The organism is Paralcaligenes ginsengisoli (assembly GCF_054781135.1).
The window spans coordinates 1-57671 of record NZ_BAAGUZ010000028.1 but is presented as its reverse complement, the minus strand read 5'-3'; the positions used below and the strand labels follow the sequence as shown (position 1 = coordinate 57671).

Annotated in this window: 51 protein-coding genes (1 of these 51 running past the window's edge); 39 read left to right on the top strand and 12 right to left on the bottom strand. The window is 57.8% G+C overall.

Going from position 1 to position 57671, the window contains the following annotated elements:
* From ACYVIS_RS13430 to ACYVIS_RS13415, 4 genes are all read left to right on the top strand, one after another.
* On the top strand, positions 1-2245 hold the 3' portion of the coding sequence (locus ACYVIS_RS13430; protein WP_460874177.1) for a multidrug efflux RND transporter permease subunit. Its footprint begins 947 nt before the window's first position; only the last 2245 of its 3192 coding nucleotides appear in the window; its start codon lies beyond the left edge, outside the window; the stop codon is at positions 2243-2245.
* A complete protein-coding gene (locus ACYVIS_RS13425) occupies positions 2242-3759 on the top strand; it encodes an efflux transporter outer membrane subunit (RefSeq protein WP_232743266.1) in 1518 nt (505 codons plus the stop codon). Before ACYVIS_RS13430 ends, ACYVIS_RS13425 begins: the two co-directional genes overlap by 4 nt.
* 83 nt (positions 3760-3842) lie before the next feature.
* Entirely contained in the window at positions 3843-4571 is a 729-nt protein-coding gene (locus ACYVIS_RS13420) for a pyridoxine 5'-phosphate synthase (protein ID WP_232743265.1), read from the top strand.
* A gap of 90 nt (positions 4572-4661) precedes the next feature.
* Entirely contained in the window at positions 4662-5237 is a 576-nt protein-coding gene (locus ACYVIS_RS13415) for a nitroreductase family protein (protein WP_232743264.1), read from the top strand.
* Positions 5238-5264: 27 nt separating this feature from the next.
* Here ACYVIS_RS13415 and cueR read toward each other — a convergent pair whose 3' ends face one another.
* Positions 5265-5651, bottom strand: a complete 387-nt coding sequence (gene cueR, locus ACYVIS_RS13410; protein WP_232743263.1) for a Cu(I)-responsive transcriptional regulator — start codon at positions 5649-5651, stop codon at positions 5265-5267.
* Positions 5652-5798: 147 nt separating this feature from the next.
* Between cueR and ACYVIS_RS13405 the strand changes: the two genes are divergently transcribed.
* Both ACYVIS_RS13405 and ACYVIS_RS13400 read left to right on the top strand, forming a co-directional pair.
* Positions 5799-5999 carry a heavy-metal-associated domain-containing protein gene (locus ACYVIS_RS13405; protein ID WP_232743262.1) on the top strand — a complete coding sequence of 67 codons (201 nt, stop codon included), beginning with the start codon at positions 5799-5801 and terminating at the stop codon, positions 5997-5999.
* A 185-nt stretch (positions 6000-6184) separates the two neighbouring features.
* A complete protein-coding gene (locus tag ACYVIS_RS13400; RefSeq protein ID WP_232743261.1) occupies positions 6185-7609 on the top strand; it encodes a dihydrolipoyl dehydrogenase in 1425 nt (474 codons plus the stop codon).
* Positions 7610-7634: 25 nt separating this feature from the next.
* Here the strand turns inward: ACYVIS_RS13400 and ACYVIS_RS13395 are convergent, their stop codons facing one another.
* Genes ACYVIS_RS13395 through ACYVIS_RS13375 form a run of 5 tightly spaced genes read right to left on the bottom strand, consistent with a single transcriptional unit; the run spans position 7635 to position 13599 of the window.
* On the bottom strand, positions 7635-8240 hold the full coding sequence (locus ACYVIS_RS13395) for an SCO family protein (protein WP_370635940.1): 606 nt from the start codon (positions 8238-8240) through the stop codon (positions 7635-7637).
* A gap of 28 nt (positions 8241-8268) precedes the next feature.
* Entirely contained in the window at positions 8269-10344 is a 2076-nt protein-coding gene (locus ACYVIS_RS13390) for a M3 family metallopeptidase (protein WP_232743260.1), read from the bottom strand.
* Positions 10345-10367: 23 nt separating this feature from the next.
* Positions 10368-11222 carry a bifunctional methylenetetrahydrofolate dehydrogenase/methenyltetrahydrofolate cyclohydrolase FolD gene (folD, locus tag ACYVIS_RS13385; protein ID WP_232743259.1) on the bottom strand — a complete coding sequence of 285 codons (855 nt, stop codon included), beginning with the start codon at positions 11220-11222 and terminating at the stop codon, positions 10368-10370.
* The gene (locus ACYVIS_RS13380) at positions 11219-11845 is read right to left on the bottom strand and encodes a response regulator transcription factor (protein WP_232743258.1); all 627 of its coding nucleotides are present in this window, start codon (positions 11843-11845) and stop codon (positions 11219-11221) included. Before ACYVIS_RS13380 ends, folD begins: the two co-directional genes overlap by 4 nt.
* Positions 11842-13599 carry a PAS domain-containing sensor histidine kinase gene (locus ACYVIS_RS13375; RefSeq protein WP_232743257.1) on the bottom strand — a complete coding sequence of 586 codons (1758 nt, stop codon included), beginning with the start codon at positions 13597-13599 and terminating at the stop codon, positions 11842-11844. Before ACYVIS_RS13375 ends, ACYVIS_RS13380 begins: the two co-directional genes overlap by 4 nt.
* Positions 13600-13864: 265 nt before the next feature.
* On the opposite strand from ACYVIS_RS13375, the gene aceE reads away from it, so the two are divergent.
* The 7 genes from aceE to purF all read left to right on the top strand — a co-directional run bounded on the left by aceE (position 13865) and on the right by purF (position 23997).
* Positions 13865-16573, top strand: coding sequence for a pyruvate dehydrogenase (acetyl-transferring), homodimeric type (gene aceE, locus ACYVIS_RS13370; protein ID WP_232743256.1), 2709 nt, complete (start codon positions 13865-13867; stop codon positions 16571-16573).
* Positions 16574-16586: 13 nt separating this feature from the next.
* A complete protein-coding gene (aceF, locus tag ACYVIS_RS13365) occupies positions 16587-17942 on the top strand; it encodes a dihydrolipoyllysine-residue acetyltransferase (protein ID WP_232743255.1) in 1356 nt (451 codons plus the stop codon).
* A gap of 9 nt (positions 17943-17951) precedes the next feature.
* The gene (gene lpdA, locus ACYVIS_RS13360) at positions 17952-19727 is read left to right on the top strand and encodes a dihydrolipoyl dehydrogenase (RefSeq protein WP_232743254.1); all 1776 of its coding nucleotides are present in this window, start codon (positions 17952-17954) and stop codon (positions 19725-19727) included.
* A gap of 77 nt (positions 19728-19804) precedes the next feature.
* Positions 19805-21100 (top strand): bifunctional tetrahydrofolate synthase/dihydrofolate synthase, encoded by a 1296-nt coding sequence (gene folC, locus ACYVIS_RS13355; protein WP_232743253.1) that lies wholly within the window; start codon positions 19805-19807, stop codon positions 21098-21100.
* 57 nt (positions 21101-21157) lie between these two features.
* Positions 21158-21973, top strand: a complete 816-nt coding sequence (locus tag ACYVIS_RS13350) for an SPOR domain-containing protein (protein ID WP_232743252.1) — start codon at positions 21158-21160, stop codon at positions 21971-21973.
* Positions 21970-22458, top strand: coding sequence for a CvpA family protein (locus tag ACYVIS_RS13345; RefSeq protein ID WP_232743251.1), 489 nt, complete (start codon positions 21970-21972; stop codon positions 22456-22458). Before ACYVIS_RS13350 ends, ACYVIS_RS13345 begins: the two co-directional genes overlap by 4 nt.
* A 21-nt stretch (positions 22459-22479) precedes the next feature.
* A complete protein-coding gene (gene purF, locus ACYVIS_RS13340) occupies positions 22480-23997 on the top strand; it encodes an amidophosphoribosyltransferase (protein WP_232743250.1) in 1518 nt (505 codons plus the stop codon).
* A gap of 70 nt (positions 23998-24067) precedes the next feature.
* Here the strand turns inward: purF and ACYVIS_RS13335 are convergent, their stop codons facing one another.
* From ACYVIS_RS13335 to map, 4 genes are all read right to left on the bottom strand, one after another.
* Complete coding sequence (locus ACYVIS_RS13335) at positions 24068-24547, bottom strand: disulfide bond formation protein B (protein ID WP_232743249.1); 480 nt, start codon at positions 24545-24547, stop codon at positions 24068-24070.
* 95 nt (positions 24548-24642) lie between these two features.
* Entirely contained in the window at positions 24643-25353 is a 711-nt protein-coding gene (locus ACYVIS_RS13330; RefSeq protein WP_232743248.1) for a MarC family protein, read from the bottom strand.
* Positions 25354-25381: 28 nt separating this feature from the next.
* On the bottom strand, positions 25382-27958 hold the full coding sequence (locus ACYVIS_RS13325; protein ID WP_232743247.1) for a [protein-PII] uridylyltransferase: 2577 nt from the start codon (positions 27956-27958) through the stop codon (positions 25382-25384).
* A gap of 14 nt (positions 27959-27972) precedes the next feature.
* Entirely contained in the window at positions 27973-28779 is an 807-nt protein-coding gene (gene map / locus ACYVIS_RS13320; RefSeq protein ID WP_232743246.1) for a type I methionyl aminopeptidase, read from the bottom strand.
* A 320-nt stretch (positions 28780-29099) separates the two neighbouring features.
* On the opposite strand from map, the gene rpsB reads away from it, so the two are divergent.
* The 16 genes from rpsB (at position 29100) to ACYVIS_RS13240 (ending at position 44496) form a co-directional block, all read left to right on the top strand.
* On the top strand, positions 29100-29849 hold the full coding sequence (gene rpsB, locus ACYVIS_RS13315; RefSeq protein WP_232743245.1) for a 30S ribosomal protein S2: 750 nt from the start codon (positions 29100-29102) through the stop codon (positions 29847-29849).
* 122 nt (positions 29850-29971) lie between these two features.
* Entirely contained in the window at positions 29972-30850 is an 879-nt protein-coding gene (gene tsf / locus ACYVIS_RS13310) for a translation elongation factor Ts (RefSeq protein WP_232743244.1), read from the top strand.
* 97 nt (positions 30851-30947) lie between these two features.
* Positions 30948-31664 (top strand): UMP kinase, encoded by a 717-nt coding sequence (gene pyrH, locus ACYVIS_RS13305; RefSeq protein ID WP_232743243.1) that lies wholly within the window; start codon positions 30948-30950, stop codon positions 31662-31664.
* Positions 31665-31677: 13 nt separating this feature from the next.
* Positions 31678-32238, top strand: coding sequence for a ribosome recycling factor (gene frr, locus ACYVIS_RS13300; protein WP_232743242.1), 561 nt, complete (start codon positions 31678-31680; stop codon positions 32236-32238).
* 26 nt (positions 32239-32264) lie between these two features.
* Positions 32265-33026, top strand: coding sequence for a polyprenyl diphosphate synthase (gene uppS, locus ACYVIS_RS13295; RefSeq protein ID WP_232743241.1), 762 nt, complete (start codon positions 32265-32267; stop codon positions 33024-33026).
* Positions 33027-33035: 9 nt separating this feature from the next.
* Positions 33036-33899 (top strand): phosphatidate cytidylyltransferase, encoded by an 864-nt coding sequence (locus ACYVIS_RS13290; protein ID WP_232743240.1) that lies wholly within the window; start codon positions 33036-33038, stop codon positions 33897-33899.
* On the top strand, positions 33896-35095 hold the full coding sequence (locus ACYVIS_RS13285) for a 1-deoxy-D-xylulose-5-phosphate reductoisomerase (protein WP_232743239.1): 1200 nt from the start codon (positions 33896-33898) through the stop codon (positions 35093-35095). The genes ACYVIS_RS13290 and ACYVIS_RS13285 overlap by 4 nt, the downstream gene beginning before the upstream one ends.
* Before the next feature lie 18 nt (positions 35096-35113).
* Positions 35114-36448: an RIP metalloprotease RseP gene (rseP, locus tag ACYVIS_RS13280; RefSeq protein WP_232743238.1), complete on the top strand. Its 1335-nt coding sequence runs from the start codon at positions 35114-35116 to the stop codon at positions 36446-36448.
* A gap of 53 nt (positions 36449-36501) precedes the next feature.
* Positions 36502-38838 carry an outer membrane protein assembly factor BamA gene (gene bamA, locus ACYVIS_RS13275; protein ID WP_232743237.1) on the top strand — a complete coding sequence of 779 codons (2337 nt, stop codon included), beginning with the start codon at positions 36502-36504 and terminating at the stop codon, positions 38836-38838.
* A 64-nt stretch (positions 38839-38902) separates the two neighbouring features.
* Positions 38903-39457, top strand: coding sequence for an OmpH/Skp family outer membrane protein (locus ACYVIS_RS13270; RefSeq protein ID WP_232743236.1), 555 nt, complete (start codon positions 38903-38905; stop codon positions 39455-39457).
* A 6-nt stretch (positions 39458-39463) separates the two neighbouring features.
* Entirely contained in the window at positions 39464-40558 is a 1095-nt protein-coding gene (gene lpxD, locus ACYVIS_RS13265) for a UDP-3-O-(3-hydroxymyristoyl)glucosamine N-acyltransferase (RefSeq protein ID WP_232743235.1), read from the top strand.
* A gap of 64 nt (positions 40559-40622) precedes the next feature.
* On the top strand, positions 40623-41075 hold the full coding sequence (gene fabZ, locus ACYVIS_RS13260) for a 3-hydroxyacyl-ACP dehydratase FabZ (protein ID WP_232743234.1): 453 nt from the start codon (positions 40623-40625) through the stop codon (positions 41073-41075).
* Entirely contained in the window at positions 41075-41869 is a 795-nt protein-coding gene (gene lpxA / locus ACYVIS_RS13255; RefSeq protein WP_232743233.1) for an acyl-ACP--UDP-N-acetylglucosamine O-acyltransferase, read from the top strand. The genes fabZ and lpxA overlap by 1 nt, the downstream gene beginning before the upstream one ends.
* Positions 41866-43110: a lipid-A-disaccharide synthase gene (gene lpxB, locus ACYVIS_RS13250; RefSeq protein ID WP_232743232.1), complete on the top strand. Its 1245-nt coding sequence runs from the start codon at positions 41866-41868 to the stop codon at positions 43108-43110. The genes lpxA and lpxB overlap by 4 nt, the downstream gene beginning before the upstream one ends.
* Complete coding sequence (gene rnhB / locus ACYVIS_RS13245; RefSeq protein ID WP_460874175.1) at positions 43097-43702, top strand: ribonuclease HII; 606 nt, start codon at positions 43097-43099, stop codon at positions 43700-43702. The genes lpxB and rnhB overlap by 14 nt, the downstream gene beginning before the upstream one ends.
* On the top strand, positions 43699-44496 hold the full coding sequence (locus ACYVIS_RS13240; RefSeq protein WP_460874174.1) for a TrmH family RNA methyltransferase: 798 nt from the start codon (positions 43699-43701) through the stop codon (positions 44494-44496). Before rnhB ends, ACYVIS_RS13240 begins: the two co-directional genes overlap by 4 nt.
* A gap of 10 nt (positions 44497-44506) precedes the next feature.
* Here the strand turns inward: ACYVIS_RS13240 and ppsR are convergent, their stop codons facing one another.
* On the bottom strand, positions 44507-45340 hold the full coding sequence (gene ppsR / locus ACYVIS_RS13235; protein ID WP_232743229.1) for a posphoenolpyruvate synthetase regulatory kinase/phosphorylase PpsR: 834 nt from the start codon (positions 45338-45340) through the stop codon (positions 44507-44509).
* A 142-nt stretch (positions 45341-45482) separates the two neighbouring features.
* Here ppsR and ppsA point away from each other — a divergent pair, with 142 nt between their 5' ends.
* The 5 genes from ppsA to ACYVIS_RS13210 all read left to right on the top strand — a co-directional run bounded on the left by ppsA (position 45483) and on the right by ACYVIS_RS13210 (position 51572).
* Entirely contained in the window at positions 45483-47873 is a 2391-nt protein-coding gene (ppsA, locus tag ACYVIS_RS13230) for a phosphoenolpyruvate synthase (RefSeq protein ID WP_460874173.1), read from the top strand.
* Positions 47874-48061: 188 nt separating this feature from the next.
* Positions 48062-49369 carry an NAD(P)/FAD-dependent oxidoreductase gene (locus ACYVIS_RS13225; RefSeq protein ID WP_460874172.1) on the top strand — a complete coding sequence of 436 codons (1308 nt, stop codon included), beginning with the start codon at positions 48062-48064 and terminating at the stop codon, positions 49367-49369.
* A gap of 24 nt (positions 49370-49393) precedes the next feature.
* Positions 49394-50068 (top strand): methylated-DNA--[protein]-cysteine S-methyltransferase, encoded by a 675-nt coding sequence (locus ACYVIS_RS13220; protein WP_460874171.1) that lies wholly within the window; start codon positions 49394-49396, stop codon positions 50066-50068.
* A 98-nt stretch (positions 50069-50166) separates the two neighbouring features.
* A complete protein-coding gene (locus ACYVIS_RS13215) occupies positions 50167-50595 on the top strand; it encodes an NfeD family protein (RefSeq protein ID WP_460874184.1) in 429 nt (142 codons plus the stop codon).
* A 44-nt stretch (positions 50596-50639) separates the two neighbouring features.
* Positions 50640-51572: an SPFH domain-containing protein gene (locus tag ACYVIS_RS13210; protein WP_460874170.1), complete on the top strand. Its 933-nt coding sequence runs from the start codon at positions 50640-50642 to the stop codon at positions 51570-51572.
* A 985-nt stretch (positions 51573-52557) separates the two neighbouring features.
* On the opposite strand, the gene smpB is transcribed toward ACYVIS_RS13210, so the two are convergent.
* Entirely contained in the window at positions 52558-53019 is a 462-nt protein-coding gene (gene smpB / locus ACYVIS_RS13205) for an SsrA-binding protein SmpB (RefSeq protein ID WP_232743224.1), read from the bottom strand.
* A 57-nt stretch (positions 53020-53076) separates the two neighbouring features.
* Here smpB and ACYVIS_RS13200 point away from each other — a divergent pair, with 57 nt between their 5' ends.
* The 5 genes from ACYVIS_RS13200 to mmsB all read left to right on the top strand — a co-directional run bounded on the left by ACYVIS_RS13200 (position 53077) and on the right by mmsB (position 57458).
* On the top strand, positions 53077-53508 hold the full coding sequence (locus ACYVIS_RS13200; protein WP_232743223.1) for a type II toxin-antitoxin system RatA family toxin: 432 nt from the start codon (positions 53077-53079) through the stop codon (positions 53506-53508).
* Complete coding sequence (locus ACYVIS_RS13195; protein ID WP_460874168.1) at positions 53501-53944, top strand: RnfH family protein; 444 nt, start codon at positions 53501-53503, stop codon at positions 53942-53944. The genes ACYVIS_RS13200 and ACYVIS_RS13195 overlap by 8 nt, the downstream gene beginning before the upstream one ends.
* Before the next feature lie 278 nt (positions 53945-54222).
* On the top strand, positions 54223-55377 hold the full coding sequence (locus ACYVIS_RS13190; protein ID WP_460874167.1) for an acyl-CoA dehydrogenase family protein: 1155 nt from the start codon (positions 54223-54225) through the stop codon (positions 55375-55377).
* Positions 55374-56501, top strand: coding sequence for an enoyl-CoA hydratase/isomerase family protein (locus tag ACYVIS_RS13185; RefSeq protein WP_460874166.1), 1128 nt, complete (start codon positions 55374-55376; stop codon positions 56499-56501). Before ACYVIS_RS13190 ends, ACYVIS_RS13185 begins: the two co-directional genes overlap by 4 nt.
* A 72-nt stretch (positions 56502-56573) precedes the next feature.
* A complete protein-coding gene (gene mmsB, locus ACYVIS_RS13180) occupies positions 56574-57458 on the top strand; it encodes a 3-hydroxyisobutyrate dehydrogenase (RefSeq protein WP_460874165.1) in 885 nt (294 codons plus the stop codon).
* Positions 57459-57671: the final 213 nt, after the last annotated feature.

The window sequence follows — 57671 nt, the reverse complement described above, 5'->3', positions numbered from 1 at the left end:
TTTCCCCGGCAATATCAGCTACGCCATACCGTACGATACCTCACCTTATGTAAAAATTTCGATCGAGCAGGTCGTGCATACATTGCTTGAAGCCATGGTGCTGGTGTTCGTCGTGATGTTCCTGTTTTTGCAAAACGTGCGTTATACCCTGATACCCGCTCTTGTTGTTCCAGTGGCCATTCTGGGTGCATTTGCCGTGATGCTCGCACTGGGTTTTTCGATCAATGTGCTCACCATGTTTGCCATGGTGCTGGCTATCGGCATTCTGGTCGACGACGCCATTGTCGTGGTGGAGAACGTCGAGCGCATCATGGTTGAAGATGGCCTTTCGCCTAAAGAAGCGACCAAAAAGGCCATGCCGCAAATCAGCGGCGCCATTGTCGGGATTACTCTGGTTCTATCCACGGTATTTTTGCCCCTGGCGTTCATGGGCGGATCGGTCGGGGTGATCTATCGGCAGTTTTCGGTTGCGATGGCCGTATCCATCCTGTTTTCGGCTTTCCTGGCGCTATCGTTTACTCCTGCCTTGTGCGCGACCATACTCAAGCCCATTCCCAAAGGTCATCACGAAAGCAAAAAGGGGTTTTTCGGCTGGTTCAATCGAGGTTTCGAACGCACGACCGACAAATACGAAAGCTGGGTGGGGCGTAGCCTGGCCAGGGGCGGGCGGATGATGCTGATTTATCTGGTCCTGCTTATTGGCCTGGGCTGGATGTATCTGCGCTTGCCCACCTCATTCCTGCCGGAAGAGGATCAGGGCTATATCATTGCCAATATCGAATTGCCGGCCGGGGCGACCGCGAATCGCACGATTGAGGTGATCGAGAAGGTCGAGGATTATTTCAAGAAACAACCGCAGGTGCAGAACATCATTGCGGTCCAGGGCTTCAGCTTTAACGGTAATGGCTTGAACTCGGCCATTGTATTTGTCCCGTTGAAGGATTTTGCCGATCGCAAGGGCCCGGGCGATTCGGCCCAGGCGATAGCCGCCAAGGCGACCCAGAACCTCTTGTTCGGTTTGCCCGATTCCATGGTTTTCGCGGTTGTGCCGCCGGCTATTTCGTCCTTGGGTAATGCTACGGGTTTCGATATGCGCCTTGAAGACCGCGGAGGCCTCGGACACGATGCATTGATGGCGGCAACGCAACAATTGCTGCAAATGGCAATGAAAAATCCAGTTCTTGCCCAGACCCGTGTTACAGGCCTGGGGCCTGGGCCGCAATTGAGCCTGACCATCGATAGGGATAAAGCGGCCGCATTGGGCGTGGATTTCGGTGAAGTAGCGAGTCTTATATCCACGTCAATCGGCTCCGCGTTTGTCAACAAATTCCCCAATATGGGCTGGATGCAGAACGTATGGGTGCAGGCCGATCAGTCGCATCGAATGAATGTCGACGATATCATGAAGCTCAGCGCTCTTAACAGCCAGGGCCAGCCTGTGCCTCTCTCGTCATTCGTCACCGCCAAATGGACTAAAGGCCCAGTGCAGATCGTGCGCTACAACAGCTACGAATCGGTGCGTATCGGCGGCTCCGCCGGCCCGGGCTATTCCACGGGAGCCGCGATGGCTGAAATGGAAAAAATGGTGGCCCAATTGCCGCAAGGCTTTGGCTACGAATGGAGCGGCTTGTCTTACCAGGAAAAGAAAGCCGGCAGCCAATCGGGAATCTTGCTGGGTCTGGCCATGCTGGTTGTGTTCATGGTGCTGGCCGGCTTGTATGAAAGTTGGGCTATCCCCTTGTCGGTCATGCTGGCGGTTCCATTGGGAATGCTGGGTGCCGTGGGCCTGATTTACGGCTTGGGTATGGCCAATGACGTGTACTTCCAGGTGGGGATGGTGACAGTGATAGGCCTAGCAGCCAAAAATGCGATTCTGATTGTCGAGTTTGCCAAAGATACATATGCCAGCGGGGGCAGCATGCGCGAGGCCACCGTCGAGGCGGCACGCCTGAGATTCAGGCCTATCCTCATGACCTCGTTCGCTTTCATTCTGGGGGTGTTGCCGCTGGCCGTCGCTACCGGCGCCGGTGCCGCCAGCCAAAATGCGGTCGGCCTCGGCGTGCTTGGCGGCATGCTTGCGGCGACGCCTTTGGCCGTGTTGTTTGTGCCGACATTCTTTGTCGTGGTTTTGACACTGTTCAAAACCAAGCCCAAGCTGCTTGGCCATGTGCCTGCGCATCACCATGTCGATGCAGGACCTAATCCGGCGGAGCCTTCGCCGCCCGCCGAAGGGGATAAAGCATGAGTCCGCGAGCGTTTAGATTGACAGCGATGCCGGCATTGCTGGTGCTGGTTCTGGCCGGGTGCTCGCTGGCTCCCAAGTACGAGCGCCCGCAGGCACCCATTCCGGGCCAGTACCCAGACCAGTCGGCATCCGCCCGGGAAAAAGGCGGATTAAGCGCTCACGCAATTGCCCCTTCAGTAACGGTGTCCGCCGATCTGGGCTGGCGCCAGTTCTTTCGCGATCCACGCCTTGTCGCCCTGGTCGGGATCGCGCTGGATAACAATCGCGATATGCGTGTGGCGGTTCAAAGCGTGCTCGAGGCTCGCGCCCAGTATGGCATCCAGGAAAGTGCGCGCCTTCCCACCCTGGGCATAGGCGGGAACGCGCAAATACAGAGGAATACCGACTCGGTCATGGCCGGCACCGAAGGGCTTGGCCGGGTAAGCCGCAGTTTCCAGGCAGGCGTCGGCATGTCGTCCTTCGAGTTGGACTTTTTTGGCCGCATCAAGAACCTGAGCGAAGCGGCGTACCAGCAGTACCTGGCAAGCAAGCAGGCGCAGCGTACAGTCCAGATCAATCTGATAGGCCAGGTTGCGGAGGCCTATTTCAATCTCAGGGCTGCCGAGCAGCAATCTGACCTGGTGCAGAAAACATTGGTCTCGCGCGAGCAGACCTATACCCTGGTGCAGTCGCTCTTCAATGCCGGAGTGGCATCGTCGCTGGACGTCAATCAGGCCAAGAGCCAGCTCGATTCGGCGCGGGCCGATTTGGCCTCGATTGCACGCAGCCAGTCACAGGCCCGCAATGCCTTGCAGCTTCTGCTGGGTGAACAGATTCCGTCGAATCTGCCCGCTGGCGCGGTATTCGGCAAAGATCAATTGCTTGCGGCGATTCCAGTCGGCTTGCCGTCGGACTTGCTCGAACGTCGGCCCGATATCATGGGCGCCGAGAATAACCTGCTGGCGGCGAACGCCAATATCGGAGCGGCCAGGGCGGCCTTCTTTCCCAATATCTCCATTACCGGCCTGTTGGGTTTCGCCAGCCCGGCTCTGGGCGGGCTATTTCAGTCGGGCAATCGTTTCTGGTCGTTTTCACCGCAAATTACCCAGCCTTTGTTTTCGGGCGGAGTCAGCGGCAATCTGGATCTGGCCAAGGCGCGCAAGAATATTGCCGTTGCACAGTACGAGAAAACTATACAAACCGCATTCCGGGAAGTGGCCGACGCCCTGGCTGGCGAAGCGACCTATACGAATCAGCTTGATGCTTTGCGCTCGCAAGAAAGTTCCACGGCCGAAACGCTGAAGCTTGCCCGCGTGCGCTACGAAAATGGCATCGACAGCTTTCTGCAGGTGCAAACGGCTGCGGTGGATCTCTACGCTGTCCAGCGCAATTTTCTGCAAACCGGTCTGGACTCGCTGTTGAATCGAGTCGAGCTGTACAAGGCGCTGGGTGGCGGCTGGCTGGAAAATAGCACTACGGCCCAATCGACGGCGCAGCCGTCGGCTGGGTCCGGCAATAAGGCTGCCGGCTCTTGAAGTCCGGTGCTCCGCCAAGACAATCCCTTGCCGAGGCCGCATAATAGCGTTTTGCTTGTGCAGCACAAAAGGTATGATGAAAAATGATTGAGCTCGGCGTGAATATCGACCATGTCGCCACTTTGCGTCAGCAGCGCCTGACGTCTTATCCCGATCCGGTCGAGGCGGCGGTGCGTGCCGAAGAGGCAGGCGCCGATCTGATCACCTTGCATTTACGCGAAGATCGCCGCCATATTCAGGATGCCGATGTCTGGGCGATTCGCCCCAAGTTGCGTACACGGATGAATCTGGAGTGCGCCATTACCCCGGAAATGCTTGCAATAGCATGTAAAGTCCGGCCTGACGACGTTTGCCTGGTGCCGGAAAAGCGGGCTGAGCTCACGACCGAGGGCGGGCTCGATGTGTTGACGCATTTCGAGGCTACCCGGCAGGCGGTCAGCCAGTTACACGATGCCGGCATACGGGTGTCCCTGTTTATCGATCCGGAATCGGCGCAAATCGACGCTGCCGGGCGGGCAGGTGCCACTGTTATTGAACTGCATACGGGCGCCTATGCCGACGCTCACGATGCCGCTCAGGCCGCGCGGGAGTTCGATCGAATCAGCCTTGGTGTGACGCATGGCCTGAGTCTGGGCATGCGCGTCAATGCCGGCCATGGACTGCATTACGCCAATGCCCAGTTCGTGGCGGCCATTCCGGGAATGTCCGAGCTCAATATCGGTCATGCCATTGTGGCCCGCGCCGTTTTCGACGGCTGGGAAAAAGCCGTGCGCGACATGAAAGCCTTGTTGGTCACAGCCGGCCGGTCTTGATTTTTCTGGTTGGCCTTATGCCGGATTACGGCCGTTCGCACCGGATGCGGCCTGTTCGAATTTTGATAGTTTCACGCACAAGGATTATTCATGTCTGTTGCGCCCATTGATTATTTGCTGTCTCGCCGTTCCGTCAAGTTTGTGCAGGCTCCCGCACCCTCCGAAGATGAGCTGGCTCAAATTCTACAGGCAGGCATGTCCGCGCCTGACCATGGCCACTTGCAGCCGTGGCGCTTTGCACTGATACGCGGCGAATCGATTGGACGCCTGGCGGATCTGGCCCTGGGGGCAACGAAAGCGGCCGGCTTGCCTCTGACGGCTGAAAAAGAGGCCTCTACGCGCCGCTGGCTGGAAAAAGTGCCATTGCTGATCGCGGTGGCGTGCCGGATCGACCATGGCAATACCAGAATTCCCGAACGTGAGCGTATCCTGGCCACGGGCGCGGCCGTGACTCAAATGCTGAATGCCGCCCATATGCTGGGCTATGGGGCATACTGGAGCACCGGTTTAGGCACGTACATAGACGAAGTGAACGAGGCCCTGGGTTTTGATGGCCTGGATTATCGCTTCATGGGATATGTGGCCCTGGGCACGCCCATCCAGGCTGGCGCGGCGCCCCAGCGCGCCGACTATCGGCAATTCGTCGGGGAATGGACAGGCCTCTGAACTATCGGATTAAGGCCTTCCGGGGCCTCAGTGTTCCAGGCCGTCGAGAATAGGGCAGTCGGGCCTGTCGTTGCCATGGCAATGATCAGCCAGATTTTTGAGCGTTGCGGCCATTTCCTTGAGCATGGCCGCCTTCTGTTCAAGCTCGGCGATATGTTCGTTGGCGAGTTTCTTGACTTCGGCGCTCGCGCGCGATTTGTCGCGCCAGAGCGCCATCAGGACGGCAATCTGTTTCAGTGAAAATCCAAGATCGCGCGCGCGACGTATGAAGCGCAAGGCGTGCAGATCCTTTTCCCTATAGATGCGATAGCCCGCGTCGCTGCGCCGGCTGGCATCGAGCAAATCTATGCTTTCATAGTAGCGGATCATTTTCGCTGAAATTCCTGATTCAGCGGCCGCCTGTCCGATATTCATGATGGGTCCATGCCTTAACGCTGGTTGGTGAGTTGTCAGGCTAAAGCCTGACATTATAGTAATGTCAAGGTATAAATATGGCTTGAGCTTCCCATGATAGTAATGTTTATACTGATGCCATACTATCGTTAACCATCGGAAAAGTGTATGAAAATCGAATTCCTCGTGCCGGATATGACTTGCGGCCATTGTGTGAAAACCATAAACAATGCCGTGCGCAAGATTGCGCCGGATGCGCGGGTACTGTCCGTTGTTGAAACACATTGCGTTACTGTCGACGGTATTGATGATCCCGCTGCCATTGAGGCGGCGATTCGTGCCGAAGGCTACACACCGGCCAGACTTTGAATATATATTTAAACTATCGTTTTTTTAAATAAAATTAAATTTATTAATTTTCTGATTTTTCTTACCCTGATTGCTTGGGGCCGGAAACTCCAGGCCTGCATCCCGGCCCGCTGGGCAGGCATAGTGGCCCAAGCCGGAGCATAATCAGCATGTCTCCTCGTGCAAGAGGAGAGGAGAGCATTGGCATGAGATACCTTAAAACAACAGTGGCCATTATTGGTACAGGCACGGCTGGCCTTGGCGCTTATCGCGCCGTCAAAGCGGCTGGTCTTGAGGCTTTGTTGATCGAGGGAGGCTTGTATGGAACCACGTGCGCCCGCGTGGGCTGCATGCCGTCCAAGCTCCTGATCGCCGCGGCCGAGGCGGCCCATTCTGCCGCGCATACGGCTCCGTTTGGCGTCCATGTCGATGGCCCGATTCGCATAAACGGGGTCGAGGTCATGGATCGCGTCAAACGCGAGCGGGACCGGTTTGTAGGGTTTGTGCTCGATAGCGTCGATGGCATACCCGATCACGACAAGGTTCGCGGCTATGCCCGGTTTTTGTCCGACACCATTCTGGAGATTGACGGACATACCCGGATCGAGGCGTCGCGAGTGGTGATCGCCACGGGTTCCACGCCTGTAGTCCCCGACGCCTACAGGCAACTTGGTGACCGCCTGATCGTCAACGACGATGTGTTTTATTGGAACGATCTGCCGCGGCGGGTGATGATTGTCGGCCCCGGCGTAATCGGCCTGGAATTGGGGCAGGCGCTGGCGCGGCTGGGCGTAGAGGTTCGTTTGCTTGGGCGCAGCGGCAGCCTGGGCGGCTTGAGCGACCCCGAAGTCAAGGCCAGCGCTTTGGCTGCCTTCCAGGCCGAGTTTCCTGTCATGCTCAATACCCGGATTCTGTCGACGGAACGCATCGGGGACGAGGTCGAGGTGAGTTATTTGAATGCGGACGGGCAAGAGTCTGTCGAACGCTTCGATTACCTCCTGATGGCTGCGGGCCGTCGGCCCAATTTCGATCATCTCGAACTTGAGAACACGACTCTGGCGTTGAATGAAAAGGGCGTGCCGACCTTCAATCGCCAAACTATGCAGGCGGGGGCTTCGACGATTTTCATAGCCGGGGATGCGAACGCCGAATTGTTGCTTTTGCACGAGGCTGCCGACGAGGGTCGTATTGCTGGCGAAAATGCGGCGCGTTACCCGAATGTGCAGGCAGGCTTGCGTCGCGCTCCGCTGGCTGTCGTGTTTTCGGACCCGCAAATAGCCCAGGTCGGCACGCATTTCAAAGATCTGCCGGATTCAGGCGCCGTAATCGGGGAGGTCGATTTTTCGGATCAAGGCCGTTCCCGGATCATGCTGAAGAACCGGGGTAAGCTGCGCGTTTATGCGGATCGGCGCAGTGGGCGCTTTCTGGGAGCGGAAATGGCTGGCCCTGGCATAGAGCATATTGCCCATCTGCTGTCCTGGGCCGTACAACAGCAACTGACCGTGCCCGCCATGCTCGAAATGCCGTTTTATCATCCGGTAGTCGAAGAAGGTTTGCGCACAGCCTTGCGGCAGGCGGCATCGCAGCTGGATACGGCGAGCCAGCCGTCACTCGCGGTGAAAAGCGCCTGAAGCGTAGGGGGGCGGACCCCACGTTTTATTTGTCGGTTTGTGCCAGCAGGGTCTGAAGGCTCTGGGTGACTGCCGCAACGGATTCGGTATCGGGTGCGAGCAGCCGGGCACGGCCGCGGTTATCGAAAATGTACACGCCTCGGCTGTGTGCAACCTGGTAATCGTTGCTGTCTTGGGTCGTGGGTTTTTCTATCTGGTATGAAACACGGTAGCGCCGGGCGATGTCGGCAATCTGTTTTTCTGTACCGGTCAGGCCGATTGCGTTTTTGTCGAAGGCGTCGACATAGGCCTGCAGCTTATCGGGAGTATCGCGATGAGGATCGACACTGACAAACAGAATCCGTACGTTCCTGGCCTTGTCGCCCAGGTTTTGCATGACCTGGGCCAGTTGCACCATTGTGGTGGGGCAGACGTCGGGGCAACTGGCATAGCCGAAAAACAGCAGGACGGTTTTTCCCTTGAAAGCGTCCTGCGTAATGGCTTTGTTGCCGGCCCCTTCCAGCGAAAAGCGCAGATCGGGCAGAAATCCGCGAATATTGTGGATGGTGTCGGCGGCGCGTGCCTGACCGGCGAAATCCAGCATTAGCGTCAAAGCCGCGTACCGCAGCAAGCGCCGGCGTGAGAAATTCATGATGTTGTGCTCGACTAAGGCTAAGTAATTATAGATCCGGAGGCGTCATGCCGCTGTGGCGCAGCAGGGCGTCCATATTCGGCGCTCGGCCGCGGAAAGCATTGAACGAATCGGCGGCAGGGCGTGATCCGCCCACAGCCAGTATTTCCTCGCGAAAACGCCGGCCGGTTTCGGCAACCAGAGTGTCGCGGGTTTGATCCTCGTCGACCCGGGCGGTTTCTTCGAAAGCGGCGTAGGCGTCGGCGGACAGGACTTCGGCCCATTTATAGCTGTAATAACCCGCACCATACCCGCCGGCGAACAAGTGTGAAAAATTATGCGGAAAGCGCTGCCAGGGAGGCGGAAACAGGACGGCTACTTCCTGGCGAACCTGATTGAGCACGTCCAGTACGGCCTGGGTGCCGAGGCCGGATTTCTGATGATGGATAATCATGTCGAAGAGCGCAAATTCGATTTGCCTGACAGTCTGCATGCCGCTTTGGAAATTTTTGGCCGCCAGCAGCTTGCCATATAGATCGCGCGGCAGGCTTGCACCGCTGTCGACATGCGCCGACAGAGCTTGAACCACCGACCATTCCCAGCAAAAATTCTCCATGAATTGAGAAGGTAGTTCGATCGCGTCCCATTCGACGCTGGCGAAAGCGGCGGCGGCCGGGTCGTCGACTTCGGAGAGCAGGGCATGCAGGGCATGTCCGCTTTCGTGGAACAGAGTAATGACATCGTCGTGCGTGAGCAGCGCCGGCTTACCGTTTTGTGGCGCTGAAAAATTGCAAGTCAGATAGGCAATGGGCGTTTGTATACGCTCGTCGGGCAGCCTGCGGCGATTACGCTCGCTATCGACCCAGGCGCCGCTTTGCTTGCCCGCGCGGGCATACAAATCGATAAATAAATGTCCCAGAAGCCGGCCTTCGGGGGTTTCGATTTGCAGGGCCCTGGCATTGGCATGCCAGGTTGCCGCACTGGACGCCCGGACCTGCACATTGAACAATTTTTCAATGACCTCGAACAGGCCTTTCAATACTTGAGGCTCGGTGAAATAAGGTTTGATTTCCTCTTCCGAGTACGCATAGCGTTCTTGCCGCAAACGTTCGGTGGCAAAAGGAACATCCCAGATTTCGAGCGGCTCCAGTCCCAGCCTGGCTTTGGCGAATTCCCGCAGCTCGGCCAAGTCGCGCACGGCATGAGGCTTGGCTTTGCGAGCCAGTTCGCGTAGAAAGTCCAGGACTTGCCCCGCGTTGTCGGCCATACGGGTTTGCAGGCGCAGATCGGCGAAGTCCTGATAGCCCAGAAGTTGGGCTTCTTCGGCGCGCAGGCGCAATAGCTGTTCGATAAGCCCGGAATTGTCCAGCTCCGCTTCGCCCTGTTCGGACGCCAGGGTGGCATAGGCCCGGTACATTGTGTTGCGCAACGCCCTGTCCTGTGCATATTGCATGACGGGCAAGTAGCAGGGCATTTTCAACGTGAGCTTCCAGCCTGGCAGCTTGTCGGCGGCAGCGGCCGTGTGCGCTGCCTGTTTGACGTCTTCCGGCAGGCCATGCAGGCGGGTTTCGTCCTCGATATGCAAGGACCATCGATCCGTGGCATCGAGTACATTTTCAGAAAATTTCTGCGAGGCCTGGGCTTCTTGCTCGGAGATCAGCGCATAGCGCTCGCGTTGCTCACCCTGCAGTTCGACGCCGCCCAGCCGGAAATCGCGCAGGGCCAGATCAATGATGCGGCGGCGTGCCGGCGTCATGGCCGCGTAGTGCGGACTGGCTTGAAGGCGTTGATATTGCGCATACAGGCCGGTGTGCAGGCCCAGCCAAGTTGAAAATTCGGTCACCTGCGGCAGGCACTGGTTGTAGGCTTCACGCAGTTCGGGAGTATCGACAACGGCGTTCAAATGACCGGCAATCGACCAGGCGCGCCAAAGCGGCTCGGAGGCATTTTCGACTGGCTCGACGATTTCATCCCAATTGGCTTCCAGCGCGGGGTCGGCGGCCTTGTCGACGGCAATCCGCGCAATGGCTATGAGTTCGCCAATCGCCTGCACGATATGCGCAGGCGTAATGGCCGCGTAATCAATGAGCGCATCGATCGGTACGATTAAGGGGTTTTGATTCATGTGCTGGGCAGGGTCCGCAAAAACTAATGGGGCAGGGAGCGTTCGGCGGCTTCCAGAGTGTTGACCAGCAGCATCGCTATGGTCATGGGGCCAACGCCGCCGGGTACAGGTGTAATGGCGGCAGCAACTTTACGCGCCGATTCGAATTCGACATCGCCGGTAAGCTTGCCGTCGGCCTTGCGGTTGATGCCCACGTCGATGACGATTGCGCCGGGTTTGACCATGTCGCCCTTGATCATCTCGGGCTTGCCGGTTGCCACGACCAGCACGTCGGCACGGCGGGTCTGGGCGCCAAGGTCGCGCGTCTTGGAGTTGCATAGCGTGACAGTCGCGCCTGCCGCCAGCAGGAGCATGGCCATGGGTTTGCCCACGATATTGCTGGCGCCGACAATTACGGCCTCGGCTCCGCGCAGGACTACCTGCTCGGACTCCAGCATTTTCATGATTCCATAGGGTGTGCAGGGGCGAAACAGCGGCCGGCCCGTCATGAGCAGGCCGGCATTGCTGATGTGAAAGCCGTCGACATCTTTGGCGGCCGAGATCGTCTCGATGACTTTGCTCGAGTTCATGTGCCCGGGCAGCGGCAGTTGTACCAGTATGCCGTGTATGGCTGGATCGTCGTTGAGTTCACGCACGACATCGAGCAGGGAGTCTTCGCTGATATCGGACGGCAGACGAATGACCTTCGAATGCAGGCCCGATTTTTCGCATGCTGCGGCTTTGTTGCGGACATACACCTGCGAAGCGGGGTCTTCGCCAACCAGGACTACAGCCAGGCCGGGCACGACGCCTTGGCTTTTCAGGCTTTCCACACGTTGTGCAACTTCGGCCTTGATGGCATCGGACAGCGCCTTGCCGTCAATGAGTCGAGCGCTCATGCTGTGCCTTCCGCTTTGGTCAGGGCTATTTTCATCAGATCTGCTACGGTGGTGACCTCGAGTTTTTCCATGATATTTGCCCGATGGGCTTCTACTGTTTTAATGCTGATATTCAGGTCGCCCGCGATTTGCTTGTTCAGGCGGCCTGCCACGATGCGTTCCAGCACTTGTTGCTCGCGCGCGGTCAGCCGGCTTAATACGGCCTGATGAGTTTTCTGCGCCTGCACCTGCGTTACGCGCTCGCTGGCCTGTTGCAGCATATTGGCGACGATCGTGCGCAGGTCGGTTTCGTTGAAGGGTTTTTCCAGAAAATCGACAGCGCCTTTTTTCATCGTCGAGACCGCCATCGGCACGTCGCCGTGGCCGGTGATGAACACGATGGGCAAAGGCGCCTGCCGCGCCAGCAGTTCTTCCTGCAGCTCCAGCCCGCTCATGCCCGGCATGCGCACATCGGCGATCAGTACGCCAACCTGTTCAGGGTCGTAGGCGTTCAAGAACTCTTCGGCGCCGCCGAAGCTCCTGACCCGGTAGCCGTTGGCTTCGAGCAGCCAGCGCAAGGAATCGCGTACCGCTTCGTCATCATCCACAATAAAAATGGTACTGGGTGCTTGGGGTGTACTCATACGTGCAGCTCCTGGGAGGTCTCGGTCTTGTCAGATGCTTGTGGCGTCGCGCAAGGCAGGGTAAAGCGAAAAATCGTTCCACCATCGGGGTTGGCGCTGGCCCAAAGACGGCCGTGATGCGATTCGATAATGGTGCGGCAGATATTAAGCCCCATGCCGAGGCCTTCGGACTTGGTGCTGTAGAACGGTTCGAACAGCCTTTCCGGATCGCGCAGGCCATGCCCGCGATCGACTACCGAAATTTCGACCAGGGGGTGTTGGTCGGTGACGACAACGTGCAACACCCGGTAGTCGCTTTTTTCCATTGCCTCGATGCCGTTCTTGAGCAGATTCAATAATACTTGCTCGATAAGAATGGGGTCGGCCATGACTTCGGGCAATAGTTGCGGCAAGTGTCTTTCGATGTCGACCTGGCGCTTGCGGGCGTCGATGTCGGCAAAGCCAATGGCGTTATCGAGAATCTGGGTTACCGCCACTCGCTGGCGGCGGGGCTCGCTGCGTTTGACGAATTCGCGGATGCGGCTGATGATCTTGCCGGCGCGTTCAGCCTGGTTGGCTGCCTTTTCAAGCGCGGTCAGAAGGATTTCGGGCTGTATGTTGCCCGCCTTGATCATGGCCACCGCGCCCATGCTGTAGTTGGAAATGGCCGTTAGCGGCTGATTGAGTTCATGCGCCAGGGACGAGGCCATTTCGCCCATGGTCGTCAGGCGGCTGGTCAGTTGAATCTTTTCCTGCTGTACGCGCGAGGCTTCCTCGTGAGTGCGGCGTTCGGTAATGTCGCGGGCAACTTGCAGGCGTACCCGTCGGCCGTCGGTCCAGGCGAGTATCCGGTGATGCACTTCAAACCAGCGTTGGGCCGATTCCGAGAAAACTTCGACGGTTTCATCGGTAAAACGGCCCAGACGGCCGCCCAGCAACTCGCCGTGGCCGTTCGATTGCGCGCCGAAAAAGCGGCGGTAGGTACGATTGGCGAAAAGAAGCTCCAGGCCGTCCGGGGTATCGGCTACAACCGAGATGGCGTCATCCAGGCCTTCGAGCACCGTCATGAAGCGTTCGTGCGCGGCGGTAAGCGCCTCGCGTATGCGTTTGGGCTCGGTGATGTCGGTCATGGACGTCATCCAGCCTATTTGTTCGCCGTTGGGGTCCCGCAAAGGAGAAACATACATGCGCGCGGTGAAGCGCGACCCATCCCGGCGCTGGGCTTCGACCTCGAGGCCGCTGCTGGGCGTGCGGCCCGACAGCAGGATATCCAGGGTTTCCTGGTGCTGTGTGTGGCGACCCGGCAACCAGTACGGGAATGGGGTTGTGCGGCCGATGAGGTCGGCCTCGTTCCAGCCTATCATGCGGCAGAATGCCGGATTGACGTACGCAATGCGGCCATGCATGTCAAAAACGCGCATGCCGGTCGACATGGAATTTTCCATGGCGCGGCGAAAGCCTGTTTCGGCGATCAGCGCCGATTCGGCCCGGGTTCGGTAGCGCGTATAGCGCCACAAGGCCAGCAGGCTCAGCACGATGACGCAGGATAGGGCGATAACGACCATGATGAGTCGTTGCTGGCGTGTTTCCTGGTCGATCGTCACGAACATGACGCTATCGTTATGGAGGCGCTGCAGCCAGATGAAGACCCCCATTACGCATAAATACAAGACCAGGACGACAACCGGCGTCAGCCAGTAGAAGCCGCGCCGGTTATTTTTCGCCTGTTCGTAGAACGTCGTCGGGATGAGGGATTTTTTAGAGGGGCTCGCCATAGCTTAGTGTGGATTGCATGACGCATTTTAGACTGTTACGCGCTCTTTTAAATTTCATATTATAAAAACTCATACCGTAAAGTGAAATTTTTCTTGATCAACCTTTGAGTCTTTCCTAGAATGATTACATCCCGCTGTTTTATGTGATCGGCAGTCGAACCAGGACAGCCCAGTCGCATTACGGCAAGTTTGGGGTATAACGTCAAACAACGGTATGGTTGTTGTTCGTGTTCGATTCACTACTTAAAAAAACAGGAGACACCTGATGTCCTCTTCTGATCAAGTCCATGCAATTGCCGATGCTTCGGGTGACGAAGCGCTCGAAACACAAGAATGGCTCGAGGCGCTTGAAGCCGTACTGGACCGGGAAGGACCTGAACGGGCTCATTTCCTGCTCGAACGTCTTATCGACCTGGCCCGCCGCTCTGGAGTGCATATTCCGTTTTCGGCCAACACCGCCTACGTCAATACTATACCGCCGGGGCTCGAGCCCCCGCATCCCGGCAATCTGATTCTTGAAGAACGCATTCGTTCGTATGTGCGCTGGAACGCCATGGCGATGGTCGTCAAGGCCAACAAGCATCACCCGGCCGATGGCGGCGACCTGGGCGGCCATATTGCCTCGTTCGCTTCTTTGGCTACCATGATAGGCTGCGGCCAAAACCATTTCTGGCACGCCGAAAGCGAAGGCCATGGCGGCGATCTGGTTTATTTCCAGGGTCACTCCTCGCCCGGCATGTACGGTCGCGCCTATCTAGAAGGCCGTCTTAGCGACGATCAGCTCGACCATTTCCGCCAGGAAGTGGGCGGCAAAGGCCTGCCTTCATACCCGCATCCCAAGCTGATGCCCGAGTTCTGGCAATTTCCCACGGTTTCCATGGGGCTGGGGCCGCTGATGGCCATTTATCAGGCGCGTTTTCTCAAGTACCTGCACGCGCGCGGCATTGCCGACACCAGCAAGCGCAAGGTCTGGGTATTTTGCGGCGATGGCGAGATGGACGAACCCGAATCCCTGGGTGCAATCAGCCTGGCTTCCCGCGAAAAGCTCGATAACCTCATTTTCGTCATCAATTGCAATTTGCAACGCCTCGACGGCCCGGTGCGCGGCAACGGAAAAATCATTCAGGAACTCGAGGGCGATTTTCGCGGTAGCGGCTGGAATGTTATCAAGCTGATTTGGGGTGGCTACTGGGATCCGCTTCTGGCGCGCGATAAAGAAGGTATTTTACGGCGCATCATGCAAGAGAGCGTCGATGGCGAATATCAGGCTTATAAGGCAAACGACGGGGCGTTCGTGCGCGAATTCTTCTTCGGCAAACATCCCAAGCTGCTTGAAATGGTCAGCCGCATGAGCGACGACGATATTTGGCGCCTGAATCGCGGCGGACATGATCCGCACAAGGTGTATGCCGCATTTGCCGCGGCTAATGATCACGTCGGCCAGCCCACCGTCATCCTGGCCAAAACCATCAAAGGCTACGGCCTGGGCCATGTTGGGCAAGCCAAGAACCCGACCCACCAGCAGAAGAAGCTGGATATAGACTCCGTACGCGAATTCCGCGACCGTTTCAATATCCCCGTGCCCGACGACAAGCTCGAAGAAATTCCATATTTCAAGCCGGCGGAAGATTCCCCCGAAATGAAGTATCTGCATGCTCGTCGCAATGCGCTGGGGGGCTATCTGCCACACCGGCGCACCAAGGCCGACGAGCATCTGCATGCGCCGAAGCTCGAGGCATTCAAAGCGGTGCTCGAGCCCACGGTCGAGGGGCGGGAAATTTCCACGACTCAGGCATTTGTGCGGGTTCTCAATCAAATCCTGCGCGATAAAGAACTGGCTCCGCGCGTCGTGCCCATCCTGGCCGACGAATCCCGTACTTTCGGTATGGAAGGCCTGTTCCGCCAGATCGGCATTTATGCGCCGGAAGGTCAGAAATACACGCCGGTCGACAAAGACCAGGTGATGTACTACCGCGAAACGGCCGACGGCCAATTGCTGCAGGAAGGTATCAACGAAGCGGGCGCGTTCAGCTCGTGGATCGCGGCGGCGACGTCGTATTCCACCAACAACCGCATCATGATTCCGTTTTACATCTACTACTCGATGTTCGGCTTCCAGCGCGTCGGCGATCTGGCCTGGGCGGCCGGCGACATGCAGGCACGCGGCTTCTTGCTGGGCGGTACGGCCGGCCGTACTACCCTGAACGGCGAGGGCTTGCAGCACGAGGATGGGCACAGCCATATTCAATCGGCGCTGATTCCCAATTGCGTGTCCTACGATCCGACTTTCGGGCACGAGCTGGCTGTGATTATTCAAGACGGTTTGCGGCGCATGGTCGAAAATCAGGAGAACGTGTATTACTACATCACGGTCATGAACGAAAACTACCCCCAGCCCGGTTTGACCGCCGGCGACGAAGAGGGAATTATTCGCGGCATGTACAAATTCAAGTCGGTGGGCAAGGGCGCGCAGCGAGTCCAGCTCATGGGTTCGGGCACCATTTTGCGCGAAGTGCTGGCCGCACAGGAACTGCTGCAGAACGACTGGGGCGTGGGTTCGGATCTCTGGAGCGTCACGAGCTTTACCGAGCTGCGCCGCGATGGCCTTGACTGCGAACGCCATCAGATGCTCAATCCCGAAGATAAAGATGCTCCTGTCGCCTATGTGACCCGGCAATTGCAGGACAGCGTCGGCCCCATCGTGGTGTCCACTGATTACGTCAAGGCATACGGCGATCAGATTCGCCCCTTCGTTCCCAAAGGCCGCAGCTTCAGGGTCCTGGGTACCGATGGCTTCGGCCGATCCGATTTCCGCAACAAATTGCGCGAGCACTTTGAAATCGATCGCCACTTTGTTGTGCTGGCGGCGTTGCGAGCCTTGGCCGATGAGGGAACCGTGCCGCTCAAGAAGGTGTCTGAAGCGATTAAAAAATATGGCATTGATGTCAATAAAGCCAATCCGCATCACGCCTGAGGGGGAGATAAACATGAGTAACGTCATAGAAGTCAAGGTACCGGACATAGGCGACTTCAGCGAGGTTGAGATTATCGAATTGCTGATAGCCGCCGGTGATTCGATCAACGCGGAGCAGAGCCTGATTACCGTCGAATCCGACAAGGCGTCGATGGAAATTCCTTCGCCAGCCGCTGGCGTCGTCAAGTCGCTCAAGGTCAAGGTGGGCGATAAAGTCAAGGAAGGCTCGGTCATACTTGAGCTTGAAGCCGCTCAGGCCGAAGCCTCGGCCAAACCGGAGGCGGCCGCGGCGCCTGCTCCCGCCCCACAAGCCGCGCCGCTTGCCGCATCACCAGCTCCTGCAAAGGCGCCGGCTTCAGCTCCGGCTCCGGCGGCAACGCCTGGCGCGGCACTGGCATCGGTGCCGGTTGAGCGCCATTCACCCACGGCGTCCTACGCGGATGCCGACGTGCCTTCGCGCAATCTGCCGCATGCCTCGCCGTCGGTACGCAAGTTCGCACGCGAACTCGGCGTCAATCTTCAATCGGTGAGCGGAACGGGCGACAAGCACCGGATCACCCAGGACGACGTGCGGCAATACGTCAAGCAGGCCTTGAGCAGCGGGGCGGGTTCCTCGGCCGCGGCCGGTGTGGGCGGACTCAGCGTTCTGGGCTGGCCTAAAGTCGACTTTGCCAAGTTTGGCCCCATCGAGGCCAAGCCTCTTTCGCGCATCAAGAAAATATCCGGTGCCAATCTGCATCGAAACTGGGTAATGATTCCCCATGTCACCAACAACGATGTGGCCGATATTACCGATCTCGAGGCTTTGCGCCTTACCCTGAACAAGGAAAACCAAAAAGCGGGTATTAAGGTGACTATGCTCGCGTTCCTGATCAAGGCCGTTGTGGCGGCGCTCAAGAAATTCCCCGAGTTCAACGCTTCGCTCGATGGCGACGATCTGATTCTGAAGCAGTACTACCACATCGGTTTTGCCGCAGATACGCCCAATGGCCTGGTCGTGCCGGTTATACGCGATGCCGACCGCAAGGGGATTGTCGAGCTGGCCACTGAAACGTCCGAATTGGCCAAGCAAGCCCGCGATGGCAAGCTGTCGCCGGCCCAGATGCAGGGCGGCTGCTTCTCGATCTCCTCGCTTGGCGGTATTGGCGGTACCTCGTTCACGCCCATCATCAATGCGCCCGAAGTGGCAATACTGGGTGTTTCGCGCTCGTCTCATGCTCCGGTGTGGGATGGCGCCGCATTTCAGCCGCGCCTGTTGCTTCCACTATCCCTATCGTATGACCATCGCGTCATCGATGGTGCTTTGGCGGCACGTTTCAACGCTTATCTGGCTGGCCTGCTGGCCGATTTCCGTCGCATTGCGCTCTAGGAGGGCATTATGAGTACACAGACTCTTTTGGTGCCCGACATAGGCGATTTTGCCGAAGTCGAGGTAATCGAGGTTTTGGTTGCCTCGGGCGACACGATCAAAGCCGAGCAAAGCCTGATTACCGTCGAATCCGACAAGGCTTCAATGGAAATTCCTGCCTCGCACGGCGGTGTCGTGCAAACGATTCTTGTCAAAGTCGGCGACAAGGTGGCCAAGGGTTCGCCCATGCTGGAAATCGAGCCTGCCGCGGCGGCCGACACGCCCAAGCCCGCGCCGCAAGGTCCTGGCCCCGAGGCGGCTGCAGTCAAAGCGCCCGTGGCGGCGCCGGCCGTAGCGGAAGTTCCGGCCGCGGCGAGCTATTCCGGGACGATCGACGCCGAGTGCGACGTATTGGTCCTGGGCGCCGGCCCAGGCGGTTATTCGGCCGCATTCAGGGCCGCCGATCTGGGTCTGAGCGTCGTGCTGGTCGAGCGCTACGAGACACTGGGCGGCGTCTGCCTGAATGTAGGCTGCATTCCTTCCAAGGCCTTGCTGCACACCGCGGCCGTTGCCGAAGAGGCCCAGGCGCTGGCTTCTCATGGCGTTTCATTCGGCGCGCCGGCGTTCGACCTGGACAAGCTTCGCAGCTACAAGGATGGCGTGGTGGGCAAGCTGACAGGCGGCCTGGCCGGCATGGCCAAGGCGCGCAAAGTCAAGGTGCTGACCGGGCTTGGCCAGTTTGCCGATCCTCATCATGTCACGGTGCAGGCCAGCAATGGCGCCACGCAAACCGTGCAGTTCAAGTCGGCCATCATCGCCGCCGGCAGCCAGTCGGTGAAGCTGCCTTTCATGCCCAATGATGACCGTGTCGTCGACTCGACAGGGGCGTTGCAGCTGGCAGGCATTCCCAAAAAAATGCTGATTGTCGGCGGTGGCATCATTGGCCTTGAAATGGGTACGGTATATTCGGCGCTCGGAACCAGGCTCGATGTGGTCGAAATGCTGGGCGGCCTGATGCAAGGCGCTGACCGCGATCTGGTCAAGGTTTGGGAAAAAATGAACGCCAGGCGTTTCGACCATGTCATGCTCAACACCAAGACGGTCGGGGCCGAAGCCAAAGACGATGGCATCTGGGTCAGTTTCGAGGGCGAGAATGCGCCCAAAGAGCCGCAACGCTACGATCTGGTGCTGCAGGCCGTGGGGCGTGCTCCCAACGGCAACAAGCTATCGGCCGACAAGGCGGGAGTGGCCGTCGGCGATCGGGGCTTCATTCAAGTCGACAAGCAAATGCGCACCAACGTTGCGCACATTTACGCGATAGGCGATATCGTCGGGCAGCCCATGCTGGCGCACAAGGCCGTGCATGAGGCCCATGTCGCCGCCGAAGTCATTGCCGGGCAAAAAAGCTATTTCGATGCCCGGGTCATTCCTTCCGTGGCGTATACCGATCCCGAAGTTGCCTGGGTGGGCTTGACCGAGGAAGAGGCGAAAAAAGAAGGTATTGCCATTGAAAAGGGCCTGTTCCCCTGGGCAGCCTCGGGCCGTGCCATTGCCAATGGACGCGACGAAGGATTTACCAAGCTGCTGTTCAGTGCGGAGACGCACCGCATCGTCGGAGGAGGCATTGTGGGCACCCATGCCGGCGATTTGATCGGCGAGATTGCCCTGGCGATCGAAATGGGCGCCGACGCGGTCGATATCGGCAAAACCATACACCCTCATCCGACCCTGGGCGAATCCATAGGCATGGCTGCCGAAGTAGCCGAAGGCAGTTGCACCGACTTGCCTCCGGTGCGCCGCAAGTAAACTGTATATAGTCGTTCATGTCTTGACGGTGGGCGCAGCTTTGGCCCACCGTTGTTTTTTATAAAGCACTTATCATCATGTCTCTTGTTACACCCGGCAGTGCGGCATCCTTATCGGAGTGGCTTGCGTATCTGGAGTCCTTGCACAGAAGGCCGATCGAACTCGGACTTGAGCGAATCCGTGTGGTTGCAGAAAAGCTCGCGCTGAAGTATCCGTTCGTAACGATAACGGTGGGGGGCACCAATGGCAAAGGGTCTACATGCGCCATGCTGGAAGCCATTTTGCTGGCTGCGGGGTATCGCGTTGGCCTGTATACGTCGCCGCATCTGATCAAGTTCAACGAACGCATACGTGTCAATGGCGAAAATGCCAGCGATGCGGCGATCATCGAGCAACTGGTCCGCATCGAGGCCGCGCGCGGCGAAGTGTCGTTGAGCTATTTCGAGTACACCACGCTGGCCGCTTTGCTGATGTTCGAACAGAACAGGCTCGATGCCGTTGTTCTCGAAGTCGGCCTGGGAGGCCGGCTTGATGCCGTCAATCTGGTGGATGCCGACTGTTCCATCGTGACAAGCGTCGATATCGATCACACTGAATGGCTGGGTGACACGCGCGAAAAAATCGGCTATGAAAAGGCCCATATCTATCGTTCCGGACGTCCGGCCATTTGCGCCGATCCGGTTCCGCCGCAAAGCCTGATCGATTATGCCAGCCAAATTGGTGCGGATCTGCGTCTCTTCGGTAAGGACTTCAATTATTCGGGCGACCGCCAGCAATGGGCTTATGGTGGCCGCTCCCAGCGCCGCAGTGGCCTGGCTTATCCCGCCTTGCGCGGCGCAAACCAGTTATTGAACGCCGCCGCGGCGCTGGCCGCTCTTGAAACGCTGCGCGATAAGCTCGTGGTGCCGCAACAGGCTGTGCGTTTGGGCCTGTCGCAAGCCTCGCTGCCGGGCCGCTTGCAGATCCTGCCGGGACAACCGACCATAGTGCTGGATGTTGCCCATAATCCCCATGCGGCGGCGGCACTGGCGCAGAATCTTGACGGCATGGCGTTTTATCCCTACACGCACGCGGTGGTCGGCATGCTGAACGACAAGGATATCAAGGGCGTGCTGGCCAAACTCGTTTCGCGAGTGGACCATTGGTATTGCGCCACTATCGAGGGGCCCAGGGGTACCAGTGGCGAGCAATTGGCCGACATGGTGCGCGAGGTCTTGCCGCCACCAGGTAAAGAGCCCGTAACTGTATCAAATTTTGTAAATCCGGTTCAAGCATTTACCGAAGCGCGAAAACAGGCGGCCCAGGGTGATAGAATTCTCGTGTTCGGCTCTTTTTCTACTGTTGGTCCGGTATTGAAGGAACTCGGGCGCTAGGTTAATTAATGTTTTCAGGGCAGGCGGTATGCAGCTTGCCAATAAAGGTTGTCGCCCATGGGATTGTTTTCTCGTAACGAGTCTGCCTCCAGTTCTGGCCGTTCCGCATCGCGTTCCTCATCTTCCAGCGAAGCTCAGGCCAAGGAACTTCGCGGTCGCGCGCGGCGCCGCCTGATCGGAGCTTTGGCGCTGGTACTGGCCGCCATCATTATCGTGCCGATGCTGCTCGATACCTCACCGTCACCCAATCAGGCCAATACGCCTGCCGTCGTACCTGCTATTGTTCCCCCGGCCGCCACGACCGAACCGCAATCCGCGCCGGCTGCTCCTGGTTCCGAGTCTGGCTCCACGACCGGTGGCGCGGTTACCGATGCACCTGTACCTCCTGCAGCTACGCCGGGCACCGAAGCCGACGCCACAACGAACGCTGCGCCCGAAGCGGCGGCTCCTGTCGAGCAGGCCAAGCCCGTGGCCAAGATTGAGCCCAAGCCAGAAGCCAAACCCAAGCCCGCCGAAAAGAAAACTGAATCCAGGCACGAATCCAAGCCAAAGGTGGAGCGTACCGATGATGGCGCCGTGGCCATTGCGCTGCTTGAAGGCCGTTCGCCCGGCAAAACGGCGCCGGCTCCTGCGGCGCATGGCAATTATGTCCTGCAGATCGCCGCTTATACCACCGATAAAGACGCCCAGAATCGCCGTGAACGTCTGGCGTCGTCGGGTGTCACCAATGCCTATGTCGAATCGGGCACATCAGGGGGCAAATCGACGTACCGTCTGCGAGTCGGCCCATTTCCCACTCGAGAGGCCGCGCAGGCCGCCCAGGCCCGCTTGCGTGCCCTGGGCTATGATAACGGTTTCATTTCCACTAAGTGACCAGCTTCGATTACATCGTGCTGGCCATCCTTGGTGTGTCGGCATTTCTTGGGCTTCTCCGGGGGCTCATGAAAGAGGTACTCTCGCTGATCGCTTATCTGGTGGCCTTTATTGCGGCCATATGGTGGGGGCCCAGGGTATCCGTCTGGTTGACCCCTTATCTCGAGAATGGGCTATTACGCACCGCCGCCGCTTATGCGGCGGTATTCATTGTGATGCTCTTACTGATTGGCCTCGTAAACGTAACTCTCGGGACCTTGATTAAAAAAACCGGCCTGACACCGGCCGATCACGGCCTGGGGGCCTTGTTTGGCTTGGTGCGCGGACTTTTGATCATACTGATTCTGGTATCCGCGGCGGGTTATACCGAGTTGCCCAAGGAGCCGTGGTGGCGGGACGCTCAATTGTCGGGTACAGCGGTTCGCGGGGTTCAGGAAATCAAATTGTTGCTGCCCCCGTCTTTGGCATCGTGGTTGCCGTATTAATTGATTTGACAGGAATTTAAAATGTGTGGAATTGTTGGGGTTTCAGGTCAGGGCCCTGTTAATCAGTTGATATACGACAGCCTGCTGCTGCTGCAGCACCGAGGACAGGACGCTGCCGGAATAGCGACCTCATCCGATCATTTTTTTAATATGTACAAGGCCCATGGCCTGGTGCGCGATGTGTTCCGTACTCGCAATATGCGTTCTCTGCCGGGGTCGAGCGGCCTGGGGCAGGTGCGCTATCCCACGGCAGGTTCCAGCGATAGCGTCGACGAGGCTCAGCCTTTTTACGTGAATGCGCCATTTGGCATTACCTTCGTGCACAATGGCAATCTGACCAACTGGCGCGAGTTGCGCGAAGAACTGTTCAGGATCGACCGCAGGCATATCAATACCAATTCCGATTCGGAAGTCCTGCTGAATGTTTTCGCCCACGAGCTGCAATTGGCGGCCAACGGGGTATCGCTTGACGAAAACGCCATTTTTTCGGCTGTTTCATCGGTGCATCGGCGCGCCAAGGGCGCTTATGCGGTCATCGCGCAAATTGCGAATTACGGCATGGTGGCTTTTCGTGATCCGTTCGGAATACGTCCCCTGTGTCTGGGCTCGCTGGAAACCGATGAGGGCACCGAGTGGATGGTAGCGTCCGAGTCCGTGGCGCTGGCCGGCTGCGGCTTCACGCTTGTGCGCGATGTGGCTCCCGGCGAAGCGGTCTGGATCGATCTGGACGGCAAGCTTACCAGTCGCCAGTGCGCAATTGATCCCGTGCATACCCCATGCGTGTTCGAGTACGTATATTTTGCGCGGCCCGACTCCTTGATGAACGGCGTGTCGGTTTACGATGCCCGCCTGAACATGGGGGAATACCTGGCCGACAATGTTGCCAAGACCTTGCGCCTGGGTGAAATAGATGTAGTCATGCCCATCCCGGATTCTTCGCGGCCCTCGGCCATGCAGCTTGCCGCGCGGCTCAATTTGAATTATCGCGAAGGATTCATCAAGAACCGCTATGTCGGCCGTACCTTCATCATGCCAGGCCAGGCGGTCCGCAAGAAATCCGTACGCCAGAAGCTCAATGCCATCGATATGGAGTTCAAGGGCAAAAATGTTCTGCTGGTCGATGATTCCATCGTGCGCGGCACCACCAGCCGCGAAATCGTCGACATGGCCCGCGCGGCCGGCGCCAACAAGGTCTTTTTCGCCTCGGCGGCTCCCCCCGTGCGGTTCCCCAATGTCTACGGCATCGACATGCCCACGCAGACGGAGCTGATTGCCACGGGCCGTGACACGGATCAGATCTCGCGCGAGATTGGTTCCGATGCGCTGGTCTACCAGGAATTGGGCGATCTGGAAAAATCGATACGCAACTTGAATCCGGGCCTTAGCCAGTTCGAGTCATCATGCTTTAACGGCCAGTATGTCACCGGCGATATCGACGCGGCTTACCTCGAACGCCTGAGCCAGACGCGCGGAGCAGCATCGCGGGAGCGCTCCGGTGGCAGCCTTGCGGCTGACGGCGACGATGCGGACGACGCCTGAATTGTGTTTGTAGGTACCCCCACAGGGCGGTACCTACGAAAACGTACTGTGCTCTTTCGCAGGAATGGAATCAACGACGCCGGATCAGCGCAATCAGGCTCAGGGCGCCGAGCAGGCAAAACAGACCCAGACTCCATATGGCGTATTCGACGCCGAGAATTTTGACCCTGGCATCCATGCAGGAGGCGAAAATGCCGAAGAGCCAAGGCACATGGGCATCCAGCCCGGTCTGGACCATGAATTTATCGGCAAACGTCTGGTCGCACGAAAACATTTTTGCCGCAACGCTGTATTGGTACCAGGCCGCCATCACGCCACCTATGCTGAGCAAGACGCCGATCAGGGATGCAATACGCGGCAGAATCCGGACACGCTCGAGTAAAAGCCCCAGCCAGCAAAAAATGGCGATCGACAGGTAGATCAGGCGCTGCAATACGCACCATGCGCAGGGCCGCATATTGAACAGATGCTGCGATATCAGGGCAAGAGCGACTGCGGCGATGCATAGCAGGGCGGTGATGTGCAAAAGCTTGCGATTTGTGTTGGTCATAGTATGGGCAGGGTTTGGCAAGAGGTTGGCGGGTGAATAATCATCATACCGGTCAGGGCTGCGATGAGTGTGGCCCGTTTGGACAGCGCATCGTGCTAATGGTTCGCCGCGGTCATGGCGGCCGCTTCGCGCAGCAGGTTCAGCAGCAACTCGTGTGCGCCGTCCCAGACGATTTGCACGCCCAGGCAGAGCAGTATGAATGCGGACAGGCGCATGAGCACAGCGGTTCCGCTCGACCCTAGTTTATGCAGGAACTGAGCGGCAAATCTCAGGCAGAAGTACACGATAAGCGAAGCGACGAGTATGGCGGGAATGGATCCGGCCAGCTTCGACAGGCTCTCGGAGGTGCTTTCTGTGTGCAAGGTGGCGCCTACCGTGATGGCGGCCGCCAGAGATCCGGGCCCGCAAATCATGGGGAAAGTTAGTGGGTAGAACGCCTTGGAGCGGATTTGCTCGCTGGAATAAGCCTCGGCCATATTTTGTGCATGTTCGGCGTCTGGCGTCGAGGCGCCGACCAGTTGCCAGGCGCTGGCGATGACCAGCAGTCCTCCGCCGACCCGGACGATGGGTAAAGAAATGCCAAAAAAATCCAGCACGATATTGCCGGCGATCATGGCAACGACCAGCATGACGCAAATATTGACGGATACACGCTGCGCCAGTTGCGTGCGCGTCGTGGCGCTGGCGCCTTCAGTCAGGCTGAGGAACAATGGGGCAACGGCCGGCGGGTTGAGTATGGGCAGCAGCGTGGCCAGTGCAAACAGGAAGCTGCGCCCGAAGTTGGCGATAAAGTCATTAAGAGTCATGAGAAATATTTTGCGCTGTAAAAGTGGCTCACGAGTCCGTCTCGTCAAGTTTGGTCAATAGACTGCGTTCGAACTGCAGTTGACGGCGAGGATGGCCAAGCACATCGCCTTCGATGATGAAAATGTCTTCTACACGATCGCCCAAGGTCATGACCTTGGCCATTTTGACGCTGACCGCATGAGTGGCGAAGACCTGTGCCAGGCCGTAGAGCAGCCCTGGCCTGTCGGCCGCGCTAATCGACAGGCGCCACGAAATGCCGCTTTCGTCGGGTTGCAATTCGATATTGGGCACGATGGGAAATACCCGGGAGCGTCGCGAGCCGGCGCGCCGCTGGATACTATAGCTTGGCCTGGGTGCATTGCTTCGACTGAGCTTTTCGGCCAGCTCATGTTCAATCAGCGCGGCCTGCGAACGGAAGTCCTTTTCATGGCTGGGCAAAAGCACGATAAAGCTGTCAAGCGCCCAACCGTGGCGGGTCGTATGAATGCGTGCTTCCTGGACGCTCAGGGCGCGATGGTCGAAGTAGTGGCAGAGGGTCACGAACAACTCGCTGACGTCGCGGGTATACACCATGATCTGCAGCCCTTCGTTTTGGCCGATGACTCTGGCCTTGACGACAGGTTCGACGGAATTTACGCGATAGTACAGATGGCGCGTATGCCAGGCAATTTCCGAGGCTTCATGACGCAGAAAATAGGCGACGTCGAGTTGTTCCCAGAAGGCGTCGCGGCTTTCGTCGCGTAAACCCATCAGGCGAATTTCAGCGGCGGCGGCCTCTTTGCGCTGCGCCAGTATGGTGCGGGTATCGGGCTGCGAACCTCCCAGGGCCAGCAGGGTCAGGCGGTAGAGGTCTTCGAGCAGCTTGCCCTTCCATGAATTCCAGACCTTTGGACTGGTGCCGCGTATATCCGCTACGGTAAGCAGATACAGGGTGGTGAGCTGGCGCTCATTTTCCACGCAGCGGGCAAATTCGTGCACTACACCGGGGTCGCTAAGATCGCGTTTCTGCGCAAAATTCGACATGGTCAGGTGTTCGCGCACCAAAAATTCCACCAATTGCGTGTCGGCATTGTCAAGGCCGTGTTCATGGCAAAAGCGGCGGGCATCCAGGGCGCCCAGTTCGGAATGATGGCCTCCGCGCCCTTTGGCGATGTCGTGAAACAATGCCGCTATGTACAGTAGCCAATGCCGATCGACTCCAGCCATCAATTGGCTGGCCAGGGGGTATTCCTGGGCATGCTCCGGCATGGTGAAACGCCGCAAATTGCGTATGACCATGAGGATATGCTGGTCGACCGTATAGGCGTGGAATAAATCGTGCTGCATTTGTCCGACGATTTTCCGGAATATCGGAAGATAACGCGGCAGGATATTAAGCATGGTCATGCGCCTCAGCGCATGCACGATACCTCGAGGCTGCTGCAGTATTTGTATGAACAGGCGCCGATTGACGGGATTGCGGCGAAATTGCGCATCGATGCGGCGTCGGGCGTGCCACATGGCACGGAGAGTTCGCGCCGACAGCCCCAGCAGTTCGGGAAGCTCCTGCATCACCAGAAAGGCCCGGAGCAACAGGGTCGGGTTGCGCGCGAATCCGTCTTCCCGGCGGATTTCAAGGCGATTCTGGACCATGCAGAAGTCGTCATCGATGACGCGCACCGGTGCGTCGGGTTGAGGAAAAAGCCGCTCCTCGAAAATCTGCATCAGGATGGTGTTCAACTGATTGACCGATCGGGCGGCCCAGTAATAACGCTGCATCAGGATTTCGCTGGGCCGACGGTTCTTCATGGCCTGAAAACCGTACACGGCAGCCAGAGCAGGCTGCAGGTCGAACAGCACTCGGTCTTCACGCCGCCCTGTGAGCAGGTGCAGCTCGATGCGCAGGCGTTTGAATGCCAGATCGGCGCGGCGCAAGGAACGGTATTCGGTCGGAGTCAATAGCTGTGCCCGCGCTATTTCACGCCAGGTATGCCCCAGTCCGGCCGCCTGGGCCAGCCACAAGATAACCTGCAGATCCCGCAATCCGCCCGGGGCTTCCTTGCAGTTGGGCTCGAGCGCGTAGGGGGTGTCTTGATGCCGCGCGTGACGTTGCTGCATTTCGGCCCGCTTGGCCTGGAAAAAAGTCTGCACATCAAGCTGATCGTGCATGGCATGCCTGAGCGCATGCAATAAATCCTTGCTGCCGGCCAGCCAGCGAGCTTCCATAAGCGAGGTTTCGACAGTAATGTCGTTGGCCGCTTCGCGTTGGCAATCGGCAATGGTGCGTACGCTATGCCCCAGGTCCAGTCCCAGATCCCACAAGGCCGCAACCAACGCTTCCAGTTGGGCGGTATCGGTATCGGAAGGGGGCGCCGTCAGGAGAATGAGGACATCGATGTCGGAGTGCGGATAAAGTTCGCCTCTTCCATAGCCGCCCACCGCGGCCAGCGTGGCGTGGGCGGGCAGCGGATAGAGTTTGATCAATTCGCGCAAGGCCTGATCAGTGACCCGCCGCAGGGCCGTCAGCAGTGTTTCGGGACGCAGATGTTCGCGAAATTGCCCGATGGCTTCCTGACGCCGCTGATTCAAGCTGTCGCGCAAGGAAATCAGGGGGCTTGCGCTCATGGTCCGTATGGTTGTTACTGGGGTGTGGCAATAAAGGCAGGCGGGCGAGGCATGCCTTCGGAAACAGTGAGAACCTCGTAGCCGGTGTCGGTAACAAGCAGGCTGTGTTCCCACTGGGCTGAAAGGCTGTGGTCGCGTGTAACGACGGTCCAGCCGTCGGCCAGTTGACGTATGTCCTTGCGGCCGGCGTTGATCATGGGTTCGATGGTGAAAATCATGCCGGGCACCAGCTTTACGCCGGTTCCGGGCTTTCCATAATGCAGGATTTGAGGATCCTGGTGGAATTTTCGGCCGACCCCGTGGCCACAATATTCCCGCACCACCGAAAAGCCATGGCTCTCGGCGTATTTTTGTATGGCATGCCCGATATCGCCCAGCGTGGCGCCGGGTTTGACTTGCGCGATGCCAAGCCACATGCAGTCGTAGGTTATTTCGGTCAGGCGCCTGGCCAGTATCGACGGCTCGCCTATGTAATACATGCGGCTTGTGTCGCCAAACCAGCCATCTTTGATAATGGTGACATCGATATTCATGATGTCGCCATTCTTGAGTACTTTGTCGCCCGGAATGCCGTGGCAAATGACATGGTTCACCGAGGTGCAGATCGAGCTGGGAAAAGGCGTATACCCGGGCGGCGCATAGCCCACGGTAGCCGATTCGACCTTCAGCTCATCGAGATAGTCGAGGCAGAGACGGTCAAGTTCGCCGGTGCTGATGCCGGCGCGCACATGGGGTGTCAGGAAGTCGAGAACCTTGGCCGCGTCCTGGCAGGCAGCCCGCATTTTGTTCAGATCGGTGGGGTCGGTAACAATACTACTCATAGTGGCTTGAAGAAGATGGGCTAAAGATAGTAGAATTATAGGCTTTCCTGAAAAAACAGGAAGACTGTCTGCAGCAATGGGGTAGTTGGGAGCAGTTGGAAGTGTTTGCGGCTTTATTGTTTGTGTTTCTTGTTGTAACGGCGCGATGATGCATGCCGAGGCCAACAATGGAGATGAACAGCTGAAACGAGCAGCAAAATTCCAATGCAAACCCAATGAACCAAAGTTGCGAAAATCGCGTGCCTTGTCATCCACATAGGGTGTTTGGTTGATTTTACCGAATACTGGCCTGGCACAAGACTAAACCCTTGGAGAAATCTATGTCTTTAATGCGTGAAATGCTGGAAGCTGGTGTGCACTTTGGCCACCAGACCCGTTATTGGAATCCCAAGATGGCCCCTTACATTTTCGGCCATCGCAACAAGATTCATATCGTCAACCTGGAACAAACCGTTGCCAAGTTTCAGGAGGCCACCAAGTTTGTGCGCCAGATCGCCGCTCGCGGCGGCAGCGTCCTGTTTGTGGGAACCAAGCGCGCAGCGCGCGAATTGGTTGCCGCGGAAGCAGCCCGTTGCGGCATGCCTTTTGTCGACAGCCGTTGGCTTGGCGGCATGATGACCAATTTCAAAACCGTCAAGAGTTCGGTAAAGCGCCTGAAGGAAATGGAAGCGGCGCTGGCTGAGGGCGCGACCGAGCGCATGAGCAAGAAAGAAGCGCTCATGTTCGACCGGGAACTGGAAAAGCTGAACAAGGCCATCGGCGGCATCAAGGACATGAACACATTGCCCGATGCCTTGTTTATCATCGACGTCGGCTATCACAAAATTGCCGTGGCGGAAGCCCGGACTTTGGGTATCCCCGTTGTTGCAGTGGTCGATACCAACCATTCGCCCGATGGCGTCGATTACATTATTCCAGGCAATGATGACTCGGCCAAGGCTATCGCTCTGTACGCCCGTGGAATGGCTGATGCCGTACTCGAAGGCCGCGAACAGAATCTGAACGGTCTGGTCGAAGAAATCGCTGAAGGCAGCGAAGAGTTCGTCGAAGTCAACGAAGAACGCGAGTAAATGCATGTGCCCGGGCGAAACGCCCCGGCACCCGCAGGCCCGTGATTGCTACGGGCCTGCGGCATGACATGTGTTTTTGCCCCGGCCCGGCCGGGGCGAGTTTTAGTGAATTGGAGAAAATAGTGGCTCAAATTACCGCATCGATGGTTAAAGAATTGCGTGAAAAGACCGACGCGCCCATGATGGAGTGCAAGAAGGCACTGACTGAAGCTGACGGCGATTTGGCTCGTGCAGAAGAGCTGCTCCGTGTCAAATTGGGCAACAAGGCCAGCAAAGCGGCAAGCCGTGTGACCGCCGAAGGCCTGATAGGTCTGTACATCGCTCCCGATGCCAAGCAAGGCACGGTTATCGAAGTCAATTGCGAAACCGATTTCGTCGCTAAAAACGATGATTTCGTCAATTTCATCAAGCAACTGGCCCAGCTGGCTACTACGCAAAACCCCGCCGATGTCGCCGCCCTGAGCGCTTTGCCCATGGGGGAAGGCACGGTCGAATCGACTCGTACCGCCCTGATCGGCAAGATTGGCGAGAATATCTCGGTGCGCCGTTTCCACCGCATTGCCACCGACAAGCAACTGGCCAGTTATGTCCACAGCGGCAAAATCGGAGTGCTCGTCGAATTTTCCGGCACCGAAGAGATCGGCAAAGACCTGGCCATGCACATTGCGGCTACCAAGCCCCGCGCCCTTGACGTCAGCGGTGTTGCCGCCGCCGATATCGCCACGGAGCGCTCGGTGGCCGAACAGAAGGCGGCAGAATCGGGCAAGCCTGCCGAAATCGTGGCCAAGATGGTTGAGGGTTCTGTGCAGAAATTCCTCAAGGAAGTCACTTTGCTGTCGCAGCCATTCGTTAAAAACGACAAACAGACTGTCGCTCAGATGCTGAAAGAAAAGGGCGCTTCAATCAATCAATTCGCACTGTATGTCGTGGGCGAAGGGATCGAGAAAAAGACCGACGATTTCGCTGCTGAAGTGGCCGCTGCCGCCGCTGGCGCTGCTTAATGCAATATTAAGCAACAAAGAGTTGGGTTCTGCTGACGCATAATCCAACTCTGACTTACACTTTCGTTGGATTGTTTGTTTAACCGGGATACTATCTATGACCACCAGAGCGTATAAGCGTGTTCTTCTCAAGCTTTCCGGCGAGGCGCTGATGGGAGAGGATGCTTTCGGGATCAACCGCTCGACTATCCTGCGCATGACCGAAGAAATCGCCGAAGTCGCCACGCTGGGTGTCGAACTGGCAATCGTCATAGGCGGCGGAAATATCTTTCGTGGCGTGGCCCCAGGCGCTCAAGGCATGGATCGTGCCACTGCCGACTACATGGGAATGATGGCCACTGTCATGAATTCCCTGGCATTGCAAGACGCGCTCAAGCACCGCGGCATCGATACCCGGGTGCAGTCGGCCTTGAATATCGATCAGGTGGTCGAACCCTATATACGCCCCAAGGCCTTGCGCTACCTCGAAGAAGGCAAGGTGGTGGTGTTCGCGGCCGGCACCGGCAATCCGTTTTTTACCACCGATACCGCCGCTGCGTTGCGCGGTGCCGAAATCGGTGCCGAAATTGTCTTGAAAGCAACCAAGGTCGATGGCATATACAGTGCCGACCCCAACAAGGATCCCAGTGCGACCCGCTACGCCCGGATCAGCTTCGATGAAGCGATTGTGCGTCGCCTCGAGGTGATGGATGCGACCGCGTTTGCCTTGTGCCGCGATCAAAAATTACCAATTAAAGTATTCTCGATCAATAAGCTGGGTGCGCTCAAGCGCGCTGTTTGCGGCGAAGACGAGGGCACCTTAGTTCACGTTTGATAAAGGAATTGCAATGAGTGTTGCAGAGGTCAGGAAATCGGCTGAATCACGTATGGCGAAATCACTTGATACGCTCAAGATCAGCCTGTCGAAAATTCGTACGGGCCGGGCACACGCAGGCATACTGGATCACGTTATGGTCGAGTATTACGGCTCCCCGGTACCCATCAGCCAAGTTGCCAATGTCAACCTGGTCGATGCGCGCACGATCAACGTGCAGGCCTGGGAAAAGAAAATGACAGCCCTGATTGAAAAGGCGATACGCGACTCCGATCTGGGCCTGAATCCTCAGGCCATGGGCGACAATATTCGCGTCCCCATGCCTGCCCTGACCGAAGAGCGTCGCCGCGACCTGACCAAGGTGGTGCGCACCGAAGGCGAAGACACCAAGATCGCCGTGCGCAATTTGCGCCGCGATGCCAATGAAACGCTCAAAAAACTGGTCAAAGACAAAGAGATATCGGAAGACGACGAACGTCGTGCCCAGGACGACATACAAAAGCTGACCGATCGCAATGTGGCCGAGATCGACAAGCTGGTGGCACAGAAAGAAGCCGAGATCATGACGGTTTGATCTCCCGTCGCCTATCGCCTGCAAGCATGTTGACCAGTTCCACATTATCCATACCCAGGAGTGCCGAGGTACCTCGGCATCTGGCTGTGATCATGGACGGAAACGGCCGCTGGGCTACCAAGCGTTTTTTACCGCGCACGGCCGGACACGCTCGCGGTGTGCAGGCCGTGCGGCGCGTGGTCGAGGCCTGCGGCAAACGCGGCGTCGAGTACCTGACGCTGTTCGCCTTCAGCTCCGAAAACTGGCGGCGCCCCAAAGAAGAAGTCTCGCTGCTCATGCGCCTGTTCATACAGACGCTGGAAAAAGAAGTTGCCAAGCTTGAAGGGCAGGGCGTGCGCTTGCGGGTAATTGGCGATTTGTCCGCTTTCGAGCCCAAGCTGCAAAGCCTGATCCATGCGGCCGAAGAGCGCACTGCTCATAATTCGACGCTGAACCTGACTATTGCCGCCAACTACGGCGGGCGTTGGGACATTCTCCAGGCCATGCATGCCTTGCTGCGTGATCGCCCGGCGCTGGCCGGGCAGCCGCAGGCGATAGACGAATCCCTGTTCGGCGAATACCTGTCCATGTCGTGGGCGCCCGAGCCGGACTTGTTCATACGTACCGGTGGGGAGCAGCGCATTTCCAATTTTCTGGTTTGGCAGCTTGCTTATACCGAGCTGTATTTTTCGGATGACTACTGGCCCGACTTCGGGGCGGAGGAAATCGATAGGGCGTTTGAATGGTACCGGACGCGTGAGCGCCGGTTCGGGCGCACCAGTGCGCAACTTGCCGAAAACAATAAATAGGGGGCCCTCATGCTGAGGCAGAGAGTAATCACCGCAATTGTGCTGTTGGCGGTATTGCTGGGGGCTGTGCTGGTTCGCAGTCCGTGGCCTTTGGTGCTGCTCCTGACCCTTGCGGCCGCCTGCGCCCTGTGGGAATGGCTGCGCCTTACGTGGCCTGCCCAACGCAGCCTTGCACCGCCTGTTATAGCCTTTGTGATGGCGCTTGCCATGTGCGCACTGGCGGACCAATGGCTCGCCCTTGCTCCTGCCCGCTGGGCTATCGACGTTCAACACGGCCTGAATCGCTGGATAATGCCCCTGGTAGGAGCGATCTGGGTCCTGGGCGCGACCGCCATCGTTATACAGGGCGATTCGTCAAGCAGGCGAGGCAGCATTTGTCTGAGTGCATTTGCCGTGTTTGCCGTCGCTGCCGCGTGGGGCGCCCTGGTTCAACTCTTTCTCACCCACGGAGCCTGGTTCCTGGTCTCTTTGCTGGCCATGATCTGGTTTGCCGATATTGGAGCCTATTTTGCCGGAAAGGCGCTCGGGCGCCATAAACTGGCGCCCCGAGTGAGTCCGGGCAAGACCTGGGAGGGCGCCTTGGGTGGAGTTATAGCGAGTATGCTGTGGGTAATGCTGAGCAGTTACCGGGAAGGCAGTTTCGGGGCCGCGCTGATGCAGCATTGGTCCTGGTGGGGTGTGGCCTTCCTGGCGGCGTTCCTGGCGGCGCTGTCGATTATCGGCGATTTGTTCGAGTCGCTGCTGAAGCGGCGAACAGGGGTAAAGGATTCCAGCCAGTTGCTGCCCGGCCACGGCGGAGTCTATGACCGGCTCGACGCTTTGTTGCCGGTTGCGCCGATTGCACTATTATTAACCGGAGCGTGGTTCTCATGAAGTTCCAGCGTGTGTGCGTACTGGGTTCGACCGGATCGATCGGCGTCAATACGCTTGATGTAATCGCGCGTCATCCCGACACGCTGTCGGTCTATGCCTTGAGCGCGCATAGCCGGATCGAGCAACTGGCTGCCCAGGCCTGGGCAACGCAGGCCGCCGTTGTCATCGTGCCCGACGAGCCGGCCCGTCAGCGTTTTATGCTGGCCTGGCCATCAGGCCGGAAATTGCCCGAAATCCGGATCGGAGCCGATGCTCTTGCGGCAAGCGCGGCAGATCCGGAGGTTACGACCGTCATGGCCGCCATTGTGGGCGCGGCGGGCTTGCCCGCGGCCTTGGCGGCGGCGCGAGCCGGCAAACGGCTGCTGCTGGCCAATAAAGAGGCGCTGGTGGCGGCAGGAAGCCTGTTCATGAAAACCGTTCGCGACCATGGCGCCGAGTTGTTGCCTATCGACAGCGAGCACAACGCCATCTTCCAGTGCCTGCCGCATGGCGGCCGAGCCGATGTCGGCGTGCAACCGGCCAAAGGCGTCCGGCGTTTGCTGCTGACGGCCTCCGGAGGGCCATTCCGGACGACATTGCTCGAGCAACTTCACGATGTAACGCCCGATCAGGCCTGCGCTCATCCGAACTGGAGCATGGGGCGCAAGATTTCCGTCGATTCTGCCACAATGCTGAACAAAGGGCTTGAGGTCATCGAGGCACACTGGCTGTTTGCCATGCCGGTCGATCGCATACAGGTGGTTATCCATCCGCAAAGCATGGTCCACTCCATGGTGGAGTATGAAGATGGCTCCATCCTGGCACAGCTCGGGCAGCCCGATATGCGCACGCCTATCGCCTATGGCCTGGGATTTCCGGAACGCATCACCAGTGGAGTGGGGCTGTTGGCCTTGACCGCTTTGGGCCGGCTTGATTTCGAACAGCCCGATCTGGAACGATTCCCTTGTTTGAGGCTGTCTTTCGAGGCGCTTGGGGCGGGCCAGACGGCGTGCGTGGCCTTGAACGCCGCCAATGAGATCGCCGTCGACTGTTTTCTGAAACAAAAAATCCGCTATACCGAAATATCCCACATTATTGAAGGGTGTCTGGACCGTATGGCGGGCCAAGTCGGCTCAAGCCTGGATTCGCTTGAAGAAGTGCTGGCGTTTGATGCCGAAGCCCGCTCGTTTGCGTCGCAGTTATGCCATGTAAAATAAGGCCTGCCCAGGAACACCATGCTATTTACTTTGCTTGCTTTCGCCCTCGCCTTGGGGGTTTTGATTACGTTTCACGAGCTGGGCCATTACTGGGTCGCCCGCCGCTGCGGCGTGAAGGTGCTGCGCTTTTCGGTTGGCTTTGGCAAGGTGCTTGCCAAGCGCGTTGACCGCAACGGCACGGAGTGGGCCCTGTCGGCGATTCCCCTGGGCGGTTATGTCAAGATGCTGGACGATCCTGTGCCCGGCGCAAGCACCGATGAAGCCAGCCAGGCGTTCAATCGCAAGAACGTGGCCCAACGTTTTGCCATTGTCCTGGCCGGGCCGGTAGCCAATTTGCTGCTCGCCGCGGTGTTGTATGCCTTGCTGAGCCTGGCCGGCGTTCGTGAGCCTGCGGCGATCCTGGCCCCGCCCGCCCCCAATACGGCCGCCGCGCAGGCTGGCCTTGAAGGCGGCGATCGTATTGCGCGTGTCAACGATGTCGCGGTACAGTCCTGGAACGAAGTGCGCTGGCGACTGCTCGATGTGCTTACTTCGGGCGGCCAGGCGAAGTTGTCGGTAGATGCCCGGGACGGCATGCGGCATGAACGGATCCTGCGATTGAACGCCGGTAAAATCAATGCCGAAAACCCGGACTTGATGGCCGAGGCAGGGCTTGGCCTGGCTGCGCCCAAACCGATTGTTACACAGGTTATCGAAGGTAGCGCGGGGGCAGCGGCGGGATTGCAGGCAGGCGATATCGTGCTGGCGGTGGGGGCCACACAAAACCCTTCCGCCGATGCCGTGGTGCGGGAAATCCAGGATCACGCCAACGATACCCTGAACATGACTGTGGATCGTGCGGGGGCACGCCTCACACTGGCCATCACGCCTCGATCGGAAACCGCTTCCGGCGGAAAAAAAGTTGGCCGTATTGGCGTATTATTAGGGGCTGATTTTCCCATGGTCACGGTACGCTACGGGCTGCTCGACAGTGTGCAGCGTGGAGTGGCCCGTACAGCGGAAACCGCTTGGTTTTCCCTGAAAATGATGGGGCGCATGGTGATGGGCCAGGTTTCATTGCGCAATGTGAGCGGGCCGGTCACAATTGCCGATTATGCCGGCCAGACTGCCCGCATCGGGCTGGCGGCCTATGTCGGTTTTCTGGCTTTGATCAGTGTTAGTATCGGAGTGCTGAATTTGTTACCAATCCCCATGCTCGATGGTGGACACCTGATGTATTACCTGCTCGAAATCGTGCGGGGCAAGCCTGTTCCGGAGAAATGGCTGGAAACTGGGCAGCGTGTAGGGTTGGGTTTCTTGGCGGCCCTGATGGGCCTGGCGTTCTTTAATGATTTTTCCCGCCTTTTCAGTTAGGGGCGTTCTGCCTTACAATCCTCCACCATTTGATCGACCAAGGATCCTCCAGGATGTCGCTTCGCCGGAATTTCTCTTTTAACAAGCGCGCCTTGCCTGTTTTATTGGCGGCTTTGCTTGTCCCAGGCCTCGCCAACGCATTTTCTCCGTTTGTGGTGCGCGATATTCGAGTCGATGGCATACAGCGTGTCGATGCCGGTACGGTATTCAGCTATTTGCCGGTCAAAGTCGGCGAACAATTTACCGAGGCCGAAGCCAGTGAAGCCATTCAGCGCCTGTATGCCTCAGGTTTTTTTGACGACGTAAAAATCGATGCCCAGGGCAATGTGCTGGTTGTGACAGTCAAGGAACGGCCGACTATTGCTTCAGTATCGTTCAACGGCATGCATGAATTCGACGCCAAGTCCATTACCAAATCCCTGAGTCAGGTCGGCTTCGGCGAAGGTCGTGTATTTGACCAGTCGCAGCTCGAGCGCGCCGAGTTCGAACTCAAACAGCAATATTTGTCCAAAGGCAAATATGGCGTCGAAGTCAATCCCATCATTACACCCCTGCCACGCAATCGGGTAGGGGTCAGTTTCGATATCTTCGAAGGTGATCTGGCCAAGATTCGCCAGATTACGATTGTCGGCAATAAGGCTTTTTCGCAAGGCACTTTGCTCGATCAGCTGGAAATGACTACTCCAGGCATGATGACCTGGTATACCGGAACCGACAAATACTCGCGAGAAAAGCTTGAAGGCGATGTCGAACGCCTGCGCTCGTACTACCTCGATCGGGGCTATCTCGAGTATTCCGCGGAACCGCCCCAGGTTTCGATTTCGCCCGATCGCCACAATATCTTTGTGACGCTTACCATTCATGAAGGCCAGCCATACAAATTGCGCAGCGTAAAGCTGGCCGGCAACCTGCTGGGCCTGGATGACAAAATCCAGAAGCTGGTGCAACCCAAGAGCGGTGAAACCTTTTCTGCAGCTAAAACGAACGCCACAGCCAAAGCCATCATCGATTATCTGGGCAGCCTGGGTTACGCGTTTGCCAATGTGAATCCGAATCCGGTGCTGGATCGCGAAAAGCACGAGGCCGACCTTACCTTTTACGTGGATCCGGGGCGCCGAGTGTACGTACGCCGCATTCAGATTGGCGGCAATACCCGTACCCGCGACGAAGTCATACGTCGGGAAATGCGCCAGCAAGAAGCTGCCTGGTACGACTCGACCAGCATCAAGGCTTCGCGCGATCGTATCGATCGGCTGGGCTATTTCAACGATATCAATGTTAAAAGCGCGCCGGTCGCAGGTTCTCCCGACCAGGTCGACCTTAACGTGGATGTCAAGGAAAAGCCCACCGGCCTCATCAACCTGGGTGTAGGTTACGGCACTACCGATAAATTGATTCTATCGGCCGGCATCAGCCAGGATAACGTATTCGGCAGCGGCAACACCTTGTCGCTGCAGGTCAACACCAGCGCAACCAATCGGGCCGCCGTGTTGTCGCATACCAATCCGTACTGGACGAAGGACGGCATCAGCAAGACCACGTCTTTGTATTATCGCCGAACCACGCCTTACGAGACCAGCTACACCATAGGAACTTACGCGGTTACCGCTATTGGCGCGGGCTTGAACTTCGGGGTACCCATTTCCGAGTTCGACCGTGTCTTCACCGGGGTCAGCTTCGAGCACAACAGTATCAATCTGCTCGATACACCGCCGCAAGCCTATGTCGATTTTGTCAATCAGTACGGCAAAACGACCAATTCTTTCATTTTCAATCTGGGATGGTCCAAGGATACGCGCGACAGCGCCATCGCTCCCACCAAGGGCAGTTATACGCGCCTGTCGGGTGATATATCCACAATGGATTTGCGCTATTACATGCTGAGTGCCCAGCAGCAATATTATTTACCGCTAAGCCGCAGCTTCACGCTGGCATTCAACGGCCTGTTCGACTGGGGCAAGAGCTATGGCGGCAAACCCTTCCCGGTCATCAAAGACGTATACGCCGGCGGCATTGGCACGGTCCGCGGCTACGAGGGGGCGTCGCTCGGGCCGCGCGACACGGCAACCAACGATTATCTGGGGGGGTCGAAGCGTATTGTCGGCAACGTTCAGCTGTATATGCCGTTTCCGGGCGCAACGCGCGACCGCACCCTGCGCTGGTTCCTTTTCGCCGATGCGGGCAAGGTGTCCAATGGCAATGGCCTGACGTGCACCGCCGGTATCAGCAATTCGGTCGAAGATCCGTGCGGATGGCGTTACGGCGCTGGCATAGGCTTGTCCTGGCAATCGCCTCTGGGCCCTCTGCAGTTGTCGTATGGTCGTGCAATCAATGCCAAACAGGGCGACAACAAGCAGGCATTCCAATTTCAGATCGGAACCGGTTTTTGATGTCGCGCATTTAGTGGCACAATAGCTTTTTTATCTCTCTGCTCCTTTGCAAGGTAGATTTTTCATGAAGTCTCAAATCGCTTTAAAACTTTCAGCTTTAACCCAGGGTGTCCGTCGCGGCAATCGCGCTTTTGTTTTAGCGGTGGCCTTGGGTGCGGCTTGTGCCATTGCTACCCCGGTATATGCCCAGGCAACCAAAATCGGTTTTGTCAGCACTGAAAAAATTCTTCGTGACTCCAAGCCTGCCAAAGCGGCGCAAGCTAAAATTGAAGCCGAATTCAAAAGCCGCGACGCGGAGCTGCAGCGCCTGGCCAACAATTTGCGTGCCCAGGCACAAAAACTCGATAAAGATGCCCCTGTACTGTCCGAATCCGAGCGCGTGAAGCGCCAGCGGAAACTGGCCGACATGGATTCCGATCTGCAGCGCAAGCGTCGCGAGTTTCAGGAAGACTTCAATCGCCGGCGCAATGAAGAGTTCTCCAGCATTGTTGAAAAAGCCGATGCCGCCATCAAGAAAATTGCCGAAACCCAAGGGTACGACCTGATCGTTCAAGACGCAGTTACGGTCAGCCCCAAAGTGGACATCACCGATCAGGTGATGAAAGCCCTGGGCGGCTAAACGCACATGCCGGTATTGCTAGCATCCGATCAGGCGCCAACTTTGCGTGAATTGTTGGGGGCTGCAAATACCGTAGGCCTCGATTGCGAAATCATCGAGGCCGCAAATGAACCCAAGCCCTCCATCCAGGGCCTGGGTTCATTGCTTTCGGCAGGCCCGGCTGAAATCAGCTTTCTCTCGAACCCGAAGTTGCAGGCGCAGCTTAATGAGTGCCGCGCGGCGGCGGTCATCATGACTGCCGATGTATACCAGTCTTTGCCCGCGGTCGAGCGCGCCTACCGTGTCGTCGTGTGCAGCCAGCCATATCTCATGTACGCCTTGCTGGCCCAGTGGTTCGATCAGCATCGACTCGACAGCCTGCCTACCGGCATACATCCTGGTGCCACGATTGCCGATTCGGCCGAAATTGGGGAGCATGTCAGCATTGGGCCTTACTGCGTGATCGAGTCGGGTGCCAAAGTAGGCCGCGGCTCGCGCCTGGGGCCCGGCTGTATCATTGGCGCCAACTCGGCGATAGGGCAGGATTGCCTGTTGCATGCACGGGTGACGCTGTACCACGGCATCAAGGTGGGGGATCGTGCCATATTGCATGCGGGCGTTGTGTTGGGAGCCGATGGCTTTGGTTTTGCGCCAGATCCTTACAAAGAGCCGGGTGCCTGGGCAAAAATTGCCCAGATCGGTGGCATCCAGATCGGCAACGATGTTGAAATCGGGGCAAACACGACTATCGACCGAGGCGCCCTTGAAGACACGCTTGTCGGCAATGGCGTCAAGCTGGATAACCAGATCATGATCGCCCATAATGTTCACATAGGCGACCACACCGCAATGGCGGCATGCGTGGGCGTGGCCGGCTCGACGCACATCGGCCGGCGTTGCACAGTCGGAGGCGCCTCAATGATCTCCGGGCATCTCATTCTGGCCGACGATGTGCATATTTCGGGAGGAACCGCCATTACGTCGAACATCAGCGAGCCCGGCCGGTATACCGGGGTATATCCGTTTGCAAGCCATACTCAATGGCAACGTAACGCTGCCGTGGTGTCGCAACTGGCTCAGTTGCGGCGGCGGGTCAGGGCCATGGAAGATCCAAGCCTGTAGCCTGCTCTATTAATTTAATAAGATGTAAACGCATCAAACGTTTCTTGCTTGTAGGATAAAAAAAATGGAACTCGATATCAAGGGAATTATGGACCGATTGCCGCATCGCTATCCGATGCTGCTGATCGATCGGGTGCTGGAGATGATTCCGGGCAAGAGCATAGTAGCCATTAAAAATGTCTCGATGAATGAGCCTTTCTTTACCGGGCATTTCCCACATCACCCCGTCATGCCAGGGGTCCTGATCATCGAAGCCATGGCGCAGGCTGCCGCCTTGTTTTCATTCGAAGACGACAGCGGGGTGAATCCCGCCGACAAGAAAATCGCCTATTATCTGGTGGGTGTCGACGGTGCCCGGTTTCGTCGGCCGGTTCTGCCCGGCGACCAGCTACGCCTCGAAGTCGTAGCCGAGCGTATCAGCCGTACCATTTGCAAGTACTCGGGCAAGGCCACGGTCGATGGCCAGGTTGCGGCCGAAGCTAAACTCATGTGTGCGATTCGTGCTCTGGAAGAGTAATGGCAAGTTTAATTCACACGACGGCTATCGTGGCTCCGGGAGCAAACCTTGCTGCCGATGTGACGGTCGGGCCATATAGCATCATTGGCGAGAACGTCAGTATAGGCGCCGGTTCCGTGGTGGGGCCGCATTGCGTGATCGACGGCCATACCACCATAGGCGCCAACAACAATTTTTATCGTTTTTGTTCCATAGGCGGAATCCCGCAGGACAAAAAATACGCTGGCGAGCCCACCCGGCTTGAAATCGGCGAAGGCAACACTATCCGCGAGTATGTCACGATCAGTACCGGCACGGCCCAGGACGTGGGCGTTACCCGGGTCGGCAACGACAACTGGATCATGGCCTATGTGCATATTGCCCACGATTGCCAGATTGCAAACCATACAGTCATCGCCAACAGCGTGCAGCTGGCGGGCCACATCCATATCGATGATTGGGCGATAGTCGGCGGCTTGTCGGCGGCCCATCAGTTCGTCAGGATTGGCGCCCACACCATGATAGGAGGCACAAGCTCGATTCGCCAGGACATTCCACCTTACATAATAGGCGCCGGCGACCCATTTCGGCCGGTAGGCATTAATTCCGAAGGGCTGAGCCGCCGCGGCTACGCCCAGGAATCGATTGCGGCGCTCAAAGAGGCCTACAAGCTGTTGTATCGGCGTCAGCTCAATATCGATCAGGCCGTCGAACGCATGCGCGAACTGCAGGCCGAGCAGCCGATTGCCGGCGATGCGCTGCAAACCCTGATCGACTTTCTCGAGGCGTCGACCCGAGGCATTGTGCGCATATGAGTTTGCGCGTGGGCATGGTGGCAGGTGAGCCATCGGGCGACTTGCTGGCCGCGCGCGTTATACAAGGCATAGGCCGGCACGTGGCCGATAGCCGCTGCGAGGGCATAGGCGGCCCGGCGATGCTCGAACAGCGGCTCGATATGTGGCATTCCATGAATGCCCTGACCGTCTTTGGCTATGCCGATGCCTTCAAACGCTTACCCAGCTTGCTCAATACCTATTTCAATGTAAAAAGACGCTGGCTCAAGCATCCTCCCGATGTGTTTGTGGGCGTTGACGCCCCCGATTTCAATCTGCGTCTGGAACAGCAGCTTAAACAGGCGGGCATCCCCACCGTTCATTTTGTCGGACCTTCGATATGGGCTTGGCGCTACGAGCGAATCGATAAAATTCGGGCCGCCGTATCGCACATGCTGGTCCTGTTCCCATTCGAAGAGGCCATCTACCAGAAAGAAGGAGTGCCTGTAACGTATGTAGGGCACCCTTTGGCCGAAATCATTCCCATGCAACCCGATCGCGGCGCCGTCAGAAAGCATTTGGGGATAGACCAGGGCGCCCGCGTCCTGGCCTTGATGCCGGGCAGCCGGGCGTCGGAAATCAGATTGCTGGCGCCGCGGTTTCTGCAGGCGGCGCAGCGCCTGCTGCAGCAGGATCCCAAATTGCAGATACTTGTGCCTATGGTCAATCGGCAGCGCCGCCACGAATTCGAGCTCTTTCTCCGGCAATATCCGGTGGCGAATCTGCGTCTGCTCGAACAGGAGCCTGCGCCCGGGGGGGCAAGCCGAACAGTTGTTTTGCCCGATAGCGATGTGGCCGCCGCAAGCGCTTATGCGGCGCGGCCTGCCGCCTGGAATGCCATGGAGGCGGCCGATGCCGTTCTGGTCGCCAGCGGAACGGCGACGCTCGAAGCGGCGCTGTTCAAACGCCCCATGGTGATTTCCTATGTCCTGTCGCCGACGATGCGACGCCTCATGGAATGGAAATCGGGGCAGTCCAGGCCTTATGTGCCCTGGGTAGGCTTGCCCAATGTCCTGCTGAACGATTTTGCCGTGCCCGAGCTTTTGCAGGACGAGGCCACTCCCGAAGCCCTGGCCGAAGCGGCCTGGAAAGCGCTGACAGACCGCGATTACGCGCAGCGCATCGCCGCGCGCTTCACCGTAATGCATCAATCGCTTTGGCGCGATACTCCCGCCCTGGCCGCCCAAGCGATCCTGGAACAGGCTCGACATGGAGCAGGCTGATTTATTCGACATTATTGCGCATGGCGGCATGCGTGTTGCCGGCATCGATGAAGCCGGGCGGGGGCCTTTGGCGGGCCCGGTTTTCGCGGCGGCAGTCATTCTTGACCCCGAACGGCCCATCCATGGCCTGGCCGACTCCAAAACACTGTCCGCGGCGCGCCGTGAGCAATTGGCGCTGACCATACGGAGCCAGGCCCTGGCCTGGTGTATTGCCAGCGCCAGTGTGGAAGAAATCGATAGCCTGAATATCTTGCAGGCCACCATGTTGGCGATGCGCCGTGCCTGCGAGGGCTTGGCGGTAGCCCCCGACAAGGCACTGATAGACGGCAATCGCCTGCCTGTGGGGCTGGGCTGTCTGGCAGAGGCCATCGTGAAGGGGGATGCCAAGGTGGCATCGATTTCGGCCGCATCGATTTTGGCCAAGACGGCCCGCGATGCCGATTGCCTGGTTTTGCACGAATCTTACCCGGATTATGCTTTCGACCAGCATAAAGGCTACGGCACCGCTTTGCATCTGCTGCGTTTGCAGGAGCACGGGCCCTGTCCGGCGCATCGCCGCAGTTTCGCGCCAGTCAAGCGATTTTTCCCATGAAACACATCAGTTCGCGCGGTAACCCGCAATACAAGCGTCTGGCCCGCCTGGTGGCGGGCAAGCGCGATAGCCATATCGTGCTCGAAGGGATACATATCTGCCAGACCTGGCTTAGCCATTACGGTGAACCCGATCTGGCGCTGTTCGATATTGAGCGCCTGCAGCATGGCAAGGAATTGAGCCAACTGGCGCAGGCCATGAGTTCCAGAGTCGCGCTGACATGCGAAGCACGGTTGATGCACAGCCTGTCCCAGGTCGAGCATGGCCAGGGCGTTTATTTTCTGGTGGCGGCACCCCAGCCTGTGCCGCCGGCAAGTATCGACGAAAACTGCCTCTGGCTGGATCGAATCCAGGATCCGGGCAATGTGGGTACTTTGTTGCGCACCGCGGCGGCGGCCGGAATCCAGCATGTTTATTTGTCGGAGGGTACCGCGTCCGCTTGGTCGCCCAAAGTTTTGCGCAGCGCGCAAGGCGCGCATTTTTCCCTGTCGATATACGAGCACGCCGATTTGCAGGTTGAATATAAAAAACTGGCTATCCCCCTGATTGCCACGGCACTGGCGCAAGGCGAGTCTGTGTATTCCCAACCCTTGCCGGCACGCTGTGCATGGCTGGTCGGCAACGAAGGGCAGGGTGTGCATGCGGCTTTGCTGACGCTGGCTGACAGGCGCGTATTCATTCCACAAGCCGCGGGAGTGGAGTCGCTTAATGTGGCCGTGGCCGCGGCCATTTGTTTGTTCGAGCATCGCCGGCAGCATTTGGCCGCGGGCAGGCGGCCGACCACCCCAGCCTGATTGGTCTGGCTTAATAGGCGCGGCGGTTCAAGCCCACTTCTTCCAGCACTTTGGTCGAGATCTCTTCAATCGATTTGGTTGTGGTTGACAGCCACGGTATGCTTTCCATGCGCATCAATCGCTCGGCTGCCGCGACTTCGTGGCGGCATTGCTTCAAGGAGGCATACACGCTGTTTGGGCGCCGCTCGTTGCGCACTTCGGCCAGGCGTCCGGGCTGGATGGACAGGCCGAACAGTTTTTGCTTGTAGGGCGCCAAAGTGGCCGGCAGCGAACCGCGATCGAAATCTTCGGGGATGAGGGGGAAATTGGCGGCCTTGATGGCATATTGCATGGCGAGGTAAAGACTGGTCGGGGTTTTTCCGCAGCGCGAAACGCCAATCAGGATGACATCGGACTGTTTCAGCCCGTGAATGAATTGGCCGTCGTCATGAGCCAGGCTGAAATTGATGGCTTCGATCCGGTTGTTGTATTGCTTGGACAGCCCGCCCATATGCGACCGACCGACCGAATGGCTCGACTTCATGCCCAGGGCGGTTTCGATATGCTGGACGAAAGTGCCGAAAAGGTCCAGAAACGTGCAGTTGGACTGACGGATTGCCAGTGCGATTTCAGGGTCGACCAGTGTGCTGAATACCAGGGGCGGCTGGTTTTGCTCCTGGGCGCAGCGATTGATCCGATGGGCGGCCTCCGCGGCTTTTTCGGGGCTATCGATAAATGGAATGCGGATCTGCTGGAAGTTGACCTGCTCGAATTGCGAAAGCACTGAGTGACTAAATGTTTCGGCGGTGATGCCTGTACTGTCGGAAACAATAAATACGGTGCGTTCGATGAGGGGGTCGGTCATGAGAATTAATAGTGCAGAGGGGATCGGAAACGGTACAATCGAAGATTAACAGTCGCCTTTATCCTAGGCAAGGCTGGTTTGGTTAGTGCGTGGGTCGTGCGTTAAGCAAACAAGCTTTCTTCTATAGTTCAAAGGTGACTTTATGTCTTATGTAGTATCTTTCGAGCAGCTCCGCATGACGGACGTCGACTCGGTAGGAGGTAAAAACGCATCGCTAGGCGAGATGATCAGCCAATTGGCAGAAGCTGGGGTAAGGGTCCCGGGCGGATTTGCGACTACCGCCGACGCCTTCCGCGATTTCTTGAAATCGACTGAACTCGACCAGCGCATTGCAGAGCGCCTGTCGACGCTTGATTCCGAAGATGTGCGTGCCCTGGCTGCCGCGGGCTCTGAAATCCGCCAATGGATTATCGATACGCCTTTTCCTGCGGCGTTCGAGCAGGCGATACGCGGTGCGTTCGCCGAACTCGACGCGGACGGCAAAGGCTCTTTCGCGGTTCGTTCCTCAGCCACGGCCGAAGATTTGCCGGATGCCTCGTTCGCCGGCCAGCAGGAAACTTTCCTGAATGTGGTGGGCATCGACGATGTCATCGATAAAATTCGCCATGTCTTTGCGTCGCTGTATAACGATCGCGCCATTTCCTATCGCGTGCATAAAGGCTATGCCCACGCCGATGTAGCCTTGTCGGCGGGCATCCAGCGCATGGTTCGCTCCGATCGCGGCAGCGCGGGCGTCATGTTCACGCTGGACACCGAATCGGGTTTCGATGATGTCGTGTTCATCACTTCGTCTTACGGCCTGGGTGAAACGGTGGTGCAAGGGGCCGTCAATCCCGACGAGTTCTATGTATTCAAGCCCACCTTGGCTTCGGGCCATTACCCGATCATTGGGCGGCGCATCGGCTCCAAGCTCATCAAAATGGAATTCGACCCTGCACGGACGGCAGGCGTGGCCGTGCGCACGGTCGATGTGCCGGTTTCGGAGCGCAATCGCTATTCGCTGAGCGACGACGAAATCATCGAGCTTGCGCGCTACGCGGTCATCATCGAAAAACACTACCAGCGCCCCATGGACATCGAATGGGGCCGCGATGGCATCGACGGCAAGATCTATATCTTGCAGGCGCGGCCCGAAACGGTCAAATCGCAGCAAAACCAGCACGATGTTCAAGAACGCTATCGCCTCAAGGCCACTGGCGACGTCCTGATCACGGGCCGGGCAATCGGTCAGAAAATCGGGTCGGGCAAAGTCAGGATCGTGGCCGACATCTCCGAAATGGATCAAGTCCGGCCCGGCGATGTGCTGGTTACCGACATGACTGATCCGAACTGGGAGCCGGTCATGAAAATGGCCTCGGCAATCGTCACGAATCGCGGAGGCCGCACTTGCCATGCTGCAATTATTGCTCGTGAACTCGGAATCCCCGCGGTCGTCGGATGCGCCAATGCCACTTCGGTGCTGGACAACGGCAAGGAAGTCACTGTTTCCTGCGCCGAAGGCGACGAAGGCCGTATTTACGATGGCCTGATCGAAACCGAGATCGAAGAGGTCCAGTGGGGGGAAATGCCCGATATCGGCCTGAAGGTCATGATGAATGTCGGCAATCCTCAACTGGCTTTCGATTTCTCCCAGATCCCCAATCACGGTGTGGGGCTGGCGCGGCTCGAATTCATCATCAACAACAATATCAATGTGCATCCCAAGGCGGTGCTCGATTACCCCAATGTCGATGCCGAACTTAAAAAGGCGGTCGAATCCGCGGCACGCGGCTACGCCAGCCCGCGCGCATTTTTTGTGGAAAAACTCGCTGAAGGCATTGCCACCATTGCTGCCGCGTTCTACCCCAAACCCGTTATCGTGCGCTTGTCGGATTTCAAGTCCAATGAATACCGCAAGCTGGTCGGGGGTTCCCGCTACGAGCCGGAAGAAGAAAACCCCATGCTGGGCTTTCGCGGCGCGTCGCGTTACATTTCCGCCGAGTTCGAAGGGTGCTTTCGCATGGAATGCGAGGCCCTCAAGAAAGTCCGCGACGAAATGGGCCTGACCAACGTCGAAATCATGGTGCCGTTCGTACGGACATTGCCGCAGGCGGCCAAGGTGGTCGACCTGTTGTCCAGGCATGGCCTGGCTCGCGGCGAAAACGGCCTGCGCCTGATCATGATGTGCGAAGTGCCTTCGAATGCGATTCTGGCCGATGAATTCCTGCGCTATTTCGATGGTTTCTCGATAGGTTCCAATGACATGACTCAACTGACACTGGGTCTGGATCGCGATTCGGGCATGGAACTGCTGGCGGCCGATTTCGATGAGCGCGACGCCGCGGTCAAGTTCATGCTGAGTCGTGCCGTCAAGGCATGCCTGAGCGCCGGCAAGTACGTGGGGATTTGCGGCCAAGGCCCCAGCGACCATCCCGATCTGGCTCAATGGCTGCGCGACGAGGGGATCCTCTCCATGTCGCTCAACCCCGATACAGTGGTGGATACCTGGAAGCGTCTGGCCGAGCATGAGGCAGTTCAAAGCGCGGCGGCCTGAACGCGGTTGCGTGTTATAAGCCCGTCGGGGCCAGTGCAAGACAGGCCAGCCTGCTCTTGCACCGGCCGCAAACCCTCGTTTTATGCGGGGGTTTATTATTTGTGGGCCGCAGCTGCGTGGTGATTGCCCGAGTGTGTTGGCTTGGCGGCATTGGTTTTCTCTATTGAAATACATACAGGATGCAGCGCATGACGGTTAATCCTTACAAAGTCGTTATTGTTGGCGGTGGCGCCGGCGGCCTTGAGCTCGCGGCGAAACTGGGTGGCCGGTTCGGTCCCGGACACATCGTGCTGATCGATCGGGCGGCCTATCATATCTGGAAGCCCTCGCTTCACGAGGTGGCTGCCGGCACACTCGATATACATCGTGAAGGCTTGTCGTACTTCATGCTTGCCAAGGACTGCGGCTTTACATTCATTCTGGGTGAGATGGCGCGTATCGATTGCGAGGCGAAAATCGTCAGCCTGATGCCTGTTCTGGGCGAGCAGCAAGAAGAGGTGTTTCCTGCCCGAAATCTAAGCTATGACGCTTTAGTTCTGGCCGTAGGTAGCAAATCCAATTTTTTTGAAACTCCGGGAGCGAGCGAATTTGCCCAGGCGCTCGACTCTACCGACCAGGCGGAAAGATTCCGGCTCAAGTTGCTGCATGCCTTGGCCAGGGCGGATCGCAGCAAGGCGGAAAATCCCGGCCATGTGCTGAACATTGCCATTGTGGGGGCGGGCGCCACCGGAGTGGAGCTTGCGGCCGAGCTGACGCAGGCTTGCGCGGACGTGGCGTTTTACGGCCTTGAAAATCTCGACCCGGCAAAAGATGTCCAGATCACCTTGCTGGAAGGCGCTCCACGTATCTTGTCAGCCTTGCCCGAAAAAATGTCCACAGCGGCACAGCAACTGCTGCAAGCGCGCGGCGTAGCCATAAAAACCTCTGTGCGCATTGCATCGGTTGACGCCCATTCCCTGCATGACAGCCAGGGCGAATGCTATCCCGCCGATTTATGCGTATGGGCGGCAGGTATAAAAGCGCCGGCCTTTCTTGCCCAGTTGGGTTTGGCCTGCAATCGCATCAACCAGGTGATTGTCGACAAGCGCCTTTGCACCAGCGATCCATCCGTGTTTGCAATTGGAGACTGCGCCCAGGCTTCCTGGGGCGATGAAGGGGCTTTTCTTCCCGCGCGTGCCCAGGTTGCCCACCAGCAGGCCGCTTTTCTGCGCCCGATCCTGGCGAGTCGGATCCAGGGGGCTCCGTCCGAGTCCGGCGAGTTTCGCTACAAGGATTATGGCTCCCTGGTCTCGATTGGACGCAGCCGCGGTGTCGGCAGCCTGATGGGTGTGCTCACAGGCAAGGGGCTGTTTGTAGAAGGCGTTTTTGCACGGCTCATGTACATGAGCCTGCACTTGATGCATCACCTGGCCTTCCTGGGGATCGTGCGTACAGGTTTTCTGGCGATAGGGCGGCTGTTCCTCAAACGCGGGGCGCCAAGAGTGAAGCTTCACTAGTCAATCAGGTAGAGCGGGGGAAACATGACATTTCACGCACAAATAGCGTCGCCGCTAGGGCCGATTCTGCTTTGCTCCGAAGGGCAACTGCTCAGCGGACTGTATTTTACAGGCCAGGCCGATTGCCCTGTGGTTAATGGCGTGCCGGCGCATTCGCCCAGTGTCGGTGGGCCCTCGGCGGGAATGATGGACGGCCTGGCAATCAGGAAATTCAAGGCCTATAAAAATGCGGCAGGCAATCTGTTCGGCCTAGGGTCCGGCTATTCAGCCGACAAGGCATTGGTCGATACAACAGCAGATGAATCGGGCGGCTGGCAACTACTGCAGACAGAAACACCCATGGCAACCTTGGCCTTGTTCAAACAAACTCAAACAGAATTGCATGAGTACTTTGCAGGGCGGCGCAAGACGTTCAGCGTCCCCTTGGAGGTATCGGGTACGGACTTTCAGAAAAAGGTATGGGACGCTTTATTGACGATCCCCTACGGCCAGACTGTTGCATATGGTGATGTGGCGCGTACGGCAGGCCTGTCCGCCCGGCATGGCCGGCCTGTAGGAACCGCTGTAGGACGCAACCCCATCACAATCATCATTCCCTGCCACCGGGTTTTGTCCGGCACCGGCACCTTGACGGGATATACCGGCGGCCTGGAGCGCAAATATGCCTTGCTGGAGCTGGAAGGCTTCACTTTGCGGTAAACACGGGTCACAGACAGGTACAATCAAGGCTGTGCTTGAATCGTGGCCTGGCGGGCTGCGGTTTGAGCAAGGTGGTCATCACGCTGGAGGGCGGAGCAATGTGGTTCTGGTTTGGATTCGCGGCACTCGCGCTCATAGGCGAGGTCATGACCGGCACGTTTTATTTGTTGCTGTTCGCACTCGGGCTTGCCGCAGGCGGTCTCGCTGCCTTGCTGGGGGCCGATCTGGCATGGCAGATCGTTGTGGTCGCGCTTGTCACGACAGTCGGTTTGCTGGTATTGCGTAAAACCGGGGTGCTCAAAAAGGCGGAAATCAACGCCTCCCGCAATCAGAACGTCAATCTCGATATAGGCCAGACCGTCGACGTGCAATCGTGGGCTGACGACAATACCGCACGTGTGTGGTATCGCGGCGCATATTGGCAAGTTCGTTTGCTGGCCGGGGCTGGAAAACAGTCCGGACCCCATTGCATCGTCGAAATTCAAGGGTCTACGCTGATTGTCGAGCCGTCGATTCCGACACATTAAGCATGCCGCGCGCGCGGCTGCCGTTTTTTCAAAAGGTGGTAAATATGGAAATCGATATTTCTACGATAGTCCTGATCGTGATTGTGCTGCTAGTGTTTATCGTGGTCATCAAAGCGATTGCAATTGTTCCCCAGCAGCATGCATGGGTCATAGAGCGCCTGGGCAAGTTCGATCGGGTTTTGTCGCCAGGGGCGGGGTTCGTAATTCCCTTTATCGAGCGCGTGGCGTACAAGCATTCCCTGAAGGAAATCCCTCTCGATGTGCCCAGCCAGGTGTGCATTACCCGCGACAACACTCAGTTGCAGGTAGACGGCGTGTTGTACTTTCAGGTAACCGATCCCATGCGCGCCTCGTACGGCTCGTCCAACTATATTTCGGCGATTACCCAGTTGTCGCAAACCACGTTGCGGTCGGTGATCGGCAAGATGGAGCTCGACCGTACCTTCGAAGAGCGCGACATCATCAACAGCACTATTGTCGCTTCGCTGGATGAAGCCGCGCTGAACTGGGGTGTCAAGGTGTTGCGCTACGAAATCAAGGATTTGACTCCGCCCAATGAAATTTTGCGCGCCATGCAGGCGCAGATCACGGCGGAACGTGAAAAACGCGCGCTGATTGCCGCATCCGAGGGGCGGCGCCAGGAACAAATCAATATTGCGACCGGCGAGCGAGAGGCTTTCATAGCGCGCTCCGAAGGCGAGAAACAGGCGCAAATCAATCAGGCGCAAGGTGAGGCCACCGCCGTGCTGACGGTTGCCGAGGCAACCGCCAAAGCCATTACCCAGGTGGCCGAGGCGGTTCGCCAGCCGGGTGGCATGGAAGCCGTCAATTTGAAAGTGGCCGAACGCTATATCGAGGCTTTTGGCAATGTTGCCAAAACCGGCAATACTCTGATTTTGCCTGCCAATCTATCCGATATGGGCGGCATGATCGCTACCGCCATGGCGGTGGTTAAAAGCACCAGTAAAGCCTCTTGACGGCATGGTTAGTGCGAATTAGAGCGGGTGTACCAGGGCCCGCTTCGACTCGACTGTCTATTGACGCTCATAGCGATATATAGGGCATTTTTGGTTCGAGTGTTTACGGCATTCTTTGATGGATGGGTATTGGTATTTACGGTTTGGTATATAAAGACGCCGTCTATCGGGGCTTGGGGTCAGGACCGGCACGGCGTGCTGGATCCGGATCTACCTCGTCCAGGCGGGCGTCGGGCGAACTCGCCCAGCCTCGCGAGGCTGGGCTCAGACAGCGCCCGCCGAAGGCCCCCGCCTTCCCTACGGTAGCATCCGGCGCACGCCTTACGCCGGTCCTGACCCCAAGCCCCGATAGACGGCTCACGTGATGGCATGCCTGGAATTGCATCACGGGATGTCCGGAATTTACATGCTTGCGCCTACCGTTAATGGGCCTGCACCCATAGAACCGTTAACGTGCCCGCACTCATGCCTCCATCACGTCGCCACATCAACCTCGATTGACGACTGGATGTACTAAAAGCGCCCACCGCCTCAACGTAGCCTGTGATTGGCTAAACGCGGCTTCCCCAATGTATATCTCGATGCATTCCCTCAACGCAAGCCGCAGGGTGGGCGGTGCTGTGCAGGCCGGCGGTAGTCCAGCGCCGGGTGCTGACGAAGGGAAGGCGGGGGGTGTCGGCGGGCGCTGTCTGAGCCCGGCCTCGCGAGGCCGGGCGAGTTCGCCCGACGCCCGCCTGGACGAGGCAGACCCGGGCAGTCGGCTAGCGCAGCTAGCCGACCGCTGGACGTGCCGGACTACACAGCACCGCCCACCCTGCGGCGTCTTTATAGAAATACCGTCCAAAGTGCTCAAACCTGAACGAACGGCTCAAAAAAAATCGACTGAAACGCATTCAGCGCGGTAAACGCTCGAACCAAAAATGCACTAAAGCCGCGTCATTGCCTTGCAATAGAATCTCTACGAGATATCGCGCTTGCGCACGTTCTAATCGTCGCGTCGGCGCGTATCGTGCTTCATGATTTGTTCTTTCTCGCGCTGCCAATCCTTTTCGCGGGCGGTGTCGCGCTTGTCGTGCAGTTTCTTGCCGCGGCCCAGGCCGAAATCCAGCTTGACCCGGCTGTTTTTATAATGCAGGTTCAGAGGTACCAGGGTGTAGCCGCGTTGTTCGACCTTGCCTATGAGCTTGCTGATTTCTTCCGCCTTGAGCAAAAGCTTGCGTGTGCGCGTCGATTCGGGGTTGATGTGAGTCGAGGCGGTGGCCAGCGGGCTGATATGCATGCCAACAATCCACAGTTCGGCATTACGCACAATGACGTAGCTTTCCTTGATTTGCACATGGCCCGCCCTTATGGCTTTGACTTCCCAGCCTTCAAGCACGAGGCCAGCTTCGAAGCGGTCTTCGATAAAATAATCGTGCGTTGCTTTGCGGTTGTCGACAATGGTCATGAATCAATGCTGCTATAGAAGGTAAAATCAAGACATTCTATCCATTAACCACATTCGATGCACACCGTACAACGCTCCGTCCTGGTCCCGTATAGCTGCGCACAGATGTTCGATCTGGTCGCCGATGTTGAAAAATACCCCGAATTCATGCCCTGGTGCGGGGGAGCGAGCGTGCACGAGCACGACGAGCACGGCATGCGGGCGTCCATCATCATCAGTTTCGCCGGCATCAAACAAACCTTCAGCACGCGCAATGACCACGACTACCCACGCCTGATTACATTTCACCTGGTCGACGGGCCTTTTTCAGCCTTGACGGGCAAGTGGGAATTCAATGCGCTTGCCGAAGATGCCTGCAAGGTGGTCTACACCATGGAATATGCGTTTTCCAGCCGGGCACTCGAGGCGGTAGTGGGGCCAGTGTTCAATCGAATCGCCACCAGCTTCATCGACTCGTTCACGAATCGGGCTCAATCCCGCTATGACTGAAAAAAGCGGCGTGGAAGGGCTTGAAACAGCTCCAGTTCCCGCCGATTCCGGCCAAATCAGCATTCAGATCGTTTATGCGGAGCCGCATCGGATCTGGCAGGAAGATTTGCGCCTGCCCGCCGGAACCACGGCAGCGCATGCGCTGGAACTCAGCGGGTTTGCCCGGCACTTTCCCAATTTTTCCTCCGATGTACTGGCCATGGGCGTTTACGGGGAAATCTGCGTTCCCGAACGTCGCCTGGCCGACGGCGACCGTCTGGAAATTTATCGCGCACTCACCTTCGATCCCCTGGAGTCGCGGCGGCGGCGCGCGTTGCACCGCAAGGCATTCATGACCAAATCGAAAAATCGCCCAAAACGGCGTAAAGCCAAGCTTGCCGCTCAGGCGCGCACGGAACACCTGACGGTGCCGAATTCGGCGGACACAAAAGAGTAGATGCGCGCACCCTAAAGGCCATCAATGAACCGTCAACCCAAGAATTCGGCGGACACAAAAGAGTAGATGCGCGCACCACGCGTCTTTCCAAGTGTGGATTGTCGCTCATATGACAAAAAGAAATCGCGTAAGACGTTATCGTTGTCTGAGCAGAGGCCAGGCTTGCAGCATTGCCAGTGCTATATTAAAAAACTGAAAGACAGCCCCGTCTGTTTTCGTTGTGCATCCTGCGCAAGCCTTTGCTATGCTCGCGATGACATTCAAAAGAGAGACAATTCATGGATTTTCACCTCAATGATGAGCAACAGGCGTTTGCTCAGGCCGCCCGAGAGTTTGCGATCGGTGAACTGGCCCCCAACGCCGCAAAGTGGGATGCCGAGAGCATATTCCCGCGCGAGGCCTTTGCCCAGGCCGGCGCTTTGGGTTTCTGCGCCATTTATGCTCCGGAATCCATAGGCGGACTCGGTTTGCCTCGTCTGGATGCCACACTGGTCTTCGAGGAAATGGCCGCCTACGATCCGTCGACCACCGCGTTTCTCACTATTCACAATATGGCTACCTGGATGATCGGGTCATGGGCCAGCGCGAGTGTGCGCGATGCGTGGGGGCCATTGTTGGCCTCAGGCGAAAAGCTGGCGTCGTACTGCCTGACTGAACCAGGTGCAGGCTCGGATGCCGCTGCGCTTGCCACACGCGCCGAAAAACGCGGCCAAAGCTACGTACTCAATGGTGCCAAGGCCTTTATTTCTGGTGCCGGCGACACCGATGTGCTGGTGGTGATGGCGCGTACGGGCGGGCCGGGCGCCAGAGGAATTTCGGCTTTTGTCGTACCGGCGGATTTGCCGGGTATTACCTACGGGCGCAAAGAAGAGAAAATGGGCTGGAATAGCCAATCGACGCGTTCCATCACTTTTGAAAATGTCGAAGTCCCGGCCGAGAACCTGCTGGGCAGCGAGGGTCAGGGATTTACCTTTGCCATGAAAGGGCTGGATGGCGGCCGCATCAATATCGCCACCTGCTCGGTCGGTGCGGCCCAGGGCGCCTACGACGCCGCGCGCCGGTACATGGGGGAGCGCCGTCAGTTCGATCAGCCCCTGGCCAGCTTCCAGGCCCTGCAGTTCAAATTGGCCGACATGCTGACCCACATCGTCGCTTCCCGCCAAATGGTGCGCCTGGCCGCCGCCAAGCTCGACAAGCAGGATCCCCAGGCCGCTACCTACTGCGCCATGGCCAAACGGCTGGCGACCGACCTGGGGTTCCAGGTTTGCCTGGATGCCCAGCAAATTCATGGCGGCTATGGTTATCTGAAAGATTACCCGCTGGAGCGTCTGGTGCGCGACAGCCGTGTACATCAAATCCTTGAAGGCACCAACGAAATCATGCGTGTTATCGTGGCCCGGCAAGTACTTGAAAAAGGAGCGGACATCCGATGAATTCCCCCGTGCAATTCGAGGTTTTATCTACCGCCAATCACAAACGCGTCGGAGTCGCCACGCTGAACAGCCCGCAAACCCTGAACGGTTTGTCATTGGAAATGTGCCGCTTGCTGGCCGAACAGCTAAATCAGTGGGAGCGCGATGCTTCGATTGCCTTCGTGATCTTGAAGGGAGCGGGCGACAAGGCTTTTTGCGCCGGCGGCGATTTGCATGGCCTGTACCGATCCATGCAGGACAATCAAAGCGGCCAGGCCTGGAACAACGCCTATGCGCGCCAGTTTTTCGATGTCGAGTATCGCCTGGATTATCAAATCCACACCTATCCCAAGCCCGTATTGTGTTGGGGCAGCGGCATTGTCATGGGCGGTGGCGTAGGCCTGATGATGGGGGCCAGCCATAGGGTGGTCAGCGATACCACGCGTTTTGCCATGCCGGAAATCACCATTGGACTTTTCCCCGATGTAGGCGGTACGTGGATGCTCAGCCGCTTGCCGCGCGGCATAGGCGTGTTCCTGGCCTTGACCGGAGCGCAGTTGGGCGCAAGCGATTTGCGCATGCTGGGCCTGGCCGACCACACGCTGGGATCGGGTAAATGGCCCGATTTCATGGCGCAAATCCAGGTGCGACCATGGTCAGAATCCCGCGTCGACAACGACGTGCAACTGGGCCATGTGCTGCAGTCCATCCAGGCAGAGTCGCCGACAGGGCCGCTGCAAAAATATTATGCGCAAGTCAACGAGCTATGCGACGGCCCGGACTTTGCGGCAGTCTGCGCCAATATAGCGAGCCTGGCCGGCAACGACGATGCCTGGCTTAAACGCGCCGCCGGCACGTTCATGGCCGGCGCCCCAGGGTCGGCTCGCCTTTGCTTTGCATTGTTGAGCCGGGTGCGCCTGATGTCCCTGGCCGACGTGTTCCGGCAGGAATATATCGTGTCGCTGCATTGCGGAGTCGAAGGCGATTTCCAGGAAGGCATACGCGCCTTGCTCATCGATAAAGACAAACAGCCCAAATGGAATCCGGCCAGCCTGGATCAGGCCACTGATGAATGGGTACAGCGATTCTTTGCCTCACCCTGGCCGGATTCGCAAGCCCATCCCCTGGCGGACCTGGGAACGTAACGGGCGCGAGGATTATCATTCGGTACTTCAGCAACAGATAAATTGAATACACGTCATAACAAAGGAGACAAAATGAGTCGCATTGCATTTATCGGATTGGGCCATATGGGTGGGCCGATGGCTCTGAATCTGGTCAAGGCCGGGCACGATCTGGTCGTGTTCGACCTGGTGCCCGCCGCCATAAAAACCCTGACCGATGCCGGAGCCCGTGCAGCGGGAACGGCCAAAGAAGCAGTCAAGAAAGCCGAGGTGGTTATTTCCATGCTGCCTGCCAGCCAGCACGTCGAGGGCTTGTATCTGGGCGATACCGATTTGCTTGCCCATATCGATACGTCCACGCTGGTGATCGAGTGCAGCACCATATCCGCCGAGTCGGCACGCAAGGTCGCCGAGGCGGCCAAGGCACGTGGCATACGCATGATCGATGCTCCGGTTTCGGGCGGTACCGGAGGTGCAGTGGCCGGTACGCTGACTTTTATTGTGGGCGGCGATGCGGATGCGCTGGTGGCGGCCAATCCTTATCTGGAGAAAATGGGCAAGAATATTTTCCATGCCGGCGCGGCCGGAGCAGGGCAGGTGGCCAAGATCTGCAACAACATGCTGTTGGGCATCCTGATGGCCGGTACTTCCGAAGCCCTGGCTTTGGGTGTGGCCAGCGGTCTCGACCCCAAGGTGCTGTCCGACATCATCGCGAAAAGTTCGGGCCGCAACTGGGCTACCGAACTGTATAACCCCTGGCCCGGGGTTATGGAAAATGCGCCCGCTTCCAAAGGCTATGCGGGCGGCTTTGGGGTCGATTTGATGCTGAAGGATTTGGGGCTGGCCGCCGAAGCGGCGCTGCATGCCCGCGCATCGGTGCCTTTGGGCGAACTGGCGCGCAATCTGTATTCCCTGCATAGCGCACAGGGCAACGGCAAGCTGGACTTTTCCAGCATATTGAATCTGTTCAAGAAATAAAGGAACAGGGCGGGCACTAGTGCCCGCACTCAAGCCTCTATCGCGTCCACCACACCACGATGTGCCAAACTTTGGATTTACTAAGCGCCCGACGCTTCAACGCATCTCTCTATGCATTACCTCAACGCAAGCCGCAGGGTGGGCGGTGCTGTGCAGTCCGGCGGTAGTCCAGCGCCGGGTGCAATGGAATGGACGCCCCTTCTCGAACCGGCA

Excerpts from the sequence above, each read along its gene's own strand:
- ACYVIS_RS13405 (WP_232743262.1), top strand. The coding sequence starts at position 5,799 with ATGAAAATCGAATTCCTCGTGCCGGATATGACTTGCGGCCATTGTGTG.
- rseP (WP_232743238.1), top strand. The coding sequence starts at position 35,114 with ATGCTATTTACTTTGCTTGCTTTCGCCCTCGCCTTGGGGGTTTTGATT.
- map (WP_232743246.1), bottom strand. The coding sequence starts at position 28,779 with ATGAGTAGTATTGTTACCGACCCCACCGATCTGAACAAAATGCGGGCT.
- ACYVIS_RS13395 (WP_370635940.1), bottom strand. The coding sequence starts at position 8,240 with ATGAATTTCTCACGCCGGCGCTTGCTGCGGTACGCGGCTTTGACGCTA.
- ACYVIS_RS13325 (WP_232743247.1), bottom strand. The coding sequence starts at position 27,958 with ATGAGCGCAAGCCCCCTGATTTCCTTGCGCGACAGCTTGAATCAGCGG.
- purF (WP_232743250.1), top strand. The coding sequence starts at position 22,480 with ATGTGTGGAATTGTTGGGGTTTCAGGTCAGGGCCCTGTTAATCAGTTG.
- frr (WP_232743242.1), top strand. The coding sequence starts at position 31,678 with ATGAGTGTTGCAGAGGTCAGGAAATCGGCTGAATCACGTATGGCGAAA.
- ACYVIS_RS13380 (WP_232743258.1), bottom strand. The coding sequence starts at position 11,845 with ATGAGTACACCCCAAGCACCCAGTACCATTTTTATTGTGGATGATGAC.
- ACYVIS_RS13400 (WP_232743261.1), top strand. The coding sequence starts at position 6,185 with ATGAGATACCTTAAAACAACAGTGGCCATTATTGGTACAGGCACGGCT.
- folD (WP_232743259.1), bottom strand. The coding sequence starts at position 11,222 with ATGAGCGCTCGACTCATTGACGGCAAGGCGCTGTCCGATGCCATCAAG.
- ACYVIS_RS13335 (WP_232743249.1), bottom strand. The coding sequence starts at position 24,547 with ATGACCAACACAAATCGCAAGCTTTTGCACATCACCGCCCTGCTATGC.
- lpxB (WP_232743232.1), top strand. The coding sequence starts at position 41,866 with ATGAGTTTGCGCGTGGGCATGGTGGCAGGTGAGCCATCGGGCGACTTG.
- ACYVIS_RS13415 (WP_232743264.1), top strand. The coding sequence starts at position 4,662 with ATGTCTGTTGCGCCCATTGATTATTTGCTGTCTCGCCGTTCCGTCAAG.
- lpxA (WP_232743233.1), top strand. The coding sequence starts at position 41,075 with ATGGCAAGTTTAATTCACACGACGGCTATCGTGGCTCCGGGAGCAAAC.
- ACYVIS_RS13270 (WP_232743236.1), top strand. The coding sequence starts at position 38,903 with ATGAAGTCTCAAATCGCTTTAAAACTTTCAGCTTTAACCCAGGGTGTC.
- folC (WP_232743253.1), top strand. The coding sequence starts at position 19,805 with ATGTCTCTTGTTACACCCGGCAGTGCGGCATCCTTATCGGAGTGGCTT.
- aceF (WP_232743255.1), top strand. The coding sequence starts at position 16,587 with ATGAGTAACGTCATAGAAGTCAAGGTACCGGACATAGGCGACTTCAGC.
- ACYVIS_RS13190 (WP_460874167.1), top strand. The coding sequence starts at position 54,223 with ATGGATTTTCACCTCAATGATGAGCAACAGGCGTTTGCTCAGGCCGCC.
- ACYVIS_RS13350 (WP_232743252.1), top strand. The coding sequence starts at position 21,158 with ATGGGATTGTTTTCTCGTAACGAGTCTGCCTCCAGTTCTGGCCGTTCC.
- mmsB (WP_460874165.1), top strand. The coding sequence starts at position 56,574 with ATGAGTCGCATTGCATTTATCGGATTGGGCCATATGGGTGGGCCGATG.
- ACYVIS_RS13195 (WP_460874168.1), top strand. The coding sequence starts at position 53,501 with ATGACTGAAAAAAGCGGCGTGGAAGGGCTTGAAACAGCTCCAGTTCCC.
- pyrH (WP_232743243.1), top strand. The coding sequence starts at position 30,948 with ATGACCACCAGAGCGTATAAGCGTGTTCTTCTCAAGCTTTCCGGCGAG.
- ACYVIS_RS13185 (WP_460874166.1), top strand. The coding sequence starts at position 55,374 with ATGAATTCCCCCGTGCAATTCGAGGTTTTATCTACCGCCAATCACAAA.
- cueR (WP_232743263.1), bottom strand. The coding sequence starts at position 5,651 with ATGAATATCGGACAGGCGGCCGCTGAATCAGGAATTTCAGCGAAAATG.
- ACYVIS_RS13200 (WP_232743223.1), top strand. The coding sequence starts at position 53,077 with ATGCACACCGTACAACGCTCCGTCCTGGTCCCGTATAGCTGCGCACAG.
- lpdA (WP_232743254.1), top strand. The coding sequence starts at position 17,952 with ATGAGTACACAGACTCTTTTGGTGCCCGACATAGGCGATTTTGCCGAA.
- ACYVIS_RS13290 (WP_232743240.1), top strand. The coding sequence starts at position 33,036 with ATGCTGAGGCAGAGAGTAATCACCGCAATTGTGCTGTTGGCGGTATTG.
- ACYVIS_RS13225 (WP_460874172.1), top strand. The coding sequence starts at position 48,062 with ATGACGGTTAATCCTTACAAAGTCGTTATTGTTGGCGGTGGCGCCGGC.
- ACYVIS_RS13390 (WP_232743260.1), bottom strand. The coding sequence starts at position 10,344 with ATGAATCAAAACCCCTTAATCGTACCGATCGATGCGCTCATTGATTAC.
- lpxD (WP_232743235.1), top strand. The coding sequence starts at position 39,464 with ATGCCGGTATTGCTAGCATCCGATCAGGCGCCAACTTTGCGTGAATTG.
- ppsR (WP_232743229.1), bottom strand. The coding sequence starts at position 45,340 with ATGACCGACCCCCTCATCGAACGCACCGTATTTATTGTTTCCGACAGT.
- ACYVIS_RS13420 (WP_232743265.1), top strand. The coding sequence starts at position 3,843 with ATGATTGAGCTCGGCGTGAATATCGACCATGTCGCCACTTTGCGTCAG.
- rpsB (WP_232743245.1), top strand. The coding sequence starts at position 29,100 with ATGTCTTTAATGCGTGAAATGCTGGAAGCTGGTGTGCACTTTGGCCAC.
- ACYVIS_RS13210 (WP_460874170.1), top strand. The coding sequence starts at position 50,640 with ATGGAAATCGATATTTCTACGATAGTCCTGATCGTGATTGTGCTGCTA.
- ACYVIS_RS13220 (WP_460874171.1), top strand. The coding sequence starts at position 49,394 with ATGACATTTCACGCACAAATAGCGTCGCCGCTAGGGCCGATTCTGCTT.
- aceE (WP_232743256.1), top strand. The coding sequence starts at position 13,865 with ATGTCCTCTTCTGATCAAGTCCATGCAATTGCCGATGCTTCGGGTGAC.
- ACYVIS_RS13375 (WP_232743257.1), bottom strand. The coding sequence starts at position 13,599 with ATGGCGAGCCCCTCTAAAAAATCCCTCATCCCGACGACGTTCTACGAA.
- ACYVIS_RS13240 (WP_460874174.1), top strand. The coding sequence starts at position 43,699 with ATGAAACACATCAGTTCGCGCGGTAACCCGCAATACAAGCGTCTGGCC.
- ACYVIS_RS13425 (WP_232743266.1), top strand. The coding sequence starts at position 2,242 with ATGAGTCCGCGAGCGTTTAGATTGACAGCGATGCCGGCATTGCTGGTG.
- smpB (WP_232743224.1), bottom strand. The coding sequence starts at position 53,019 with ATGACCATTGTCGACAACCGCAAAGCAACGCACGATTATTTTATCGAA.
- ACYVIS_RS13215 (WP_460874184.1), top strand. The coding sequence starts at position 50,167 with ATGTGGTTCTGGTTTGGATTCGCGGCACTCGCGCTCATAGGCGAGGTC.
- ppsA (WP_460874173.1), top strand. The coding sequence starts at position 45,483 with ATGTCTTATGTAGTATCTTTCGAGCAGCTCCGCATGACGGACGTCGAC.
- ACYVIS_RS13330 (WP_232743248.1), bottom strand. The coding sequence starts at position 25,353 with ATGACTCTTAATGACTTTATCGCCAACTTCGGGCGCAGCTTCCTGTTT.
- ACYVIS_RS13285 (WP_232743239.1), top strand. The coding sequence starts at position 33,896 with ATGAAGTTCCAGCGTGTGTGCGTACTGGGTTCGACCGGATCGATCGGC.
- fabZ (WP_232743234.1), top strand. The coding sequence starts at position 40,623 with ATGGAACTCGATATCAAGGGAATTATGGACCGATTGCCGCATCGCTAT.
- uppS (WP_232743241.1), top strand. The coding sequence starts at position 32,265 with ATGTTGACCAGTTCCACATTATCCATACCCAGGAGTGCCGAGGTACCT.
- rnhB (WP_460874175.1), top strand. The coding sequence starts at position 43,097 with ATGGAGCAGGCTGATTTATTCGACATTATTGCGCATGGCGGCATGCGT.
- bamA (WP_232743237.1), top strand. The coding sequence starts at position 36,502 with ATGTCGCTTCGCCGGAATTTCTCTTTTAACAAGCGCGCCTTGCCTGTT.